At 42.3% G+C, this 57,671-nt stretch carries 44 protein-coding genes and 1 pseudogene (2 of these 45 running past the window's edge); 13 read left to right on the top strand and 32 right to left on the bottom strand.

The features are described from left to right. Positions 1-560, top strand: the 3' end of a protein-coding gene (locus CTT31_RS18470; RefSeq protein WP_260492727.1) for a winged helix-turn-helix domain-containing protein. The gene continues 1,546 nt to the left of window position 1, outside the view; 560 of the gene's 2,106 nt are visible here — the last part of the coding sequence; the start codon falls outside the window, past its left edge; the stop codon is at positions 558-560. 35 nt (positions 561-595) lie between these two features. Here the strand turns inward: CTT31_RS18470 and CTT31_RS18475 are convergent, their stop codons facing one another. From CTT31_RS18475 to CTT31_RS18490, 4 genes are all read right to left on the bottom strand, one after another. Next, positions 596-1,924, bottom strand: a complete 1,329-nt coding sequence (locus CTT31_RS18475; RefSeq protein WP_211857448.1) for an energy transducer TonB — start codon at positions 1,922-1,924, stop codon at positions 596-598. Positions 1,925-2,183: 259 nt separating this feature from the next. Beyond that, positions 2,184-4,760 (bottom strand): TonB-dependent receptor, encoded by a 2,577-nt coding sequence (locus tag CTT31_RS18480; protein ID WP_260492728.1) that lies wholly within the window; start codon positions 4,758-4,760, stop codon positions 2,184-2,186. Between the two features lie 272 nt (positions 4,761-5,032). Continuing rightward, positions 5,033-6,259, bottom strand: coding sequence for a threonine/serine exporter family protein (locus CTT31_RS18485; RefSeq protein WP_017217546.1), 1,227 nt, complete (start codon positions 6,257-6,259; stop codon positions 5,033-5,035). A gap of 331 nt (positions 6,260-6,590) precedes the next feature. Beyond that, positions 6,591-7,601 (bottom strand): LacI family DNA-binding transcriptional regulator, encoded by a 1,011-nt coding sequence (locus CTT31_RS18490; RefSeq protein ID WP_045989296.1) that lies wholly within the window; start codon positions 7,599-7,601, stop codon positions 6,591-6,593. A gap of 137 nt (positions 7,602-7,738) precedes the next feature. Here CTT31_RS18490 and CTT31_RS18495 point away from each other — a divergent pair, with 137 nt between their 5' ends. After that, positions 7,739-10,222 carry a S9 family peptidase gene (locus tag CTT31_RS18495; protein WP_260492729.1) on the top strand — a complete coding sequence of 828 codons (2,484 nt, stop codon included), beginning with the start codon at positions 7,739-7,741 and terminating at the stop codon, positions 10,220-10,222. Positions 10,223-10,301: 79 nt separating this feature from the next. Here the strand turns inward: CTT31_RS18495 and CTT31_RS18500 are convergent, their stop codons facing one another. From CTT31_RS18500 to CTT31_RS18530, 7 genes are all read right to left on the bottom strand, one after another. Next, entirely contained in the window at positions 10,302-11,150 is an 849-nt protein-coding gene (locus CTT31_RS18500) for an EamA family transporter (protein ID WP_039491207.1), read from the bottom strand. A 185-nt stretch (positions 11,151-11,335) separates the two neighbouring features. Further along, positions 11,336-12,118, bottom strand: a complete 783-nt coding sequence (locus tag CTT31_RS18505; protein ID WP_260492730.1) for a DUF2431 domain-containing protein — start codon at positions 12,116-12,118, stop codon at positions 11,336-11,338. 46 nt (positions 12,119-12,164) lie between these two features. Further along, on the bottom strand, positions 12,165-12,620 hold the full coding sequence (locus CTT31_RS18510; protein ID WP_211857444.1) for a hypothetical protein: 456 nt from the start codon (positions 12,618-12,620) through the stop codon (positions 12,165-12,167). A 58-nt stretch (positions 12,621-12,678) separates the two neighbouring features. Next, the gene (locus tag CTT31_RS18515; protein WP_069021786.1) at positions 12,679-13,257 is read right to left on the bottom strand and encodes a DUF7010 family protein; all 579 of its coding nucleotides are present in this window, start codon (positions 13,255-13,257) and stop codon (positions 12,679-12,681) included. A gap of 69 nt (positions 13,258-13,326) precedes the next feature. Further along, on the bottom strand, positions 13,327-14,409 hold the full coding sequence (locus CTT31_RS18520) for a methyl-accepting chemotaxis protein (protein WP_260492731.1): 1,083 nt from the start codon (positions 14,407-14,409) through the stop codon (positions 13,327-13,329). A gap of 174 nt (positions 14,410-14,583) precedes the next feature. Next, positions 14,584-15,363, bottom strand: coding sequence for a GGDEF domain-containing protein (locus tag CTT31_RS18525; RefSeq protein ID WP_017218245.1), 780 nt, complete (start codon positions 15,361-15,363; stop codon positions 14,584-14,586). 130 nt (positions 15,364-15,493) lie between these two features. Next, the gene (locus tag CTT31_RS18530) at positions 15,494-15,916 is read right to left on the bottom strand and encodes a DUF3429 domain-containing protein (RefSeq protein ID WP_211857443.1); all 423 of its coding nucleotides are present in this window, start codon (positions 15,914-15,916) and stop codon (positions 15,494-15,496) included. Between the two features lie 229 nt (positions 15,917-16,145). Between CTT31_RS18530 and ahpC the strand changes: the two genes are divergently transcribed. The 3 genes from ahpC to CTT31_RS18545 all read left to right on the top strand — a co-directional run bounded on the left by ahpC (position 16,146) and on the right by CTT31_RS18545 (position 19,195). After that, positions 16,146-16,715 carry an alkyl hydroperoxide reductase subunit C gene (gene ahpC, locus CTT31_RS18535; RefSeq protein ID WP_010377859.1) on the top strand — a complete coding sequence of 190 codons (570 nt, stop codon included), beginning with the start codon at positions 16,146-16,148 and terminating at the stop codon, positions 16,713-16,715. A 105-nt stretch (positions 16,716-16,820) separates the two neighbouring features. After that, complete coding sequence (gene ahpF, locus CTT31_RS18540) at positions 16,821-18,389, top strand: alkyl hydroperoxide reductase subunit F (protein ID WP_260492733.1); 1,569 nt, start codon at positions 16,821-16,823, stop codon at positions 18,387-18,389. A 407-nt stretch (positions 18,390-18,796) separates the two neighbouring features. After that, entirely contained in the window at positions 18,797-19,195 is a 399-nt protein-coding gene (locus CTT31_RS18545; protein WP_211857439.1) for a DUF4177 domain-containing protein, read from the top strand. Positions 19,196-19,239: 44 nt separating this feature from the next. Here CTT31_RS18545 and CTT31_RS18550 read toward each other — a convergent pair whose 3' ends face one another. After that, entirely contained in the window at positions 19,240-19,734 is a 495-nt protein-coding gene (locus CTT31_RS18550; protein WP_211857437.1) for a DM13 domain-containing protein, read from the bottom strand. 642 nt (positions 19,735-20,376) lie between these two features. On the opposite strand from CTT31_RS18550, the pseudogene CTT31_RS18555 reads away from it, so the two are divergent. The 3 genes and pseudogenes from CTT31_RS18555 to CTT31_RS18565 all read left to right on the top strand — a co-directional run bounded on the left by CTT31_RS18555 (position 20,377) and on the right by CTT31_RS18565 (position 24,114). Continuing rightward, positions 20,377-21,950: pseudogene (locus tag CTT31_RS18555) on the top strand (lytic polysaccharide monooxygenase). A gap of 368 nt (positions 21,951-22,318) precedes the next feature. Further along, positions 22,319-22,813, top strand: a complete 495-nt coding sequence (locus CTT31_RS18560) for a hypothetical protein (RefSeq protein WP_130127242.1) — start codon at positions 22,319-22,321, stop codon at positions 22,811-22,813. 218 nt (positions 22,814-23,031) lie between these two features. Next, entirely contained in the window at positions 23,032-24,114 is a 1,083-nt protein-coding gene (locus CTT31_RS18565; RefSeq protein WP_260492734.1) for a hypothetical protein, read from the top strand. A gap of 56 nt (positions 24,115-24,170) precedes the next feature. Here the strand turns inward: CTT31_RS18565 and CTT31_RS18570 are convergent, their stop codons facing one another. Both CTT31_RS18570 and CTT31_RS18575 read right to left on the bottom strand, forming a co-directional pair. Beyond that, the gene (locus tag CTT31_RS18570; protein WP_069021772.1) at positions 24,171-24,707 is read right to left on the bottom strand and encodes a YaeQ family protein; all 537 of its coding nucleotides are present in this window, start codon (positions 24,705-24,707) and stop codon (positions 24,171-24,173) included. Between the two features lie 129 nt (positions 24,708-24,836). Then, complete coding sequence (locus tag CTT31_RS18575) at positions 24,837-27,503, bottom strand: PKD domain-containing protein (RefSeq protein ID WP_260492735.1); 2,667 nt, start codon at positions 27,501-27,503, stop codon at positions 24,837-24,839. Positions 27,504-27,857: 354 nt separating this feature from the next. On the opposite strand from CTT31_RS18575, the gene CTT31_RS18580 reads away from it, so the two are divergent. Then, complete coding sequence (locus CTT31_RS18580) at positions 27,858-28,751, top strand: LysR family transcriptional regulator (protein WP_211857429.1); 894 nt, start codon at positions 27,858-27,860, stop codon at positions 28,749-28,751. A gap of 184 nt (positions 28,752-28,935) precedes the next feature. Continuing rightward, complete coding sequence (locus tag CTT31_RS18585; protein ID WP_260492736.1) at positions 28,936-29,733, top strand: hypothetical protein; 798 nt, start codon at positions 28,936-28,938, stop codon at positions 29,731-29,733. Between the two features lie 143 nt (positions 29,734-29,876). On the opposite strand, the gene CTT31_RS18590 is transcribed toward CTT31_RS18585, so the two are convergent. The 15 genes from CTT31_RS18590 to CTT31_RS18660 form a co-directional block, all read right to left on the bottom strand. After that, positions 29,877-31,013, bottom strand: coding sequence for a hypothetical protein (locus CTT31_RS18590; protein WP_211857426.1), 1,137 nt, complete (start codon positions 31,011-31,013; stop codon positions 29,877-29,879). A 122-nt stretch (positions 31,014-31,135) separates the two neighbouring features. Beyond that, entirely contained in the window at positions 31,136-32,644 is a 1,509-nt protein-coding gene (locus tag CTT31_RS18595) for a hypothetical protein (RefSeq protein WP_045963290.1), read from the bottom strand. 11 nt (positions 32,645-32,655) lie between these two features. Next, complete coding sequence (locus CTT31_RS18600) at positions 32,656-33,495, bottom strand: GEVED domain-containing protein (protein WP_260492737.1); 840 nt, start codon at positions 33,493-33,495, stop codon at positions 32,656-32,658. Between the two features lie 11 nt (positions 33,496-33,506). Beyond that, entirely contained in the window at positions 33,507-34,754 is a 1,248-nt protein-coding gene (locus tag CTT31_RS18605; RefSeq protein WP_039491816.1) for a hypothetical protein, read from the bottom strand. 56 nt (positions 34,755-34,810) lie between these two features. Next, the gene (locus CTT31_RS18610) at positions 34,811-36,757 is read right to left on the bottom strand and encodes a Hint domain-containing protein (protein ID WP_260492738.1); all 1,947 of its coding nucleotides are present in this window, start codon (positions 36,755-36,757) and stop codon (positions 34,811-34,813) included. Between the two features lie 10 nt (positions 36,758-36,767). Beyond that, positions 36,768-40,445, bottom strand: a complete 3,678-nt coding sequence (locus tag CTT31_RS18615) for a PKD domain-containing protein (RefSeq protein WP_211857420.1) — start codon at positions 40,443-40,445, stop codon at positions 36,768-36,770. A gap of 507 nt (positions 40,446-40,952) precedes the next feature. Continuing rightward, positions 40,953-41,489 (bottom strand): hypothetical protein, encoded by a 537-nt coding sequence (locus tag CTT31_RS18620; protein WP_010377903.1) that lies wholly within the window; start codon positions 41,487-41,489, stop codon positions 40,953-40,955. A gap of 304 nt (positions 41,490-41,793) precedes the next feature. Beyond that, entirely contained in the window at positions 41,794-43,029 is a 1,236-nt protein-coding gene (locus tag CTT31_RS18625) for an ABC transporter permease (RefSeq protein ID WP_010607432.1), read from the bottom strand. Then, positions 43,029-44,219, bottom strand: a complete 1,191-nt coding sequence (locus tag CTT31_RS18630) for an efflux RND transporter periplasmic adaptor subunit (RefSeq protein WP_211857416.1) — start codon at positions 44,217-44,219, stop codon at positions 43,029-43,031. Before CTT31_RS18630 ends, CTT31_RS18625 begins: the two co-directional genes overlap by 1 nt. Next, the gene (locus tag CTT31_RS18635) at positions 44,216-45,370 is read right to left on the bottom strand and encodes an efflux RND transporter periplasmic adaptor subunit (protein ID WP_260492739.1); all 1,155 of its coding nucleotides are present in this window, start codon (positions 45,368-45,370) and stop codon (positions 44,216-44,218) included. The genes CTT31_RS18630 and CTT31_RS18635 overlap by 4 nt, the downstream gene beginning before the upstream one ends. Next, complete coding sequence (locus CTT31_RS18640) at positions 45,360-46,310, bottom strand: HlyD family secretion protein (protein ID WP_260492740.1); 951 nt, start codon at positions 46,308-46,310, stop codon at positions 45,360-45,362. The genes CTT31_RS18635 and CTT31_RS18640 overlap by 11 nt, the downstream gene beginning before the upstream one ends. Continuing rightward, positions 46,292-46,978 carry an ABC transporter ATP-binding protein gene (locus tag CTT31_RS18645; protein ID WP_260492741.1) on the bottom strand — a complete coding sequence of 229 codons (687 nt, stop codon included), beginning with the start codon at positions 46,976-46,978 and terminating at the stop codon, positions 46,292-46,294. The genes CTT31_RS18640 and CTT31_RS18645 overlap by 19 nt, the downstream gene beginning before the upstream one ends. Before the next feature lie 226 nt (positions 46,979-47,204). After that, entirely contained in the window at positions 47,205-47,657 is a 453-nt protein-coding gene (locus CTT31_RS18650) for an NfeD family protein (RefSeq protein WP_260492742.1), read from the bottom strand. Positions 47,658-47,662: 5 nt separating this feature from the next. Beyond that, positions 47,663-48,613 (bottom strand): SPFH domain-containing protein, encoded by a 951-nt coding sequence (locus CTT31_RS18655; RefSeq protein WP_211857408.1) that lies wholly within the window; start codon positions 48,611-48,613, stop codon positions 47,663-47,665. 147 nt (positions 48,614-48,760) lie between these two features. Beyond that, positions 48,761-50,221: a pre-peptidase C-terminal domain-containing protein gene (locus CTT31_RS18660; protein WP_260492743.1), complete on the bottom strand. Its 1,461-nt coding sequence runs from the start codon at positions 50,219-50,221 to the stop codon at positions 48,761-48,763. A gap of 189 nt (positions 50,222-50,410) precedes the next feature. Here CTT31_RS18660 and CTT31_RS18665 point away from each other — a divergent pair, with 189 nt between their 5' ends. Continuing rightward, a complete protein-coding gene (locus CTT31_RS18665) occupies positions 50,411-51,289 on the top strand; it encodes a hypothetical protein (RefSeq protein WP_017218222.1) in 879 nt (292 codons plus the stop codon). Positions 51,290-51,332: 43 nt separating this feature from the next. Here the strand turns inward: CTT31_RS18665 and CTT31_RS18670 are convergent, their stop codons facing one another. After that, entirely contained in the window at positions 51,333-52,454 is a 1,122-nt protein-coding gene (locus tag CTT31_RS18670; protein ID WP_260492745.1) for an alanine racemase, read from the bottom strand. 7 nt (positions 52,455-52,461) lie between these two features. After that, positions 52,462-52,902, bottom strand: a complete 441-nt coding sequence (gene nudB, locus CTT31_RS18675; RefSeq protein WP_045989266.1) for a dihydroneopterin triphosphate diphosphatase — start codon at positions 52,900-52,902, stop codon at positions 52,462-52,464. Between the two features lie 509 nt (positions 52,903-53,411). Between nudB and CTT31_RS18680 the strand changes: the two genes are divergently transcribed. Then, a complete protein-coding gene (locus CTT31_RS18680; RefSeq protein ID WP_211857405.1) occupies positions 53,412-55,319 on the top strand; it encodes a M6 family metalloprotease domain-containing protein in 1,908 nt (635 codons plus the stop codon). A gap of 191 nt (positions 55,320-55,510) precedes the next feature. Next, positions 55,511-56,809 carry a methyl-accepting chemotaxis protein gene (locus tag CTT31_RS23580; RefSeq protein WP_312026972.1) on the top strand — a complete coding sequence of 433 codons (1,299 nt, stop codon included), beginning with the start codon at positions 55,511-55,513 and terminating at the stop codon, positions 56,807-56,809. Positions 56,810-57,254: 445 nt separating this feature from the next. On the opposite strand, the gene CTT31_RS18695 is transcribed toward CTT31_RS23580, so the two are convergent. Then, positions 57,255-57,671 carry the final stretch of a choice-of-anchor I family protein gene (locus CTT31_RS18695; protein ID WP_260492746.1) on the bottom strand. The gene runs 1,422 nt beyond the window's last position, so 417 of the gene's 1,839 nt are visible here — the last part of the coding sequence; the start codon falls outside the window, past its right edge; its stop codon occupies positions 57,255-57,257.

The following is a 57,671-nucleotide window of genomic DNA, read 5'->3' on the forward strand; positions in this document are numbered from 1 at the left end:
TAATAAGCTCTTTTACTAAAGAAGTGAAAAAAGTAGTTGATAACTTTGCAGAAGTTGCTGACTTGCATTGGTCACAGGATGGTAGAAACCTGTATTATCGAGCAAAGCTCTCGACGGAAGCCAAATGGCAGGCATGGCAATTTACCGTATCTCAAGGGCGCAGTGAGCAACAATCTCTGGTGACTCGTTCGTCTGATTTATCCCTGACCCAGAAGAACTCAAGCTTTGTGGGGTACAAAGAACAAGTTAGGGAATACCTAGTTGCTGCACTGACTGAAACAATTGATGTAGAGCAGTTACGTGGGTCTTTATCTCTTTACCAGCCAGCAGTATACCGAGACGGGGTTTATTTTGTACTGAAAAGAGGTCACCAACTGGTGCTTTATCGCTATTTAAGTAGTGAAAATAAAGTCGAAGAAATTCAACCAATTGGGTTACACCTTTATGCTGGGTTTACCGAGTTACAGGTACTAGCAAGCTTCGATGGCAGTCAGGTCATATTCAACCGGATCAACAATTATGAAAGTGACATAGTATTACTGGAGTACGGTGAGCGATGAAGATATTAATGTCTCGAAGCTCAGGTTGGGTACAGTTAGTTAGCTAGTTTTTGCTGGAATAAGCGTATTGCTTTACTACTCCAATTGCGCTGTGATGCCGACTTCAAAGCCTGTGAGGCAAGCTTTTTGGCCTCTGCCTGATTATCTGTAAGTTTGGCAGACAGTAGCAGTAGTTCAGGGTGTTCGGGATCGATGGTGAGACCATGACGCAACCAAGTCTTGGCCTGAGCTTTGTCGTTGAGACGAGTTAAATAAGTGTTTACTAATAAAAGTGTGGAGCGCAAATGGCCGTTATTCGAGGCCTCGGTAAGTACTTGTAGAGCACGTGGAGCATCCTGCTGTTCTGTGTTTGTAAGCAGTGTTCGTGCTAAGCGATATTTTGCGATATCCATGGTCTGTGCTGCGTGTTCTAGCCAAAGTACACTAAGTCGATGCTCTCCCACATTGATAAGCTGAGTTGCTAAGCGATATTGTGCCAAGTCCAAGCCATTTTTAGCTGCGGCTAAATACAGTTCATTTACCGGCTCTTCAGAGCGCCAGTGATAGCGCAGTAGCTGATACGCATTGTAATCTTTCATACTCAACCAGTTAGCAATATAGTATTGTACTTGCGCCACACCGCGCTCTGCCGCATCGATATTCTGCTTAAGCTGTTTTTCGTAGGCCTTCTTTTGAATGGCTAAGGTTTCGCGATATTGCTCGCCTTTATATGTCGCAAAATGGTAAATCAAGGTGTGTGCTTGTTTTGGACCACTATAGCGCCACTTTTCTACCGCATTTAGCAAGCTAGCGGTGAATATGTGCTTGGGGTAGCTATCTACGACCTCAATATTGGTGGCCTTACCGCTTTGGTCGATATCAAACTCTAACCAAACCCAGCCCTCAATCCCTTGTCGTACAGCCTCATCTGGGTAGTCAGGTAATACATCGTGAGTTTTACTCGGCGTAGAAACGATATTGGGTTGTTTGAGCCGGGCAAGTGTTGAATCAAGTAAATAGGTGTCTGCCAGACGATTTTTTTGAAGTGTTACGAAATCTTTTAGACCACTTTGGTCGTCGGACTGCTGCAAAACGAGTTGCGCAGTTTGAAAGGCTTCAGCTATACCGAATTCTTTAGCCAATGAAAACCAAGCAAAGGCATTTGCGGCACTTTGTTCGGTTCCTTGGCCGTATAAATACATCACCCCAAGATTATACATGGCGTCTGCATTACCTAATTGAGCTAGGCGATTGAATTCAGAAAATGCAAGAGTGAATTCTTCATTCTGATAGGCGAGGGTAGCATCGTAAAGATCGGCTTTTGTCAGCCAACTCATGCTCATAAAAAATGAAAAAATAAGCCCAGAAATGAGATTGTTGCGCATTTTATTGATTACTCATCCTCGGACTGCTCTTTGGGGTTGCTGTGGTCATTTTTAATAGGCTATATAACCACAATATAAGGGAAATTTAAATAATAAAAGCTGATAGCAAACGCTATCAGCTTTTTGGAACTCCGGGCAGGGAGTTTACTAAGTCGAACCTGTGTTAGCTTGGAAGCGACTTAATTCGAGTCATGAAACTATTTTCTTTACGGCTAATAAGACCAGATTTAGCGGTAAAAGTTTCATTCGCTATTCGGTGTTAAAAGTTAAATCTAACCCCTGCGCTAAAACGCCTTCCATCGGCATAGACACCCGTTAGTGCCTGCTCAACTCCCTTTTCCTGATAGCTAAATGTATGTTCATCCGTCAAGTTGATGGCCTCAAGAATAAATGCCACATTCTCATTGTAATTATAGGTAAGGTTGGCATCTACTTGACCATAATCGTCAATGTATCCTGGCCAGTCTCGACCTGTATCATACCCTGTTCTGAAGTTGTATGAGATACGGGCACTAATGAATTCGTTTTCATAATAAGAACTCAAGTTAACGGTATGCTCAGAGTTGCCTGGGATGGTGATGTCGTTACCTTCATCATCTTTGGCTTCACCATCTACATAGGTATAGTTAGCTGCAACGCCAAAACCTTCGTATAGCTCTTGTTGATAACCGACTTCTAGGCCTTGAATGCGGCCTGCTTTCCCATTAACAGGACGGCTGATCAGCACTTCTTTACCTTCGTGAGTTTCAAGTGCTGGTTGGCTCTCGATAAACGACTGAATATCTTTGTAGAAAAATACCGCAGAAAAAAGGCCTGCGTCGCTAAAGTACCACTCGATACCGGTATCAAACTGCGTCGCTCGATAGGGGTCGATGTCAGGGTTACCGCCAGTGCCGGTTTGTGTTTCTAGGTTGTATGAAGTTGATGCGGTCATATCGGCGTAATCTGGGCGAGACATAACTCGTGCCGCAGAAAAACGCATTAATAAATCGTCATCTAAGTCAATTGCCAAGTTAATGCTTGGAAGAATGTCGAAGTAGTCCTTTTCTTCCGTTGTCCATACCTCAGCACCTGACTCACCTGCAAACGCGGATGAGGTTTGTTTGGTATTTACAAGTCTTACACCTAAATTACCGCGTAGACCATCTGCATCCAGATTCGCTTTAATGTAGCCTGCGGTAATTTTTTCATTGATATCGAAAGTACTGGCTTTCAATACTCGGTAATTCCAACCCAGCGCATCACCTTCTTGGCGTATTTTGTTTGAATCAGTAATTGCGTAGCTGCGCGTTGTGCCCGATGAGCCTATGCCTGATAGGTAATCAGATGGCATGGCTTTAGAGTAATCAGCCAAACTCCAGTTTAAGTCTGTGCGATTGTCCGTTGTGTGTTTGGTATTAAAACGACTGTGATCACGATATTTAAAGCCTACCTTGATCTGATTAAAGATAGCGACATCAATTGGGCGTTTAAAATCGGCTTGAAAGTAAGTTTCATCATCTTTCGCATCATTGCTGTCATAGCGTAAAAAGCCTAAATTCCATTTATCACCATCGTTTGGATCGGCAGCATAACTGGTCTTTACGTCTTCCTCTTGTGACGCATCAAAGCTGTGAACATAGTTGCCTTCCCAACCAACGGAGCGATCCGCTTGTGAACCACCCGAACCTTCTGTGTAACCTAAGTGATATGAAGATTCCCAAAGTTGCCCTTGATGTTCAACTTTTAAGTCGTACGATTTGGTTTTGAGCTCAGAGTTACGTACTTTGGTCTCATCCAGAATGTTATTACCATCTGGTGATAAGCCAAGCGTCCCGCCGACGGCCATCTTTCCAACTACGGGGTGGTCGATAACGGTAATGTCAGTATATTGTGAGCCGCCGTAACCGGGTAACCACAGGAAGTTTTGATTTTCATTGTCGGCTTCAAGTGTAGAGTCTAACGCATTGAATACAATGTCCATATTTTCATTTGGACGATATTGTAAGGCGAGGTTTATCCCCGTGCGAACGCGCTGCTGTGAGAACATGGCTGAGCCGCCACCGCCAGGGCTGTAGACATTGTCGACGACGGTACCATCTTCAAGTGTGATATCACGATAGGTCCAAGACCATGCTTCAATACCATCGCGGCGCAAGTTACGTTCTTGGCGCACGACAGAAATTAAGGCGCCAAAAGATTCATCATCGGTCTTAAAGTTGTACATAGCGGAAAGTTGTGGGTCGGTTTCACCTGACACTTCGCTGTGCTGTGCGATAATTGAACCTGCAATTTTATTTGCTTCTAAATCAAGCGGCTTACGTGTTCTAACAATCACGGTTCCACCAATAGAGCCTTCGTCAATATCGGCTTCTGGTGATTTGTAAACTTCAAGCCCAGAAATGATTTCAGAGGGTAACATTGTGTAGTTAAATCCACGGCTCGCCGCTGAGTTAGTCCACCAGTCCGCTGAGCCAACGGCTTGACCATTTAATAAGGTCCGGTTTTGGCTTTCACCTGTGCCTCGAATGCTAACGCGTTCACCTTCACCAAAACTACGCGTGATTGAAACACCGGTAATTCGTTGTAATGATTCGGCAACGTTTTGATCTGGAAATTTGCCAATGTCTTCGGCGGTTACTGCATCAACAATGGCGTCTGAGTATCTTTTTGTATTGAGTGATTGAACAACGCTGCCACGGATCCCTCTGACTTGAATAACTTCAACTTCACCATTTTTAGCTGCTTCTTGATTGTTGTTTTCTTCAGCGAGAGCTAGACCCGGTGCAAAAAGTACCGAGCCGAGCAAAGATTGGCTGATTAATACAGCCAGTTTTTTCTTGTTATTGCGAAACATAAATTCCCCTTGAGTGCTTACTTGTGATTGACCACGAGAAAGATTAAACACCAGTGGGGTTTGTTAAATCTTGAATTGAAATGAATAGTTATGAATTTGGAGGTTTTTAACTTTTGTTTTTCTTATTTTATTGAAATATATGGATATAAAATAATATTTTCTCGGTAGCTTACGGTTTAAGTTAAGTTTACTGGAAGGATTTGACTTTATTTTTTGTTAACATTCATAACTACAAAGAACTGGAAAGTCGCCTTTCCAGTTCTTTTTGCGCGTTATAAGCTCTTTTTAGGTGGCAGTACAACGTTTGAGAAGATAAGGCCAGCGATAAGAGACATAAATATTAAAAAGGTTTGTTGGCCAATATGGTCCGCATGAACAAAGCTTTGGCCTTCAATTAAAGAATTAAGTCCAATATAGGTTTTAGAACCAGGGACCAACACAATCAAACCTTGCATTGCAACAATGGACGCAGGGGCATTTACCACACGGTTAAAGATATTACTAAAGACACCCACTGCAAATGCACCTACAAAAGTACCAAGTGCATAATCAAAGTAAACCGCAGAGCTGATACTGGCTGCGTAGGCGATAAAGCCTGATGCGAGTGACCAACTTGCATGGCGTAACTTTGTTCTAAAGATAATAACTAGGCTGCTACAAAGTAATAGCACTGCAAGCCAAGCCGTCCAACGTGGTAATGGTGATGGTTGTATAAAATCAACTTGTCCAAAAAACGCAAACCCTAAACTGATCCCCAAAAATGCACCGAAGTAGAGCTTAAAGAGCAACATAATAGAGTCCATGACTCTAGCGGTGCCTGACACTAGATGGCGAGCCGATAATTCCGCAAACCCAAGCGCCAGCGCCAAGCCAGGTATAAACACGATAATGGCCGAAAGTACCACCAAACGGATGTTGACCTGCGGGTCAATGTATACAGACACTGCGCAGGCAGCAACCGCTGATACGATGGCGACCAAAGGCTCAAGCATATGTGTTACGCGTTTGGAAATACTTGCCCAAAGCACGAATATGTAGACCACAAGCGATATTAGCGCCGACCACCAAACGTCATTCCAGCTAGTTCCCATCAGCATCGCAAATGCGCCACTTGAGGTTGCAAATGCAAGACCCGTCATTAACTTATTATAAGGGGGCTTAGCGTGCAAAATGGCTTCAAGGCATTGTTCAGCTTCTTGGATTGAAAGCTCACCAGATAACACGCGTGTTGCGACGTCATCCGTATCTGCCAATGAACCTAAATCATGATCGCCGGGATCAACTCGCGCCACATGGGTATATTCTTCTTCATGACCTTCGGTCCAAATTACAAAAGTGACAGATGTCGGAGACATAACAAAGGAAGACTTTAGCCCTAGGTGAGTGGCTATTTCCATTAAATGTGCTTCGAGTCGATAGGCAGGGGTACCGTATTTGTGAAGCATTTTGCCTAACTTCACAATAAAGCGGCGTTTCTCTGTAAAGGTTGCGTTATTCAACGAAAGAGAACCTTAAATATGTAATGCCAATTCTACTGAATGAAGCGAATTGGCGAAAATGTTAAAAAAGTATGGTGTTTGAAATTAAAAAAATCAAACTGAGCTCATCATGGGTACGCGCTGCTAGTAAGATACATATCATCTAGATTTTAGTTATGTTTTTGCACACGAATTTGATATTCGCAACAGACTATTTGCATAGGTAAATTTGGCGGCCAAGATTGCTGCGAATTCTATCCAGATTCTCAGTAATGTCTATAGTTTTGGCCGCAAATATTTGCATTTTTTATAAACAGGTCTCGGCGATACATTTATTGCTAAATGCTAAGAGTTACGATGATTCTCTGATCTGCAATGAAACATCCACCAAGGTTCTAACGGCAGGCTGTGATTTGTTTAAAATTTCGGACAGTGTATGGCATGTCCGCTTACCGATGTCGTCGGCATCAATTCTGACGCTCGTTAATGCGGGTTTCATCAGCTGGGAGTCTTGCAAGTCATCAAAACCGACAACTTTGATGTCTTCACCAGGTACCAGTCCATGTTCGCGCATGGCTTCAATTGCACCGTATGCAATGACGTCACTAAAGCAAACGATAGCTTTTATCTCTTTATGGTCAGCGATGAGGGTATTAAACGCTTCTCGGCCCCCTTGGCGATTGGTTGGAGCAGCGATCGCAGGTTGCGCTTCATTTAATCCGTTGAGTTTTAGCGCGCTTTGGAAACCAGACAGTCGCTCATGGTAATCAGAGATTTCAGGGGTACCACCTAAAAAAGCAATGTTTTTTATGCCTTGCTCAATGAGGTGAGTCGTTGCTAGGTGAGTCCCTTTTTTATTGTCAGGTAGAATACAAGGGGCTTTCGCGAAGGCCACTTCACGCATAATGGTAATAACTGGAAATCCAGAGTCAGCCAATTGATCAAGCCACTCTCGCGGGGTGCTTGGTGCGGGCACCATGACAAAGGCACAAACGTTGTATTCTTTAAGTGTGTTAACCACCTGGCGCTGGCGATTAAAGTCTTCGCCTGTATTGACCAGCATAGGTACCATACCTAATGCATAAATATGCTTTTCTAATCCGACAGCAAGCTGAGCAGAGTACGGGTTAGTTAAGTCGTTGATAACAACCGCAACAAGATTAGACTTTTTACTACGTAGCGCTGCTGCGTCGCGATTATAAACGTAGCCCAGTTTTTCGATGGCTTTTAATACTTTTTCTTTACTTTTATCGCTGACTTTATCGCTATGCGTTAGAACGAGGGATACTGTTGATTTAGAAACTTGTGCCTCTTCGGCAACATCGAAAATGGTAACCTTAGCGAGTTTTTTATCGTTGTTCATGCTAATTCGTATCAATTATGGCTGGTTAAGTGACTAAGTGTACATCAAGTTTTCATCGCATTAAATCGCAAATCTCTGCACATTTCCCGATAATCGTTATATGATCATCCGTTAAACGCCGAAGATAGGTAAATACAGTGAAATTATTAAAACAAATCACATTTATCATATTAATGACTACCGTATCATATACGGTATGTGCACAAGGGCAAGGCTACATGACACCTTCTCCAGAGCTGGCAAAGCTTGTTGATGCACCATTGATCCCTACATCTAAATTGAGTGCGAACGGTAATTGGTTGGCATTGTTACAGCGCAATAGGGTGCTTACGCTCGAAGAGCTTGGGCAGCCAGAGCAAGCGCTTGCGGGGATAAAGTTCAACCCGCAAACTTTTATGCGGACCTCCAGCCGCCAATATAGCTCTATTGAGTTTAAACATGTCGCAACCGGTGCCTTAATTAAGGTGACAGGTCTACCTAAAGGCAAGATCAAGTCGCCAAGTTGGAGTGCAGATAGCCGCTATCTCGCGTTTATTCTTGAACAAGAAAATAGTGCTACGCTTTGGGCTTACGATATTGAGCAGCGCAACCTTAAACAGCTCACTCAATCAACTTTAAATGGCGTGGTGACTTCAACGCCATATCAGTGGTTGCCAGACAGTACTGCGATTATCGCAAATATTGCTATTAATCATGGCAAACAGCCAAGCGCAAAAGATAAATCTAGTCTAACACCAATAGTACAAACCACATCTGGCAAAAAAGCATCGACACGCACTTATCAGAATTTGTTGTCTAGTCCCTATGATATTCAGCTATTTAAGTTCTATTCTGAGGGGCAGTTAATTAAGCTAAATCTTAATGCTAGCGCGCAGCAAATTGGTAACCCAACCTATCTTAAACACTTCTCTGTTTCGCCAGACTCTACCAATCTAGTGGTCGGTATGATGGCCGATCCTTTCTCATTCCAAGTGCCTTACAGCCGTTTTCCTGCGGTATGGCAGGTGTGGGGGATGCGCGGTTATCCATTATTTGAAGTGGCAAGACAACCACTAGCCGACGCACTGCCAGCGGGCTTTGATAGCGTAAGAGAAGGCCCTCGCAAGATCCAATGGCGTGACGACCATGGCGCGACGTTAATATGGGCCGAAGCGCAAGATGGTGGGGACATGAGTGCGAAGGTTGATTACCATGACCACCTTTACACGATTAGTTCGCCATTCAAAAAAGAGCCTGAACTTTTCGCAAAAGTAGAACGTCGTTTTTCGAGTATTGAATGGGCCGATAACAATGTTGCGATTTTGAATGAATGGCGCTTTGCCGATCGCAGTGTTCGCTCTTCTGTATTTTCTCCGCGCAATCCAGAGCAAAATCGCGTGGTGTTTTCAGAGCGCAGTTATAATGATGCATACAAAGATCCTGGCAACTTTGTATATGAAAATAGTGATTTAGGTTCAAGAGTGTTGAAGCTAGTTGGAGGCAGGTATTTGTTTTTAACGGGCGACGGTGCATCTGAGAAAGGCAATATTCCTTTTTTAGATCGTTTTGACGTAAAAACCAATACTTCAACTCGTATTTGGCAGTCGAGCGAACCTTATTACGAACGAGTGCGTGCAATGTTAGATGACGAAGGTATGCGCTTTATTACTGTGCGTGAATCACGCCAAGAGCAACCTAACTTTTTTGTCCGTGACTTACAGTTTGATACTTTGGAGCAGCTAACTAAGTTTGCGCATCCTTATCCTGCATTTAAAGGCGTTGTAAAAGAGCAAATCAAGTACAAACGTGATGATGGCGTTGAGTTATCTGGTAATCTTTATCTTCCTACAGATTATGACCCATCAAAAGGTCGTATACCTGTGTTGATGTGGGCTTATCCGCTTGAGTTTAAAGATAAAGCCGTTGCCTCACAGGTGCGCGAATCGCCTTATCAATTCCCATATATTGGCTATTGGGGACCTATGCCGTATTTAGCAAAAGGTATTGCTGTTTTTGATGATCCGACGATGCCGATTGTGGGGGCTGGTGATACGCAACCTAATGATACATTTAGGCAGCAATTGGTTGCGAGTGCGAAAGCAGCTGTTGATACCTTAGTGGAAAAAGGTATAGCAGATCCTAAGCGCATTGCGATTGCAGGGCATTCGTATGGGGCGTTTATGGTGGCTAACTTACTTGCCCATAGTGATTTATTTGCCACTGGCATTGCACGAAGCGGGGCTTATAATCGCACCTTGACGCCATTTGGTTTTCAGGGGGAGCCGCGTAACTTCTGGGAAGCGCAAAACGTCTATGCCAGTATGTCTCCTTTCTTTCACGCGGAAAAAATCAACGAACCTATGTTGATGATCCATGGAGAGGAAGATCCAAACTCAGGAACTTTTCCTATGCAATCTAAACGTATGTTTGCTGCAATGAATGGCTTGGGTGGTAATGCTAGGCTGGTGATGCTGCCAGAAGAAGGCCATGGCTATAAAGCACGAGAAAGTATTTTACATGTACTTTGGGAGCAAGAGCAGTGGCTTGAAAAGTATCTGTTCCCTGAGAGAGAAGAAGCAATCCCTGAAGACACGTCAACAGATGAAATGATCTCGGTCGCAACGGAAGCGACAGTTAACTAACAGTAAATCGATACAATGGAGGGGGTAGTAGATCTACTCCCTCTATTTACCCTATTCAATTATACGAAACTTAAGTTTCCTACTCTTTACTGGATACTGAACTGCCGACGGAAGCGGTAATTACCATAAAAATGGCAAGCCATTGCCAAACAGTCAGCAACTCTCCAAGAATTAAAAAGCCAGCCAACGCCGCAACAGCAGGTTCAACGCTCATTAAAATACTAAACCCTTGTGCGGGCATTTTTCGAAGCGCTACCATTTCTAGGCTATAAGGCAGGGCGCTGGATAATAAACCAATTGCGATACCTAATGGGATTAGTGACCAATCAAGCAGTGCAGCACCTTGAGACACCACGCCAAACGGCACGATAGCAAGGGCTGCAACCGTCATGCCGATTGCCACAGTCACCCCGCCGGAGCTTTCATTGCCTGAGCGCTTACCGTAGAGAATATATCCAGCCCAACAAGCGCCAGCAACTAAGGCTAAAGCAACACCGACTGGGTCTAAGCCATTGACATCGCCAAGATCTGGTAACAATAGCAAGATCCCCAAAATAGCAAATGCAACCCACAAATAATCACGTTTCCGTTTAGATGAAAACAGCGCTACGGCGAGCGGCCCAGTAAACTCTAATGCCACACCAATGCCAATAGGGATACGTTCAATGGCATAGTAAAAGGTGATATTCATGCCGCCCAAGCACAGGCCATAAACGATGAGTGGTCGCCAGTTTGTTGGTAAATGACGCCAAGGCTTGAACACCAAGCATAAAATAAGAGCTGAAAATCCAAGGCGATATGCTGTGGTACCCTCTGGCCCCACAAACGGAAATAACTGCTTGGCAATAGAGGCACCGGATTGAATGGTGACCATAGCGCAAAGTAGGCATAAAATCGCAATGACAAAGTCGCGGCTAAGTAGTGGCATTGAGACCCCAATAAGATAAATAACAAGCTTAAAAATGGCGATATAAGGCTAGTCTAATCGTGTCTAAATAATGGCTCAATTACTTTTGTATATTTTATGCCTTTCTTGGTTTTTGAAATGGTTATTTGTTGATTTGTTTACTTTTAATTTTCAATGTTTTCTTTTTATTATCGTTCCAATTTTGTTTACGTACTCAGATAGTTAAGCCAAGCACTTTCATGTTTTTGCATATTTTTATGCTTTTTCGAGTCTAAGTGCGCGAGCTTATCGCTGTCATTGATAAAAGGGCCTGCTCTACAAATGGTACAGTAATTATCACCCAGGTAGTCAGGCACTTTGAGCTTTTCTTTGATGGCGTGAGCTGGGTTAACAGACCAGTAATAGCTAATACCGCTGGTGTCTTTTACGTGTTTATCACGGTCGACATTGCGAATTTGATACTCTGGGAACTGTGAAATCTCAAATCGAGATTGGCCGAGGTAATATTGCTCAAGTCCGTTGACAAGGCTGCCTTCTAGATCCCACTCAATATAGGGCTTTACGTCCTTTGAGGTAATGATCCCGAGCTGAGCGCCATCTGGGTCAAGTGCATAAGCCGCTGCGTTTATTAAGAATTCTCGCAGCAATTTCCGATTGAGACTGTTAACGCTCAAGGTCTGGTTTTGGAAGCTTTCAAACGAACCAAATGCAGGAATGAGAGGAAATTGAAAAATAACTGCATCAAAGGCATGCGACGGCACATTTTGCCAACAATGTGCCTCAGTGACATCAAATTGAGTCACTACATTTACCCCTAAATCATGCAGCTTATCAAATGCATTATCTTGATATTTATGCTTAAGTTCACTTTCACTGTCGTAAACACTGGCAGTAAGATGGGCTGGAGCAAAATGTTTTGCTAATGAATATGAGAAGCTTAAATCGCCGTCACCAACGGTAAGAATACGCCAGTTTTTATCGAGTATCATGTAACAATCTAAATCAGTAAAAGGAGGAGTTTATCAAATCCGGCTATTATCTTGTAGCAATTGGCTCTTTTATTAGTTTAAAGCCAACTAGACAGAATACACCAGCCAAAAACCAAATCCCTCCAGCCACAATTGCAAAACTGGTAGTTTTTTCAGGGAAAACAATGGCTAGCGGCAGTGTAATTGCTCCCCTTACTAAACATAACGTTGAAATAGTAAAGATGGCGGGGCGAAGCATAGGTAATGGTTTGATCCACTTGAGGGCGGAAAGTGCGTAGGCGGCAGTGGTTAGAAATAATGCGGAGATAAAAACGGTTGCAGTAGGCGCATACCAAGTGCCTGCGATGGCGGAGTCGATAATATCTGCTGGAGCAAGTTGCGCGCGATAGCAACTAGCACCCAAATAAATACATGAAAGATGTGCAACTGCAGTAAAGATAGCAATACCCGCAAATGTTGAAAGGAAAATACAGCCTATTATCCTTTTAGTCTGGTATTGCATTGATTTCCTTTATTTATATCGGAACGGTGTAGTACCATTATTTGTCTATTATAAGCGTTTATAACTCAGCATACCTAAATGAAGAGTTCTCTTTAAGAAGTAGTATACACGTAAAAAAATACAGAGGAATAAGTGCCCAAAATGTATACGAATAGGAAAACTCGCTGCCAAAAGCCGTCATTACACACCCAACTAAAGGCATTGCAATGCCCAGAAAGTAATAAGCTCTGCTTTTATAAAGCCAACCAAATGGAATGAAGTGAGAGCCAAAAAGAATGGCGAAGGCAAAAGGGAACCAATTTGGGACTAATTGAAATACTAAGATTAATACTGGCCAATATAAAAATTGGGCGCATGCTAACACCGTCCCTAAGTTTGATAACGGGGGGTGTTTAGCAAATGGATTGACTTTGAACATTTTTGAGATTAGGAAGGCTATTGGGAATGTACTTCCGGTTGCAAAAATCACCATGACCAAAGCTTGTCTTTGCGGCATAAAATGAATGGCTAAAGTACAAAAGCAAATTACCATTAAACCTGCAAATGGGAATCCTATCCCTTTTTTAGTTAGGTTTATTAATTCATCTCGGTTGTCCATAATATCTCCCTGAGTCAGCCTTTTGCTCTCTCTAGCCATTGGGTATTAACCTTATCGTACCTCTGAAATTCGCTTTCGGTTGCTATGTGTCTGTAAAGAACTTGCTTATCAATGCCCTAGTTGGTCGAGTAAGTCCATTACTTCAACGCTGGCATGTTCCATTTGGTTAAGCTGTTTTACTGCGCCTTGAGAATCACCTGCTTTAAACTTTTTCATTGCTTCTACACCAGCTCTATGGACTTCTTTATGCGGAGCTTCTAGGCGTTTAAACGCATTGTGACCACTAAACTTTTGGGCGCCATCGCCACCAAACCACTTACCTAAGCGGCACATCGTATGATCGGCAAAGTCACTGATATTTTTATGGCTATTGCCAATAATAACGTTGTATACGTCTCCTTTCCAAACGACATGATCGAGCTTTACGGTCTGGATAAAGGTTTGAGTAGTAGAGACCAAAATGGTGTCTTTCATTGAATCACAACAACTTACTATTCCTTCGTATTCATCGTTTAGGTGTCCAATACTGTCAGATAGGGTGATATTAGACGCTTGAATTTCTTCCACGGCACTCACGGTTGTATGAGTCGTATCGATGATCTTTTTGACCAGATCGGAGACTTCGTTGGCGGACTCGTTGGTGTTGGTTGCCAGTGCACGTACCTCATCGGCGACAACCGAAAAGCCACGGCCAGCTTCACCCGCCCGGGCGGCTTCAATAGCAGCATTAAGCGCTAACAGATTCGTTTGATCTGAAATTTTTGAAATCGTCGTGACAAAGGTATTAATACTATCGGCCATCTGTGATAGGCCAGAAATATTGGTGGTCATTCTGTCCATATTGCCGCCGAGCTGCTCCATTCCCGTGAGTATTTTACGCAATGCGGTTTCAGATTTAGAAAAGGCGGAGTTTACTTGCTCAATTGAATGGCTTTCTTCTTCAATACTCATAAAGCTTGCAAGAACGGTTTCGCGGATCCCTTGCACTTGGCTTAATCCAGTCAATGCACACTGCAGTAGTTGATTGTCAGTATTATCATTGAGTGCAGCTTGTGAACTTACAACTTCTTGTTTTAATGACTCATTTTCAGCAACTAATTGCGCATTCGCATGTTTTAAACTGGCAATCTCTTGTTGCGCGGCTAATAAGGCTTGTTGGGTTTCATTGTTTGTAAATAGTTTTGCAAACACGTTATTTTCCCTTGTAACTTGATATTAACGCAAGCTTAGCAATCATTGGAAAATAGTGCTACTTCTTTAGGTTTTAAAAAAGCTATAAATTTAGAGAAGTTAGCGTAGAATTGTGATTGGATTTTGGCGCGCTGAGCGTCATTGAAATTGAATCAATAAAACTGTGTTATGATGTTATCCTCGAGCACTAGATCTGAGTGATTTACCGCGTTTATCGCCATACATATGCTCATCGGCTTCGTGGATGATGAGATCAGCTTGTTTAGCTGGGTCAACTTTGACCATTCCTATACTGACGTTAATTTTGTAATCGTGTAATCCCTTTAATAATGCCGCTCTTACTTCGTCTGTATCTGGAAGCACCGCATTAATATAGGCAATAAATTCGTCTCCCCCGATACGAAAGCTGTAGTCTAAGCCAAAGTAATCTTTCATATTCTGCGTAAACTTAATCAAAACCTCGTCGCCAATATGATGGCCATAGTTGTCATTCACCTGCTTAAAATTATCTAAGTCGAGGTAGAGTAGCCATTGATTATCAAAGCGATGTGTTTGCAAGCCTTCAAAACATGCGCGACGACTGCCCACGCCTGTCATCGCATCATGGTTAGCTTCATACCGCATCCGCTCCTCTAATAATCTTCTTCTCTCTACTTCTTTTTTTAGCTCTGTAATGCTGGCTCTTTTGTTGGTGATCATGCAGTAAAAACCAAAGCTGATGAGTAAAAAACCGATATTTTTTAAAGAAGTGTCAAAATTAAGTAAGGGAATGGAAAAACCGTCGGTAAAATTATCAATAATATCAAGGAGTAGACCCGCACAATACACAAGTAGGGCAAGGCGTAAGAACGGATTTGCGATTTCTCTGGTGATCAAATTGAATAAAGTGAAAGAAATACCGAACCAAAACAATTCTTCGTAGCTCTCGTATTCGTAGTGACCAATATAGTACATGTAGCCACCAAAAAAGATGATGGCTATCCATATAACTAAGGGAGCTAACGCGTGTTTGATCAAAATACTTTGGCTTCTGGTGCTTCAGTTATCTTTAGTTATAGTTAATTGAGCTTAAGAAGCAAGCCGCTTATGCGTTTAACTCAAGTGCTTGAGCAATCATAAATAGATGGCTAACAAAAACGAGAGAAGTCAGTACTGTTCGCATTTTTTGATAGTCTTTATGATAGTCACCCCAGCGAGACGAACTGCGCTCTATAAAATATACAAGCCAATATGCGATAGCGAGATAGAGAAGCAGCCATTGTGGTGCTGCAATACTAAGTAAGGGATAAGGGATTACCACAATCACGGCCAGTATCGCTTGTTTGTAGGTTTGCTCACCTGCACGCCATAAATTTCCGGCCATAAAAGCTAGAATCCCTAGACTGTAAAACTGAAAAGCATGAAGCACGTCACTTGATACACCTGTCATTAGCGTCCACGCGATACAAGCCAAAAAGGGAATGAAGCCAAAGTAACCAAGTTGAATATGATTGAAATACGGGTGCATAGTTACGCTCTGCTGTAGTTAATTGCTGGGATCATACCGTAATTATCTTATTTTTATACTCTTATGCTGAATTAGTTGATCACTTAAAAGAGAGTTATCGGTTTTTTCGATTACAGTGATTCAAACAATCCATTTTATTTAATTATCACTTCCCCTTATCTTTGTACTCAAGCCAAGGCGAACAGTAATCGCCAACATTATTTTAAACTAAACAACAGTGAGGAAAGCGATGAGCACTTCATTAATCAATACTAAAATTCAACCATTCAACGCAACTGCATACCATGGTGGCGACTTCGTAGAAGTTTCTGAGCAAGACCTACTAGGCAAATGGTCAATCGTATTCTTTTACCCAGCGGATTTCACTTTCGTGTGTCCAACAGAGCTTGGCGACTTAGCTGACTACTACGCACAGCTACAAGAAATGGGTGTAGAAGTTTACTCTGTATCGACAGACACGCACTTCACGCATAAAGCATGGCACGATGCGTCAGACACCATTAAGAAAATCCAATTCCCAATGATTGGTGACCCAACAGGCCGTATTACTCGTAACTTCGGCGTGATGATCGAGGAAGAAGGTCTGGCACTTCGCGGTACTTTTGTTATCAACCCAGAGGGCGAAATCAAAGTTATCGAAACGCATGACCTAGGTATTGGCCGCAGCGCCAAAGAGCTAGTACGTAAAGTACAAGCTGCTCAATACATCGCATCTCACGATGGTGAAGTATGCCCGGCATCTTGGCAGCCAGGTGAAGAAACATTAGCGCCTTCACTAGACCTAGTTGGCAAAATCTAATTTGTCAGGGGAGTGCGATATGCACTCCCATCTCAACCATCTAGATGAATCAAATTCATCGTTTTTGCGAATTTTTACTGTAGTTTCTGCAGAGGGTTACCTTATATGTTAGACAACCAAATTAAAACTCAACTACAAAGCCACTTTAGCTCTCTACAACGTCCGATTGAACTCGTCATTACTGTTGATGACAGTAAAAAATCGCAAGAGCTAAAAGGGTTAGCACAAGACTTAGCGTCATTGAGCGACAAAATTACTTTATCTGAATCAAATGAAGGTGAACGTATCCCACAAATGGTGGTGCGTGGCGTTGAAACAAAGAGCGAAATTACGTTTGCCGGTGTGCCTATGGGACATGAGTTTACCAGCTTGGTACTTGCATTATTGCATTCAGGTGGCCATGCCACTAAAGCATCGGCAGACGATTTGGAACTGATCAGGAATATAGATAACGCATTGAACTTTGAGATTTACATCTCACTGAGTTGCCAAACTTGTCCGCAAGTCGTACAGGCCTTGAATCTCATGGCGGCTGTTAACCCAATTATTACCACCACCATGATTGATGGCGCTTTGTTCCAAGAAGAAGTGGAATCACGCAATATCATGGCCGTGCCAACCGTGTACTTAAATGGTGAGCAATTTAGCCAAGGCGCAGTGAGCCTGAGCGATATACTACTCAAATTGGATAGTAAAGCTGGTGAAAAACAAGCGGCATTACTTAACGAGAAAGACGTGTTTGACGTGCTCGTTGTAGGTGGTGGCCCTGCTGGTGCATCAGCTGCAATCTATGCTGCTCGCAAAGGGTTAAATACAGGGGTAGTTGCGGAGCGTTTTGGCGGCCAAGTTGCCGATACTTTGGGCATTGAGAACTTTATCTCAGTGCAAAAAACCGAAGGTCCTAAGTTGGTTGCACAGTTAGAAGAGCATGTTAACCAGTATGGCGTTGATGTGATGAAGAACCAGCGTGCAGCGGCAATTAACAAAGGTGAAACCATTGATATCACACTTGAAAGCGGTGCGGTATTAAGGGCCAAATCTCTAGTCTTGGCAACAGGTGCACGATGGAGAAGCATGAATGTACCCGGCGAAACCGAGTACAAGGGTAGAGGTGTAGCATATTGCCCGCACTGTGACGGTCCATTATTTAAGGGGAAACCTGTTGCAGTCATTGGTGGCGGTAACTCGGGTATTGAAGCGGCTATCGACTTAGCAAATATCGTTGAACACGTCACGGTATTAGAATTTGCCGATACGCTCAGAGCTGACGAAGTGCTGATCAAAAAGGCGAAAAGTCTTGCTAACGTTACCATTATTAAAAACGCACAAACCACCGAAGTAGTTGGTGACGGCAATAAAGTAACGGGTTTGAACTACACAGATAGAGTGAGCGGCGGATCGCATTCATTACCATTGGCTGGCATTTTTGTACAAATTGGGCTTGTACCAAATACTGAATGGTTAAAGTCGAGTGAAGTTGCACTTAGCCGCTTTGGCGAAATCGAAATTGATAGCAAAGGTGCGACTAGTCTAGCGGGCGTTTACGCCGCAGGCGATGCAACCACCACACCGTTTAAGCAAATCATAATTGCGATGGGTGGTGGAGCGACAGCAAGCTTAGGCGCTTTTGATTACCTAATTCGGTTAGGACAAGACGACGAGCAAGCTGCTTAACTTCTCGCATTACTGGAAAGAATCATTGCAACAATACACCCATGCAATGCTCCCAAGCCACACTTCAACAGTGTGGCTTTTTTTGGCTTAGGTTTCTAAGACTCATCGCTGCGTAAAGCATCTCCTACTCCAAATTGTATAGTGACTTGTGGGTGGCGGTTTATCCGGCGAGAGGTTACTAGCTTAGCTAATAGGATTTTGGTTGAATAAGAAACACAAGATCGCTGCGTAAAGCAGCTCCTACTCCAAAGTGTAGTGTGTCTTTGGGCTTTCTAGAAAGCAAAAAAGCTTTGAATTGTCCGTGCTGTCGCCTCTTTGTCGCCAAGCTTTCACTTATTTGGCGTTTTAAACTTCATATTTTTAGGGTATTACTTAATAACGCTAGGGAATAGATATAAGTGTAAAAAATGAAAATTGATGCCGCTTTAATAATCAGGCAAAGGATGCTCAAGGGGTGGACCCAAGAGCAATTAGCTGGTGCTTCTGGTTTAAGCAAAAGAACCATTCAGAGGGTCGAAAGAGAGGCGAGTGCTTCCATGGAAACTCAGAAGGCACTAGCTGCCACTTTTAATTTAGCTTATGCGAGTCTTACTCTTAAGGAGGCTAGAGTGATGAAAAAATATGAATATAAAACAGTTGAATTACCATTTAAATTGCGCTTTTTTAAATCAGGGACACCAGACGTGCAGTCGCTATTAAATGCTGAAGGGCAAAATGGCTGGCAATTAAAACAGGTTGTTATTCCTGCATCAGGCTTTGGTGAATCTGATTCCATGGTTGTTATTTTGGAGCGAGAGACAGCATAACAGAGCTAGTGTTGGCTCGTCTGTTTACCGGTCGTACCATCACTTCAGATCTGGTTACTATCCATGCGTTGTAATGGCGCTGCCGATATAAACTGCTCAAAATGCTCACACCAAATAATAACGCTTTGAAACTGGGCCAGATCAACTTGGCGATACTTGGGCAGCACGAACTGCGAAAATTGGTTAATGTTGGCAATTTCCACCATGGTGTGTTTTTGTGCTTTAAAATCGGCTTCTGTTTCAATAAATGTTTTGGCGAGGTAGAGGCGATAATCAGGCCCAGGGGCTATCTCACCCACAAATGCAATGTGGTTATCCGTAAAATAAATCTCACCAGTGGCGTAATGTAATGCGTCTGAATCTTTAAGCTCCTTTTTGAATTGGCCTTTGTATGTTGCGGCTTTACTGATCTCAAGTATTTCTGTGTAGCTAGCCGCCGGAGGTTGCGTCATTATCGGTAAAGTGTACACACCCATAATAAACCCTATGATAAACACCACAATGAGCAATAGTAACGTAAATAGCGTCCGCAAAATCATTTCCAAGTGAGCAATAAAGTCAAAGTATAGCCAAATTATAAGGCTCTAGTAGAAAAAACGGCTGCGTAAAAAAAGGGTTGTTTTTAATTTTGTTGATAAGAAAAAAGTGCTTTTATTAAATGTAATTTAGTACCCAATGTAGATAAAACTTTACACAGAGTAGTGCCTTCTGATTGTTAATTATTGGAGAATAAAGTATTTCAATTGTTTTGATTATTGTAATAGTCAGAGTAAACAGGTGTTTAGGCCGGAATTATGGTGTAAAGGTGTTTTTTAATCTAACCATAAAGTACTGAATGTAATTAATAATCTCATCTATTGTTATTGATTTTTGCTTGGGTAAAATGCCTCTAGTTCGAGTTGATGCTCATAATAAGATTAACTTGGATACTTTTTTGTTACAAAAATGAAGGCGAGCATGCCATGGACGTACGATAGCTTATCAGTTGTTAAAAAATGACAGCGTTGTTTTTTACTGCCGAAGTACAGTGGCGTGACCAAGATAAGTTGTGTTTATCAACGAGTAAAATCTTAGTGCGTAGAGCAAGACTGAATTTCGTGTGACAAGCAACAATAGATTCTCGCTCATTCTAATCTTAATCGAAGTGGCGGTGGTCACTTCTCTAATACGAGTAGAAGAAAATGAAAAACTCTATGTTAACAGTCAGTATTGCCATGGCACTTGGCATGGCTGCATCGAACGCATTTGCACATGGTTATATGGATAGTCCAAAGGCAAGACAAGCGATTTGTGAGGAGCAGGGCGGATTTTGGTGGCCAAAAGATGGAAGCAATATCCCAAACGCGGCATGTCGAGCAGCTTACCTAGCATCTGAGCATGTGCAGTTTATTCAAAAGCATGAGTTTGCAGCAAATGTTCCGGATTATTTTAATCTGCAAGCGGTACAAGCTGTTGTTCCTGATGGACAACTTTGTGCGGGTGGCGACAGAAACAAAGCGGGTATGAATATCGCGTCGAGTGAGTGGCAAAGAACTGCGATAACGCCAGATGCTCAAAACCAAATTAAAGTGAAATTTCGTGCAACAACGCCTCACAACCCTAGCTTTTGGCAGTTTTATCTCACCAAACCGGAGGCGGATATTCAGTCAACGCCCCTAGCGTGGCAAGATTTAGAGCTAGTGCAAGAGTATGGCAATGTAGACTTCTTCGTCGCACCAGACGGTAAACGCTATTATGAAATGCAGGTCGCGGTGCCGAGTAAATTCAGCGGAGATGCTATCTTATATACGCGTTGGCAGCGTGATGATGTTGTAGGTGAAGGCTTTTACAATTGTAGCGACGTCACCATAGTACGAGATACTACACCGACTGAGCCGATAAGTTGGACGTCTGCTGGTTTTTTATCAAACAGGGTCAACTGGCTAATTTAGGCGATACGGTATGGCTACGCGTGTTTGATGGTGATGGGCAAGAATTGGTACAAGAAAAACTGTCGATAACACAAAGTAATATCAATCATTGGGCTGCGCAATTTGCTAGCACACTTAATAATAATCATGCGAATACGCTGCAAATTGGCGTACAACAAAGTGACGGCAATATTGTATTTGATGCTGCGCAACTCGCTGCTAATCAGCTGTTTGTAAGTTTTCCCCAGTACACTTTTAACCTTTCAATTCTAGCTAAGCCACAAAACCGCGCCCCTGTGGTTCATACCCCTGCCGATATCACGCTAAAAGAAGGCTCAAGCACATCACTTCATGTTCATGCGTTTGATGATGACCAAGATCCACTCACCTTTGCATGGCAGATCCCTGCGCCACTGAGTTATAGCGGTAGCGGTGCAACTATCACGTTGGCTGCGCCTGAGGTTCAGCAAAATACCGACTATCAGGGGCAAGTCACCGTTTCTGATGGCACGTCTGAAAAAGCTGTGAGCTTTACCATCACAGTGACTAACCAAACCGCGCCACCAAATGGTGATACGTGGCGTGCCGATCAAGTTTATACCGCTGGCGATACCGCAGTGTATCAGGGAAAAAGCTATCGTGCTAAATGGTGGGTAAAAGGTCAGCAGCCCGATCAAAGTGATGCGTGGGAGCTGGTCGATAAGTCCGATGCTAGTAACACATGGAATGCCAATAAGGCATATACAGGCGGCGACAGAGTGAGTTATCAAGGCGTTGAATATCAAGCGCGCTGGTGGACCAAAGGTCAACAACCAGACAAGCACTCAGTATGGCGCAAGCTGTAGTCTAAAACCCCGCTGAAAAATCACTGGTAGATACCACTGCCAGTGATCTTAATCTCAAATGCAAGTGTAGCAGTGTTGATTTTTAGACAGACGTTAAATTTATAAAAATGCAATATAGAAATTTTTAGTCATTTTATTTGAGTTTAGTTGTAAAAAAATATTTTCTCACTATTTAGCTGGGTTTTTAAACTTATTAAATAAGATGTTATTGTGATTTTGTGTATTTTATATTTGTTGTGATATTTTCATTTTTGCAATTTATAGATTGTTGCGTATTTATAGGTTTTTAATTTATATTTTCGTGGTTTGGTTGAGTTTTTTGTTTTCAATGTTGTTATTATGTTGGTTTTTAATTAAAAGGAAATTTCATGAAAGTTTTATCTATTGGTGCGTTATTATTCGCTATAAGTACAACAGCTTTTGCTGGCAATCCAACGAGTGTAGGTGATGTTGTTGCTCGAGATCTATCAATTTCAGGCCTAGGTTGGGCTGGGCACGTTGGGATCTGGGACGGTTCAAAAGTACTTGAAGTATTGAATGATAACACTGTCATTCACAAAAACACGCTGAGTAGCTTTAAAGGTGCTTCCTCATACTGGGGCGCAAAGTACGGTCGCGGTACTAGGCATGGAGAAATCGTTGAAGCTGGGTGGGCACAACGTAGCTTTGATCCAGAATATACAATCACAGCACAATATACAGAAGGTAAATGGGTATATAAAAATGGTAGTTTTGTAAAAGTGAAGGCAAAGTTCCGTTGTGATACTTTTGTAAACTACTCATACAAAAAGGTTACTGGCGAGAATTTAGTTACCGTTTTTACTCCGAGAAATCTTTATAATAGCTTCCCAAGCACTAGGTAATTCGAGGTGGATATGAAACTAATTGCAAAATATGTAGCATTATCTTTATTAGCTGTTTTTTTGGTTGTCATTTATTTTGTATCCACAGCAGAAAAGGAAGTAAAAAAACTGCACAAAATAATGAGACCGTTCCTTTTATTAGCCAGTCCGAGCTCATAGCTACACTTCCCGATTTTTATGATATGGATGTTAAATTAACAGATAAAGAAAATAATAAAATGTTAGAGTTAGCAGATACGCTTAGTTTAACATTAAAGAATAGTTTTGGTACAAAGGCTATGCTTGATTTTGAAGCTGAGCTAATAGAGCTATTAAAAGATCCGAATATATCAAGAAAAGATAAAATAAGTATATTGTGGAATATGGTACAGCAGTTAGGCGTGGAATCAGAGCAAGGCTTGTATGTGCTTGAGTATATGAGTACCTTGGCTCCTATTGAGCTGTCCAATGAGTTAATTTTGCTATTCGAAAGTGCATCAGAGCGGGCAAAATTTGGCTTACTAAATGTACTTGAGACTATCTTACTGGTTAATGGAGAAGAGGCGAAAGTTTCTGCCATGCATTTATCAGAAGTAAAGCAGCAATTACTCGATGTAATTAGTGGTCAGCTAGCCAATGTGGAAGATCCTGCATTAGGCTTTTCAATTCTTGAGGCTGTTGTTGGTCACCTTCCTTTTGAGAAAGCCAAACTATTGATAGATGACCAGTTTGTGATATCAGAAAATAAATCTAATGACGTATCAAATGATGCTATCAGAGCAACAAAAGCTGGAATTTATAATCGTCTCGCATTGGCTAACCCTCAATCAAGGACTGAATTTTTGCCGCAATATATTGAAACTCTTAATAATGAGCCGTTACAAAAGGTAGAGCGAGAGTCGCTAAGGCAAGATCTCTTTAATATCATCAGAATAGATGAGTTTATGAATGAGGCTCCGCATGAGTTTAAGCAAACGGTGAATGCATTTTTGGCACGAGACCTTCCTGTGATGGACATCGACAGTGCTGAATTTGATTACGATGCCGTAAAGCTGTATTCAGATTTGTCAATTGCGATGGCAAAATTGAGTGCATCGGCTCAACGCTCTAGTGAGAGCATATATACACAACAGATTAATGCAGCTAAAAGCCCACTTGAGCAAGCGATTTTGATAAGTCGTTCACCGTATCAGCTAAATGAATTATTAACTGATGAATTTACCCGAGCAAGAATTAGCAATGACTTGCGAGCAGAGGCCAAGCGGATAGGTGCAGATTCTGCCTATGCTGATTTGCTAAACGATGCCGCATCTCGGTTGTAGGTAAACGCGTTGTAGCCACTTTTGGTTGGCTACAACACTTACTACGTAATCATATATTACATTAACTGTTGTGGTTTGATTTCAATATTAGCGCTATCAGAGCTTACCCATACTTCGCCATCTTGAATGGTAATAGTGAGCTTGATGCTACGATCTGCTAATTGGGCTAAAGCCTGAGTCGCACTATAATCCAAACTGAAAATACTCAGATTTTTAAAGTCGTATAATTTAGGCTGATGTTTTTGCCACCAAATAGCTTGATTATTTTCACCATAGGTGTAAAGGATCACTTGCTTTGATTTATTGCACGCTTTTTTAAGGCGCTTTTCATCAGGCAGTCCTAGTTCAACCCAAAGCTCAATCTCTTCGCTGTAATTCTTAACCCATAGCTCAGGTTCATCGTCAGCGCACAAGCCTTTAGTAAACTCAAGTCCCTCACACGCATTTAGTGCATAAGCAAGTAGCCTGATCATTAACCGTTGTTCGTTTTCAGAAGGGTGTTGAGCTAGCGTTAAATTAAAGTCTTGGTAAACATGTCTGTCCATATCACTGAGTGATAGTTGGGCTTTGATAATAGTAGATTTGAGCGCCATAAATTTGCTTAAAAAATTTTTGCGCCAGTATAGCGGGTTGAGATAACAATTTACAGAATGTGATTGTGGAAATGAAACACAGCCTCGCAATGAGACTGTGCTTATTTGAATTGCTTAACGTTCTAGCAGTTAATTACAGTTACTTGATATATGCCAAATATTGGGTAACGACTCTTGTAGTTTGCTTACTTGAGCACAGTCGATACTTGGGTTTCCATATAAACTTAAAGATTCTAGATTGGTCAAACCGAATAGCGGTGACAGATCTGAAATGTTGCTATAGTCCAACTCTAAACGGGTAAGGTAGGCGTAATTTTTTATTGTACTATAGTTTGTCAACTTAGTATTATCCAAGTCCAAATAAGTTAAGGTAGTAGGCAAGCCAAAAAGCGCAAAGTCATATACGGTTTGGTTGTACGTATTTAACTCAAAGGTGGTCAAAGACTGAGGAAGTGTAGCTTTAACCGTTAGTTCACCTGTGAGTCTATAGATGTCTAGATTCTGTAAGGTGTGGAGCTGAGCTAAGCTAGGATCTCGTAACAACGAACTATTAACTGAGCCATCCAGTCTTAAAGTCTTAATTGCTTCAAACTGTGTAATTCCATTAAATGATTCAATTGCTGAGCCATCACAATAGAGAGAGGTATTACGTACTGCATCTTGATATCTTTGATTTTTAATACATTGCTTAAATGCTTCATCGGTAATTAAGCTCAAATCGACCGGCTTAATAATACAGTTAGAGTTAGAAATATTTGTTGTTACACCATCGAGAGATTTTAATAGCTCCTGATCATCACAATAAATGGCACTACTTTGTATTTCAAGTCTTTCCAGATTGCTTAAACTGGCAAGCATGTCTGCTCTAAAAAACGTAGAAAAGCTGCTTAGTGTTAATGACTTCAACTTGGTTAATGATGCGATGTCAGAGATGTCAGCCGCTAGAGAGTAGTTAATAGAGAGAGTTTCTAAGTTTTCAAATTGAGATATCTGAGTGATATCTTCTAGCTCTTTAAAGCCGCTGATCTTGAACGATTTCAGGCTCGAGTTTGAACCTAGATAATCGAGAGTAGTGATTTTCTCTTCATTATCATAATAGTGACCTTTTGATAACTCAACTGATTCGAGCGCGGGGAAGTTAGTCAAGTTCACCATGTTTGAATAGCTGCTGCCCTTCACGTTTAGTGTTTTTAAGCTTGGAAATGTTGTTTCACTTGAAGCTTCAAATAAACTAACTTCAAGGTTAAGTGTTTCTAATGCATGCATTTTACTTAACGTATCTAGTGCAAAGTTTGAGTAATCGCTGTCGACGGTGAGGTCGCGCATATTTTTAAGCTCAGACAATGCGCTAAAATCCGCGTTATTATCCAATTCACGAATATACAATTCGGTTAGGTTTGGTGTGAAACTTAGCCAGCCTAAATCATTAATGTTATGCAGGCTATTAAGCTTTAATGATGTTAACTGCGGCATCGCTTGCAAAAATCTCAGAGAAGAAAGGTTTAAACTCTTCAAAGACAAGGATTGCAGTTCCGTTAAAGTTGATAGCTCACTGGCATTATCAACGCTTAAATTGTTTAATGACAGAGAGGTTAGCTTCGTATTACTAATGATGTCCGCAATATCAAGCTCAACATTGCTATAATAAGTACTAAGACCTAGTTTTTCCAACTCACTAAATTTTTCTAAGAATGAGAAATCTTCAATCCGCGTTCTGCTGAGTACGAGTGTTGTCAGATTTGTTTTGGCTTCTATTGCTGTTGAATCAGCGGCTTCGATAGTATCAAGTGTTAATGCCGTGAGGTTAGGTATGGCGCTTAAAAATGACAGTGAGTCCAGATCATTTATGTATGTCAAAGATAAACTCTGCAAGTTACTAAAGCGTTTTAGGGTACTTTTATCATCAATGCTTAGAGAACGTAGGGTCAAACGAGTGAGCTTATCACTTGGAAGTTCACTGAGCTGTATAGTTTCATATTGGCTACTATAGTTTTCTATTTCAAGCGTATGAAGTTGCGTAAAGCCTGATAGATCTAGCATCTGGAACGCTAGGCGTTTGCCAGAGCTATCTTCTTTGTTTTCAATAATAGACAAAGACTCAAGTTTGTTAAGCTTATTAATTTGTTCTAAACGTGCATCATTATTTGAGCTGTGCTCAGCTGCGGCAAACGCGTTATCGAGCTTTAACGCGGTGAGCGTAGCAATATGAGCTAACTCTTCGAGATTATCCAATTCTGCGTTTTTAATAGACACGGTTGATAAGCCGCTAATATCCGACAGCCCTGATAATGTTACAATTGGGTAGTCTGTACATTCCACAATGGAAATGCCCACATCTTGATGTGTATCTGATAAACATTGCGCCAGCGCCGCGTCTGAAATCGTTAAGCTTGAAAGTGGAGCGTAAGCATTTAGGTTGACAGTAAATTCTTGTGAGCTTGAGTCTCCTTTATCGTCTGTCGCAGTTAACTTAAACGTTAACGTGGTCGCTTCATTGATGTCAGGTGCACGAAATTCGAGCGTTTCGTTATTATTGTTTATCAGCTCGACTGTTGTTCCTGCCGTTTGCTCCCACAGCAAAGTTTCAATCGCACCATCTTCATCTGTTACGGTCGCAACGGCTGTGATTGAGTCTCTTTCCATTGCAGTAATTGGTGCTATGGTCGCAATTACTGGTGCTTTATTTGTTGATGTGACTGGTGTATTGCCTTTGTCACTGCCACTACCGCCGCAAGCTGCTAGAGTGGAGGTGAGTAATGAGGTTACGATTCCCTTGTATATAGCGCTTTTAATCATCTTGATATCTTATCTTGTTTTATTAAATAATCAGTCGGCGGGGGAGTGTACTGTATTTAGAAACTAGTTTCCAATAATTACACTAATAAATAAGTAGACTTTTTTTATTATCATGTGGATGTTTTTTAACATGCTGTTTATTAAATAGATATATTACTTAGACCTGCGAAACTTTGCGTTGGCTGAATTTTTATCGCTACTAATTGGCATTCCTAAAGATGTTCCAATAAGTTGTCGTTCTCCTATGAGAATAGTGCTTATTATTTTTGAATCGGCAGGCTTTATCTCTCGATAGGCCTATGTCAAAGTGCCATGAAGCGCACTGACTGAAGGCTATAAAATTAGGATAGGTATATGGATAAGCTAAAAGCAATTACGGTATTTAGGCGCGTTGTCGAGCTTGGAAGCTTTAGCGCGGCGGCCGATGATTTGTCGTTATCAAAGGCCGCGATAAGTAAAAATATCAATGAACTTGAGGCCTATTTAAAAAGCCCTCTTATTCATAGAACCACGCGTAAGATGCATGTAACTGAGAGCGGACAACAATACTATGACCACGTCAGGACTATTTTGGATGAATGGGCGAGTGCTGATCTTTCTATCATAGAGTCTTCGCAGCAACTTTCAGGGCTTTTAAGGATCAATATTCCAATGTCGGTAAGCATATTAATGTTAAATCCAGCCATTTGTGAATTTATGAAACAGTACCCCGAAATATCGGTAGAAGTTGTCATGAACGACCAGTATATCGACTTGGTCGAACAAGGGATTGATATCGCAATTCGTGGAGGAGAAGCACTAACAGACTCGACGCTTAGGTCCAGAAAACTAACTACTATGGATCGCGTTCTTTGCGCTTCTCCATCGTACTTAACACAATATGGTACACCTACAAGTCCTCAACAACTGATATTGCATAATTGCTTGGTTTATAGTCTATCTTCTTCAGCAACTAGGTGGACATTTTCGCGTAAGGACGACACTCAGGTTGTCAACATTCAAAAGAGTAACTATTCCGTTAACAACGGTTTGGCTTTAAAACAAGCGGCATTAGCTGGGCTTGGAATCATGATCCTTCCAGAAGTGTTTGTTGCAAAAGAAATAAACTCTGGTGAATTGCTACCACTGTTACCGGATTGGAAAATTAGTCCCCATGCGCTCTACGCGGTTTATCCCTATCATAAAGCGCAGTCACAAAAAGTGCGTGTATTCATTGATTTCTTAACTTCCTACTTAAAATATGAATGACTCAGAGAATAGTCTAAGCGGCACATAGTATGCACGTACGCTGCTGTTTTATTGTTTACTCTCAGTGTTTAATTTTTTTACTATAACTATGTTTTTCTACTCATCATTAATATTTAGACTTGGAAAATAGGCTCGACAGTGATGGTTTTGCCTTACTTGTCTAATTGTTTGAGGAGAAATTAATATGAAGAAGTTTTCTAATTTGATGCTAGTTGCGCTTGTTTCGGTATTGCCCCTATCAAGCGGTATCGCCAATGCTACCCAGAGAGAGGGGCAACTTATACTGTCGTATAGTGATGGCAGAGCCGAGTCAAAGGGGATTGAGCAGGTAAATCAAGTATTACGTCGTGTCGGAGTGAGGGTGAGCACTGTGAATATTCCAGAAGAGGCTCGGCCGATTCTGGAGGTGTCCAAGAAAAGAGCGATTAACGAACAAGAAAGCATCCAGTTACTGTCGTTATTTTCATTACACCGAGGTGAGCTGCTAAACGAAATCAAGCAAGCAGGGCGTCAACCGGAAATGCATCGTGGCGGATTCTTATCTACTTCAGAAATAGGCGTTGCGCCTTATCCTAAGATATACGACATGAAAGCGATGAGCAGCGAAGTTAAGTCCTATCTACAAGAGAAGTTTGGGAAACTCCATGTCAATAGCGCCGAAAATGGCGTTGGCATCGATGAAGTGATGACGATTGTATCAGGTGGCCCATGGACTTGGTTCTTTTTACTACCAGATAACGTGATCGGTAAGCTAACGTTAGGACAGGTAAGTAATCACAGTAATGCATGGCGCATTAGCTACCCGGGACTTGTTCCACACGGAGGCTTTTTGGACTCTGAATATGGCTTAGTAGTAGCCTACGCGCACGGACCAAAAAATTTCGTCATGCGATATGAAGATCCGAGTGTAATGGGTGCTGAGCTATTAGGCACTAATGCATGGATTGATTTTACGTCTGAGACGCCAACATTATTAGATTAAGAATATCTCAGCGGTTCCACAGCGCTTTTTGAGGTGACGCTTAATTGCGACACAAAAGAAGCGAGGCTATATAGCCTCATTGGTTGGAGAATAGAGTGGTAAGGACGTGCGCTAGCGCGCTCCTTTTCCTGAAGTTGGTTCGCCTAATCAACGTTTGCGATTGCGGATTCTATGCGATTTTCGCAAAGGGTAGTGCCGGGCAGTGTCGCACAGTATTCGCCAGCTTGCTCGAGTCCGATGCGCTGCGTATTGCGGGCAGAAATACGAGCTGTAAGCTGTTCGATTTCAAGCGGGTCTTCAGACACAGCTTTAAATGCACTTAACCTTTCTATTTCGTCATAAACTAAATCTTGATAACTTCTGAGTCTGGCGGACAGTGCAATATAGCGGTTAGATAGTGCGGTGTGACCAGCATAGGCGAGGTCATAATGGCCAGAATCTTCATAGCTTTCGACTTCGTACTTTAAAACGTTTAAATGTTCGTCTTTAAGGTCGTCGACATACTCTCCACCGTCTAGTAAGTAGCTAAATAAATTGTCGGCGTATGTAATACAGGGAGTTAGATTATCGGTTTTGCAGTGTATGGTGCCATTTTTACTGAGTCTAGCGAGTTCTGGCGTCATACCCCCATCGGTATTCACCTGAATCGTATAAACGGCATCTTTGGTTGCCTCTTGAAATACTTTGGTTTTAGTAAAAGTTTTACTGAAAAAAAGAAATTTCACTTTGATTTTGGTCTGAAACCATTCGTATTTTGTGCGATCTTTAAAATGGAGTTTAGCGGTAACATAGATACGAGAACCAAGTTTGATATTGTGGATGAAGCTGTCACCACAGCGGTTTCTTACCTGAGTCGGATCTGTACTGAGCAGCTCGACAAAAGCGGGTTTGGTGGCTCGATTTTCAAAGTTATAACTTCCTTTTTCATAGGTTAACTCGACCGCTGAGGCAGCTGAATTTCTATTTTTGGTTACTTTCCTGCGCATGGAAAACTTGGCTGAGCCACCAAAAATAACTAAGTTGATACCAGCTTTTACACTACCTGTAATGGTATTGATCATGGTGTCGGAGTCAAAATCGCCACGATAAGCCAAGTCGCCCATGCTACCACCCTGAAATTGCCACTGACCATCGAGGCACGATTCAAGCGGTATGCCTAATTCCTGTTCAAATCCCTGTCCGAGTTTTTCATGCTCAGTATTTAAAGAGTAATAGGTATGTGCATTTGCATAAAAGCTTAACAGGCCACAGAGCACTATTAATATGATTCTTAAGTGCATACATAAATTCCTGTAGATGGTTTACTGTGGGAGAGGCGAAGAAGTAATAATTCAATGTTCGAATGTTTATTACTTGCCACGCCTCAATTGAACTAATTGAGTCTTAGCGTTTTTACTACTCACTAATTTTCAAAAGCGGTTCCATAGGTTGGTAGGGCTGATTTACATGGTAGCCAAACCATCACGCCCGCAGCAGGGTCATTTGCATCAACAAAGGAAGGCGCCCAGCCCAGCTGTCTAAACCCAAGTGATACATGGTTTTCTTCAACCCCAAAGTTTGCTGTTGCTTCTCGGGCATTTTCACATTTGAAGTATTGCGTCATGTTATCAGCTGGTATATTCAGATCGGCAAGCGTGTAGTTTTGTATGCAGCCGACGCCACTACCACTACAGGTATTTAGGTAATCGTTCCACGCATCTGTACAAGCTGTACCATAAGGATTATCGCGACAAACTCGAGCATATTGCTCATAAATCCATGCATTGTTGTAAGCGGCTTCTTGTACGCCTTCTGCTTTTTGACGTTGTACATCCGTCATCCAACTAGCGTATTGCGCAAGTACACCACGCGCACGGTGTTCATGATTAACCGACTTTTTGAATTGATCTTCAAGCCATAAAGTACGGTAAGTGGTTTCAAAGCGAATATCTTTATTACCAGAATCTAAACGACGTACATCTTGTGAGCTGATCTCGTAAGGCGTTGCCTTGTAACGTACTACGTTGTAATCAGATAGCGCATTAAACTGATTACCAAAGTCGTTCTTCGCATAGTTCACCGCTTGCTCAAATAAAGTAAAGCAAGGCTCGTAGTTATCGAGCGAACAAGTGATAATATTGTTAGGGATTATGCTGAGAAGCTGTTTAGGATCACCGCCTTTTTGTAAGGCTCTGACGGTAATGCGCACACTTTTCTTAAGGTCTTCGTCGATATAATTAAGCTTACCATCGACGCTAATACCAATATTACCAGCACCGTAACTTACCCCTAAGTAACCACCAATTTCACTTTTGTGCTGCTCACTTAAGTATTCAATTTTCATGTTAATGAGTAGCTGTGCACCGTATTCAATCTCACTGATAAATCCATCGCCTGCCATGCTCATGAGTTTACTTTGGTACTCATTCGCTAGCGTATTACCTGACGGCGTCAAGGTGTAACCAATGTTGGCATCCGCTGGCATAAGTACACGCTTCTTCGGTGTTAACGATGCTTGGAAAGTATAAGTATTAGAAAACTCAGTCGAGGACATTTCTTTGGCTAAGTGACCGCCAGCTTTCACACGAATGACTGGAAAACCAACATCAACATCAACATTACCGTTGAGTTGACGGAGTACTTCGTCATAGCTGCCATTGTTTACTAGTTCAAATTGCACTCGGGTATTACCGAGAGTCTCAACTGTTTCCCCTGCGACAGTTTGAACATTCAAAAAGCGTTTTTGGTCGCTGTTATAGGCCGTACCTAGTACGATGTGATCATTCATTAATCCAGGGATTTCGCTTTGAAAGGTATTCACATTTTGTGCTTTTTGCATTAATTCCGCTTCGTTGACAAAATTGGAATCTGCGAATGCGAAAGGTGTAGTGCCGGCAATAAGTGCCGCGATAGTCTGTTTGTATAAGTTCATGTTGCCACCTATTACTTCACGTAAAGGAGGTAATCTTCTACCTCTCCGGAGTCTACTTCTTTACATGCGTCATTGCTGCCACCCAAGTAATCCATGGTCACCCGCATTTTCGTCATGCCCTTTTTAGCGCCCGTTGGCGGTGTAATTTCTACCTGAACGGCTTGTTCTGAAACACCTGCAAATAAGGTTTCTTTTGTATCGTTAAAATCACCATCTTGGTTCCAGTCAATAAACACATGCCAAGTTTCCGGGTATGTTTCTGCACTACTAAATCCTGGGGTTAACGTTAACTGGTAGCTTCTATCGGCATATATTTTCGCAGTATCACCAACATAGTTACTGTAAAAGGTGTTGCTACTGGTATTTTCAAGATTAGAAAACTTGACTGACTGGATAAACTCATAGGCACGTTCACGAGACTTAGTGGTGCAATAGTTCGGCATTACAGGTGTAACCATCACCGCGCTTATGCGATAATCTGATGGGATCTGCAAACAAGAAGTTGTAGGTGATTTACCCGCAAACCAGTTCTTTGGATTCGCATTGTCTTCATCTCCAAAGGTAAGATATTTTGCATCAGTCCTGAGGGTACTATTTTTGTATAGCATTACTTTTTTAAGATTTGCTATTTTCTCATCATTTGGAATGGGAGTTGTGGGATCAAAGATATTATCAGAGACTTCAACCAATAACCCTGGGTAGCACTTTTCCAACCATTGAAAGCGTCCTAACGCTTGCTGTGGCGTGAGTACATCTCGAGATTCAAATAAAGTCGTATTTGCCTGTGCTGATGGTGCTACTATCGCAGCGAATGAGGCAATTAATGTGCTGGTTAGCATGACTTTTAACATAGTCTTATTCCTTATAATTCTAGCCATTTACGGTCATACTGATGAACGCGGCCACGAGTCTGTAGCTCTCTATCGCGACAGTAATTACCAATTGGATTACGCTTACAATAATCAACGGCGTCTGCCAGAATAAATGAGTTAAAGAGTGCATTATCGCGAATGGTCTCTAATGCAGTTCGATGTGAGTTATTCAGCTCACTGGCGTAGTAATTGAGTAGGTTATCGGCACGACGATTGTCGAGAATTGCCTGTACCCAATCATCACTCATGTTTTTTAATGCCAATTTAGTCAAGATGCTTTTGGCTGGATAGACATCATCAGGTACTAAGGGAGATAGGCTTGGTCCTGAGTCGGTATAACTTTGTGTTAAGACTCGACCAACGTTGTATTTATCTAAGGTATCAAACTGAGTGACGTAGTTAGTTTTGATGTAATCGATGCTGTTTTTAAACACATCAAAGCATGGTGTTGGGTTTTCCATCGTACAGTTGACGAGTTGATTAGGGATCACCTTCAATAGTTCAGTTGGATCACCACCAAGTTGTAGCGCAGAAACGGTAATTTTGATGTTACGCTTCACATCTTCGTCTACTTTTTGCAGTTTACCACTGACACTGACTTTACCCGCCCAGTCAACACCAAGCTGACCACCCCATTTGACTTTGTCTTCGTCATTTTTATATTGGAACTTGAGATTGATCATAACTTGAGAGCCGTACTCAATCGCTGATACAAACTCATTACCAATATTATTGAATTTATCTCCAGGATTAGCATTGACCAAATCAAGCGCCGCTTGTGTTGGCTTAAATCCTGTTTGAGGATCTGCAACTAGCAGCCGTTTTTTCGGTTTCAAGGAGAGGAATAGGGTGTAAGTGCCGGTGTAGTTATCTGCGGCGTTTTGTTTTGCATAGCTTGCGCCAACGCCAACTTTTATGACTGGAACATCAAGTGCAGCGCCTAAATTACCATCTAGCATGCTAGATAGTTGGCTATAGCTCATATCTACACCGACTACAAAATCCATTTCGGTATTGCCATAGGTTTCATCAACTCGACCAAGCACACTTTGCAGTGCATAAAAACCTTCTTTTTCACTATGGTAAGCAGTACCGAGTGTCACTGAGTCTAAATCAGAGTTATTTGCTTGAGTAGTGAACTCTGGATTAGCAATTTGATCAGCAGTAGCTGAAAAACTGCAGGCAAAAAGTCCCGCTACCCCCATGGCACGTGCCAATGGAGAATGTATAAATTTCATGTTGAATTCCTTACTGAGAAGTATGGCCCCTCAATAGGAGAGGCCAGATGCAGCGATTAGTTCAGGCTGTTGATGTAGTCTGTTTTCCACTTTTCAGGAAGACGTTGGAGAATCTCTTCTTCTGACATGCGTACGTCCTGATCTTTGTAGTTGAACTCATCTTGTGTAGCAAGATCGCCTACCGCCATACCATTGGCAAACATGGCAAAGTTACGTGACTCAGCTAGTTTAGAATCTGCTGTTGGAGCAAGTTTTAGGTTATAAATCTTGTCGCGATACTTCTCTTTGGTCACGCTTGTTACCAGCACCGACCCATTCTCAGTTAAGATACGGTCACCAACTTTAAGCTCTTTCGCCCAAATAATTCCTTTATTTGACGTCGAAATTGGGTGAGTCTCAGTAGTTAAGATATCAGAGCCATCTGCGCCTTTTACGCGATACATCTTGATAGCTTCAATCCCAACCGACACATCAATAACTTGCATTGGTTCTTTAACTTGGGTATTCGAAGCAAGTGCACCTAATACCAAATCGCCTTTTGCAATGTCTTCAATGGCAAGTTGTTTGCCATCGGCCATGGTGATCATTGTGCCTGTAGCTAGACAGCTGTAACCTAGCTTCATCATAGGTAATACTTCACTATAGAAGTTACCAAAACGCGTTGATGTTTCTGACGTTAGTGAAACTTGGAATGCAACGGCACCACCTCGTCCTTTCTTAAAGTACGGATAACCTTTAACAGCAAAGGTCATATACCAGTTTGCTTCAGCGATATTTGAGAACAGTTTGGCATTACCAAAACGGCCCTCAGAACGTGGAATATTCCAACGGATAATCGACTCTTGGTTTACTGTATCAACTTCGAACTCCAAGTAATCGGAAAATTGCTTAACCGCGTTTTCGAGCCCTTTATAGCTTTGCTTTGTCGCGCCGCCATAGATACCTTCTTGTAGATAGATATTCGTTGGTTCATCTATACCGTTTGGCAAATCGCCTACAGTTGGATAGATTTCAGTGATCTCGTGAGGAACACGTAACTCGCCGTTGAACGGGATATTTACATCGGTAATTTCATTCGGCTCACGGTATTGATCTGCTGCGTAATCACAGTCAGTATGACTACGGTTTAAACAGATTTTAATAACCGCGTCGTTGTTTTTATCGATTGGCGCAGTCGCATTATATTTCGGACGTGTATCCAAAGATGAGCTGATCCCTACGTTAAGTGCAGAAGCCTCACCTTTTGCTGCTGGTGCAGCAGAGCCATACAGCGCTTCAAAGTGCTCCCATGAGAATGGGTATTCAGTGTACTTCATCGTCGTACTGATAGTGCCATCTTCTTGCTCTAGTTCAACGTATGAACTTGCGTAAATGGTATCTAGGTTGGGAAAGTTTGCTTTCAATGACTTCAGTGAAATAGTTGAAGTTGCAAGTGTGTCTTTACCATCTAATACATTAAATGTAGAACCTAAAGGCGCAAGCTGATTACCATTTGCATCTTCTAACAACAAGTCGATGTAGGTCGCTTTTGTACCACCAAAGCGTGAGCTTTTTGCACGTACAATGAGATAAGGTTCGTTTGTATCAGACGAAATAGCTAAGTTCATATCCAAGAAGAAATGTGCTTCTTTAATAATATCCACTTCAGTTTCACTAACTGGCGGCACTTCAGAGGTGATCATATTCATTTTGGCTGATAAGTGCTGTCCTTTTGCTACATCTAGCGTTTTGTGTAGCTGTGGGAACTCGCTCTCAATACGGTTTGCTTTTATTAAGCGTGACTTCGCCAATTGATAGTGCTGCGGATTGGACATATCGAGTTTACGGATCCCGAATTGGTCTGGCTGAGTTACTGCGATACCCTGGGTTGCAGCAGGACCAGACTTCTGTTTCGACGCCGTGGTAGTCGGTTGTTCATTAACACTGTTGCTAGCAGCAACCGCATTGCTGACTGCTAACGCGATTGCAAGCGGCATGAGCACCTTTTTGTTTAGTTTTTTCATTTTATTTTCCTTAATTCTTATAGATTTCTACAAGGTAGTCTTCAATTTCTCCGCTCCCCGAGGTCGCGGCACTGCTATAGTCAGAGCAAGGATCGATACTATTTACTCTGCTAAATCCGTAATACTGCAAAATTCTCATTCGAGTCGTTGTGACAGGTTGTGACAGCTTATTGCTTGGAATGCTAAATTCCCCCTCAACATAGCCTTTACCGTAGTCTTGGTTAGTTTGGTCAAAATCCATGACCAGCAACTCTGATTTGTTGTTTCTCCAATCGCCATCGCCAAATTGACCGTCGCCGTTTAAATCTATCCAGATGTGGTAGTTTTCAGCGAAGGCTTCATTGCCTGCATAACCTGCCTCAATACGATAAGTATTATTCTGTGTGGCATAGAGCTTGATTGGATTGTTAGGATTAACGACACCAGGTTGCTGTGCATTGCTAAATGGACCATCTTGATTGAAAGTCACGTTACTGATGTGTTCATAATCGGTCAGACCTACAGCCGTGCAATATTCAACAGGTTGTGTTGATTTAAGCTCTAGCAGCATATTTTTGGTACCTGTAACTCGGCTTCCCCAATCATCCCAAATAGGTTTGTCGTAACTAATTGTTAGGCTTGCGCTAAAGTTACCTGCGGCTTGATAGGTGTGTTCGGTGTCTTGGCCAAAATCACCAGTTTGCGTAAGTGTTGAGCCATCTCCAAAGTTCCATTCCAATGTTACATCTGGGTATCTTGAAGCATTATCAGGTTTTGTGGTGGTATTACTGAAGCTGACCTTAAACGTACCGTCTGCTTGTTCGCTTACCGTGTAGCTCACATCAGGCGTAAAGCTCGTCTCACCAATTTTCACTGTTTCAGTGGTAGATTGTGTGCCATCAGCATGATTAATTGTGAGTGTGATCGTGTACTCGCCATCGGCTTGATAGGTGTGCTGAGTGTCTCTTACCGAGGACGTGACACCATCTCCAAATTGCCACTGTATTGTGCTACCTTTAGGGATAACACTCTGATTTGTATCTACATAAACAGTACTACCGGATTTACGAGGTGTGAATCTTGCCGTGATAGTGGTGTTGAACTGAACTTGTTTGTTCCAGCTTCCAATTACCTTGTTGAATCTGTCATATGCTTTTAGCTCGACCGCATAGTTGCCAGATTGCGCATATTGGTGAATAGGCGACTTTTCACTACTGGTTGTGCCATCGCCAAATTTCCAATGCCAACGTTTAACACGTGCATCGACAGTATTGTTTTCAAAGCTAATCTGATTGACACCTTGGTTTGTGCTGATCCTTAAATCAACAGGATCTGTGTTTTCAATGAGCTTTACTGTGTAGTCTTCAACTTCACCCCAAGACATGTCACCACACGCGGATTTCACTAGACCAAATGACACCATAGTTCGAAGGCGGTAGCTTTGGTTTAGCTCACCACTCAATGAGATCTCGCCAGTCAATTGCGTTTTACTGCTGCCAAAAAGTGCGAGTTCTTCCGTCTTATGAAATAAGCCATCATTATCTTTGTCTAACCAGACATAAAAGTTCTTTGTCTTGTCTTGAGTATCTGGGTGGGGTGCTGCGGTTAGCGTTACATTGAGTGCTTTACCATCCTTAACTTCGACTACATCATGTGAGTAGTCGCTATAATTGCTTGATGTAGAATCGTTTTTGTAGCTGTTCAACGAAACTGATGATAAGTAGTACTTGCTATGATTGATGCCTTGCGCGGGGCAATAGTCGTCAAAAACTTCAATAGGCAGCATAAAAGTATCAGACTGACCAGAGGGGGCGATGGCGGTCAGTTCAACATTGTATTCGCCCGCAGTAGTATAGTTGTGTGTAGGCTCAAAGGCGCTACTTTGTGCACTTCCATCACCAAAATTCCACTGCCATTGCCAGCCTTCGCTGTTACTAGCCGAAACTTGCTGGCCGTCACGGCGAGTTAAGTTTTTAAAGTCAAAAGCTAAGAATTGACGATCAAAGCCAAGTTCACTCTCGAGTCCACGGTCTACCTTCAAACCTATACCGACTTGTGCAAATGCCTTACGTACGTGGTTTTGTAAATCAGTAGCTTGCCAGTTGCTACCATCTTGCTTTTTAACGCCATCTTGAGTCAGCTGATCAGTTACCGTGTGAGTTTGTCTCATTACACAATCAGCACCAGTAAGATAAGTACTATTGCTGGTCCAGCAGTTTTTATTTGCGTTAGCAAACAAGATAAAGGCGTACTTTGTATTCCACGGTGAGGTTTCGTTGTCTAGATCTGCAGTCGTGAGGTAATAAAAAGCTTTGTTAAATACGCCTGCGCCATGGTGAGAAGTGACTGAGTCGTCATAGTCCTCAACATGATCAATCGAATTTCCATCTAGCGTAGGAGTTTTGAAATAACGCAGTGCATCATCAAGGCGGAACGTTTCGTGATTACTTTTCCAATCATTCGCGCCAGAGTAGAAGAATTCAGCTGCTTCACCCGCCATATCAGAAAAGGCTTCATTGATGGCACGAGCTTGACCTGTCAGCATTGATTTTGGCGTATTAGAGCCATACTCTTCGGTAAAACCGTGAGCGATTTCATGGGCAACTACATCCAAGGAAACCATAGGATAGAAGAGGTAGTCACCATCACCAAAATAGACCTCGCCGTTTTCATAAAATGCCTGATCCATGTTTAGACCGTAATGGACATTTTGAATTATCTTTTTATTAAAGTAGGGTTTATGTCCAAGATAAGCCTCGAACATCAAGCTTGCTGTTTGTCCATGATGATGAGCATCATTTAAGGCAGAGCGAGCGCCGTGATATTCTTTATAGTCATTGCGAGTTGAATCTGAGCAGTTATAGCTATAAGGCGTATTAACTTGCGCGGTACCGTGATTGTAGTTTCTGGTCTCAACGTTTTTTGCATCAAACAAGCAGTTAGTTTGCTGAGCATCAGTTTCCATGGCGACAACAAAGGTCTTTGGTGGGTAGGAAACGTAATCTGCTTGTTGATAATCTGGGCGTGAAACCTTGTCATTACCAGATGGTCCGCTTCCGCCTTCATACACAACGCGCTGCAATACATCTGATTGGCTGATAAGCTCGTTTGTTATTAAATCTACAAAAGCAAGGATCCTTTGTGGCTTAAAAGGACCAGACTTAAAATCGGTGAAAAAAGTAAGCTTGGCAGCGTGTCGGGCTTTGCCATGAGCATCTATATAAATTACTTCTTCTGCTGATGAACGTCTAAAAATTCTAGGGCGTTCACTGGTAAACTGAGAAATGACTGAGTCTAAAGTCGCGCTAAGTTGTGCTTCAGAAACAGGAGCGAGCGTGGGTATATCTTTAGCGACGTTAATAATGAGATCACCATAAACTTGCTCAACAGCGCCATTTTCGTCTGTCAGCACAACAAGGTCATGATTCCAGATTGGAATATTCTGGTACTTTTGAGTTATGGTATGGCTTTGCTTCGTTTGACCTACTTGGCTTTGATGAAATGTAAGCGTATGACCTGTGTATTGCGCTGCAAATGTTTTCAGCGTGAGTAGATAGTTTTGATTAGAATCATCACCAAATGTGGATTGTTTTTGTTGTAAAGTTGGCGCAATTTTCTGCGTGTCATTGAATAAAGAGACGCGTTCAGCGCCGTGACAATACATACTTATCGCTGATGCTAAAACGCACAGAGACTTTAACCCTTGCATGTTAACTCCATAATTATTTTGAAGATTCCTTCCCACTAAAACGCAACTACTCAATACATGAGATAAAAGAGCGAATGAGTGCGGCTGATTATTAGTGCTATTGCTTTGAGCACAAACTCTAAGGTAATAAAGAATTTCAAATAAATAAATAACAAAAAATAAACAAAATAATAACCTTATGTTTTCGTTGGGAATTTAGGGGAAGATTTTATTTTTTGTTATTTTTATCTAACTAATTATTATTGTTGAATAAATCTAAATTTTTTTAGAGCTTATAAAAGACTAAGAACAGCTCATACGCTAGAGTAGGTAGTCATCATTTTGTAATGTAAGGTAAATTTTAACGCTGGCAGATTTACTATTTGTTCCTTTATTAGGAGCTTTTGCACAATATTGATGAGATAAAATGAATAAGAAGCGTTGTTTTGGGTTGCTTGATTGATGAGGAAATTGGTCTGGTAAAAAGTACCTAGCTGTTTTACAAGTACTAGGTACTTTTTGTGATCTTTATTGAACGGTTACATTAATGTAGTTAGTAACAAAGGGCGATATCTCAATAGTTCCTGTCGCATAGACTTTTTTACCTACATCTTCACCTTTTATCTTTATATAGTATTGGCCAGCTGGAATAACAATGTCAGAGTAATGGCGTGTGCCAAAGTGAATAGTATCGCCTTTGACCAACCAGCCCTCTGGTGAAACTTCGTATAGATAGCCTTCACACCTTATTTTTCCAATTCGCGGATGTTTGCATTCATTAAACTTAAGTCTGGTTTTACCACTTGGATTCTTTGCCGTTTTCACAAATGCCAATGAACCATAGTCTCGAGCCGTTTTCGTTGCTTGATGAGGCCATACGTCTTCTTTTTCGACTGAATAATCGTTACTTGAGCCACTACCAGTTGCTGAAACGACGGTTCCTGAACTGCCAAAAATACCATTAATGGCGCCGTCTACACCGTCGTTAACTACACGATTGATATCATTACTTTTACATGCGGTAAGAGAGATAAGTGAAAGTGCGATAAGTGTTACTTTTTTCATTATTTGTCCTTGAAGTTCCATTCGCATCAGCATTTTTACTTAATGTTAGCTGCTTTCTTCAACGCTTAGTAAGTAACATATTCAAAGACTTACTAAGCTGTAAAACTAACACAAAGCAATACGAGCATTCTTTGCTCATACAATGCTTCCAGTTATTTTTGATTTAAATCGCATAAAAGTTTACCTTGTGGCGAAAAAAAGTCCAACAAAAAGCATGCTAGTTAATGACTTTGCTCATAAAACAGCATGAGATAAAGTCATTTAGGTATAAAATATAGGGGAGCATTACTGCCCTCCAAGTTGATTAGTCACTTTGCAGCGCTTCGATTGGGTCTAGCTTTGAAGCCTTAATGGCTGGATATACCCCAAATGTTAAACCGACTAAGGCACAAATACTAAAAGATAGGAAAATAGCGCTTAGAGACCAAGACACCGCCCAATTTGAGTAAAATGCAATTATCTCTGACAGTAAAATACCAAACACTACACCGAGTAGTCCGCCTAATATCGAGATGGTAAAGCTCTCTGTAATAAACTGGACTTGAATATTTTTGCGAGTGGCGCCTATTGCCCGTAATAAGCCAATTTCTTTGGTTCGTTCAAGTACGGTTGCGAGCATGATATTCATAATACCAATACCACCAACTAGGAGTGATATACCCGCAACGCAAGACATCACCATATTAAAAATAGCCTGTGTTTGTTTTTGCTGAGCAAGCAAAGCGGCGGGAATGGTTAGCCTATAGTCATCAATATCGCTATGGCGATTGGTTAATATGTTAGTGATAGCTTGAGATGCCAAAATTGGACTCTGAGATTTGTCGATAGCGAGTTTTAGTTCGGTAACCTCTGGTTCAAGTAATCCTTTATTAAAGCGATGAATGGCGGTCGTTAGCGGAACAAAAATACGGCTTTGTTCACCACCTAGGGCAACGCCTTGAAACTCCTTTTTGTTTAGGTGCGGTGCTTGTAAAATACCAACAACCTCAAACCATAAATGGTTAATTTTTACTTGTTGACCAACAGCGCTCCCGAGGGGAAACAGAGTTTTTGCGGTATTTGCGCCGAGTAATGCAACCTGCCTATATTCCTTGCTATCTTCCGTATTTAGCAGGCGACCCGCCGCGAGTTCATAATGCGCAAGGCTAAAATAGTTTGCTGTGACGCCCGCGGCTTCTCCTTCAAAGCTGCCGAATTCGCTAAATATCTGGTAGGTATCCACCAGTCGCTCAGCCGAAAAGTCACTAACAAAGGGCAGGGCATCGACAATCACTTGGCCGTCTAATAGATTAAGACCTTGCGAGTGTTTTCGTTGTTCTTTTAGGTCATTCTCTTCAATGTCTTTGGCGCTGACAATAACATTATTGATCCCCATAGAATCGATCATTTTAAGCGCTTCTCGTTCAGCACCTTCACCGATGTTTAACATAGCAATAACGGCACCCACACCAAAAATCATGCCGAGCAAGGTCAATAGGGTTCTGAGCTTATGCTGCTTTAATTGCACAATAGCGTCGGTAAATAAATCCAAATATTTCATTACAGTTCCTTATTCGCGACGAGTGCAATTTGTTGTTTGGGAGACAAACCTGCCAATACTTCAGTATGGCTTAGGTTGCTTTGGCCTAACTCCACTTCTACGCGTTTAAACTGGCTACCGTCTTTAACTTGAACAAAAAATGCGTTGTTATCATTGATCACGCTATGTTTAGGCACTAGTAACGCTTGTTTATTTTCTTGGACAAATACCGTAGCGAGTACTTTATTGCCCGGCTTGAAGTGGGCCGGAGTCTCATCAAGGCTCGCGATGATCTCATAGTATTTTTGTGGATCTCCACGACGAATAGATTGTGGGTAAGGTGATACTTTTGTGATTTTACCATCAAAGCGCTCATCGCTATTGGAGAGCAGGGTAAACTCAACCTTTTGGCCAATCGCAAGGCCAAGCGCTTCTTTTTCATGAACGAAAAGCTTAGCTTGCAGGGATGAAATATCTGGTAACCCCCCGATCTTTTGCCCAGGCCATAGTGCTTGACCTGATTTGGGCTTCTCTCCACGCCAATCGGCACTGAGGGTAAGTAAGCCATCATGTGGCGCGATGACTTCAAGACCTTCTAAGTTTGCGTTGTACATCGCAATTTTGCTTTCATGTTGCTTTGATTGCAGTTTTAACAGTTCCATTTCTCCAAGAGCAGAAGATGAAAACTGCTCTGTCTGCCAGCCAAAATAAGCCTCTTTTGCATTGAGATACTCAACATTTTGCATTTGATCTAAAATGTCGAGCTTTGAGCGGATCCGTTCATCGTCAACTGAAAAGGTTTCGGCAAAGTGTTTCTCTTCACTAACGATAACCTTGTCGCTATCCAAATGGGACTTTCTCGTGGTTAAATCACTATCGGTGACCGTAATGTCTTGTGCGACTTTGCCTTTGTCGAATTCACTAAAGCGTTTTCGTCTTTCTAATTGGCTGCCATCGAATCGTGCAATAACATCGCCTTTTTTCACCTGAGTGTACTCAGGCATGATCCATGCGAGCGTCTGAGCCCCTCTTGCTGAGGTTGGGGCAGATATGACGGTTTCACTTGCGGCTTCCAATTCGCCTTCTGCCTCCACTGTGATCGAAAATGGCTTCGACTCTACGGTATATAGTAGTTGCGCTGGCTGCTCAGGTGCTTCTTGGCAGCCAAGTAACCAAAGTGGGACAATGACTGCGAGTAATGTTTTTCTCATAGCTTTACCTCCACGCCTTGGCTAATTCCAGAAGAAATCACGGCAAGTGTCGGTGTGGTATAAGAGACGGTGACCTCTTTCTCTCCGCTGTTTGTGTTTACAAGCACTTTATCCGCACTTTGTTTTAACGCGTTTAATGGCACGGTTAAGGCGTTATCAAGTTGTGCTGTCACTATCTCTACACGAGCGCTCAAGCCTGGCCGCAGCTTTTCGGTATCGACTTTGTCCAGCTCTATAATAGCATCAACAATGCGGCTTTTATCTTGATACGATTTTTCTCTAAAGGCCTTTCCTATTTCAACGAGTGTTCCGCCGATAACATAACCGTCGGCGCTGTCTATGGTAACTTTGACCTTTTGCCCCAATTTGATCCGTCCAAAATCGGCTTCTTTAATTTGTGCTTTTACTTGCATTTGTTCAATAACTGATAGCTCAACAACAGGTTGACCAAATTGCATGGATTCGCCAACACTGGGTTTTTCACCTTCCCTGTTTGCGCGATATGCAACTAACCCATCCATTGGCGCTTTTACTTGTAAACGCGCTATGTCACGTTTTAGTTCTTTCACTTCAGCATCCATTCGTGCAACCTTACTTCTTGCCATTTGGATACTCAGTTCTTTGTTGTTTAGATGAAAAGCGAGTTTACCGCGGGCAAGTTCTAAATCATTGGTTGCAATGGTGAAATCGATTTGCGCCTTTTTTCGGTCGTTGTCTGAGCGTGAGTTATCTATGATCTCTGCGCGTCGTTTTGCCTTATCAAAGTTCATTTGCGCTTCAGCGAGTGCGAGTTTGTATTCTTCTTCCTGCTTCTCGACTTGAGCTTGTTTATTTTCTAGCTCTTTTTGCGCTTGACTTAGCTTCGAATTATATTCCATCAAGCGATCTCTAACGGTTTGATCGTCAAATGAAACAACAATTTGGCCTTTTTGAACCGTGGTATTTTCAGGCATTAACTGTTTTATTTTGTATTGCCACATACGCTTGATTGAAGGAGGGGCTATCAACGCTCGGCTTTTTGATTCCAATTCACCATTCGCTTCTACTGTGATAGTGATTGGCTGTGCCTTAACGATATGTATATCGCTGGGGGCCTGACTACAGCCTAGTAAATAGAGTGGAATGATGACTGCCAGCAACTTAACTTTCATTTTTCTCTCCTGGCAAAGTTATGCTTCCGCTCATGCCTGGCAGTAGTGGCAAATCGGTGTTGAATGTGAACTTAGCTCGGTAATACATGCCTTGGCCCCAGTCTTGGCGCTTTTCAGGTTGTGTTGATAGCTCAGTGAGCGTACCAGGCGTTGGTGATGAGCGAAAGGCGTCAAACTTTAAATCGGCGGTTTGATCTTCCTTAATGCCAATAGCATCTACTTCATGGATCCAGGCTTCTAGATACAGACCCGCTGTAGAAGGGATTTCTGCTACTTTCCAACCCGGTTGTACTGTTGCGCCAGCAAACAACTTGTTGCCATTCCAAGGGTGATCCGTATACAGAATTGGGCCGCTGTTACTAGCCGTTAGACTCATTTTTTCGAGCTGCTCTTGGTTGTGCGTAAGGCTTGCTTCTAACCGTCTTATTTCCAGTCGCTGTTTCTGAGTATTTGCTTTTGCTTCAGTTTCGGCCTTGCTTAAGCTGATTTCGGCTTTATGGTTTTCGATAATCGCTTTTTCTAACGTTAGCTGGTATTGCTCGTAGTCGTAGGTGCTAATATTGGCTTTTGGCACGCTAGCATCTATTTTGGCTCTTTCTACGAGCAAAATGGTTTTTTTCAGCTGAAACTGAGCTTCTAGTACCTTTTGGGCGCCGTCTTGCTCAATTCGTTTGTACTCATCTCTTGCAGCATCGAGCGCTACTTTATCTTGGTCGATTGAGGTCGCGATAGAGCCTGAATCATAGACGACGACGATGTCACCCTTATTAGCAACTTCACCCTCGGGCAGCATCCATTGAATTTGAATTTTCCAAGAGTCACTCATCGGTGCGTGAAAGACCTGAGTTTCACCAGCTTTAATAAGACCCGAAACGATAATTGGTTTGGCAAAAGCCTGCAAAGAGGTGAGCAGGGCGATGCTTATGATATAGCTGCGCATTGGCTATCCTCCACTTTCTCGCCATCTTTCATTCTGATGATACGCTCGGCATATGCCGCAATATCGTCTTCATGCGTTACCATTACAATCGTGTGGCCTTGCCGATGTAGCTGACATAGTAATTCCATGATCTCATGCGAGGTTTTACTATCTAAGTTGCCAGTTGGTTCATCGGCAAAAATGACTTTTGGCTCATTAATGAGTGCCCGTGCAATGGCAACACGTTGGCGTTGTCCGCCAGACATTTCGAAGGGTTTGTGATGTGCTCTGCTATCAAGACCTACTTTTTTTAGCATGGCAAGTCCGCGACTTTTTGCCTCTGATGGGGAAGTCTCAGTGTACCGTAGCGGTAAGATGACATTTTCCAGTGCGGTTAGGCGAGTAAGTAGATGGAATGTTTGAAAGATAAAGCCAATTTTTTGATTTCTAATTTGTGATAAGGCTTCATCTTCCACTGCCTGAATTTCTTGATTAGCAAGATAGTAAGAGCCGGAAGTTGGAGAATCTAAGCAGCCAAGTATATTCATTAAGGTAGACTTTCCAGAGCCAGAAGACCCCATTACTGCGACAAATTCACCTTCCATTACTTCTAGAGAAACTGATTTTAGTGCATGCACTTGGGTTTCTCCGCTTCCGTATACTCGGCTTAAGTTTTCGACCCGAATCATCGTAGATTATAATCCCTTGTTTTTATTATATTTTATTCATGGTTCAGAGGTGTTTAACCTTGTACCTAAATTTGAGTGTAACTGTTGTGTAGGATAGAGTAAACCGAGTAGGTACTAGACGAAAAGAGAATAAGGTAAAAAGTTGTTTCTGAATACTGCGGATTACAGAAAGTGCCTAACAAAATTGGCTGTTAGGCACTTTGTTCGCAAGGCTATGCCAATTTGCTTAATTAGGCTCTACCCAAAACGCTCCAACCTCTTTTTTAACCACTTTGACTTGTGTTCCTGCAGTAATAGGTTGTTTACTTTTTAGTTGCCACGCAATACCAGAATAGGTATGAAAAATACGACTATCTGTATTCAAGTCTTTTTCTAGCGTAAAGGTAAGCTCAGCAAAATCACTGGTTACTTCTTTGTTGTCAGTGACATCTTGCATGCGTTTTAGTGGTTTCCATAAAAACACAGCCAATAATGTCGTAACTAACGCATTAAACCAAAGTGCAGTCAGCCAAGTTTGGTCAAGCATGCCTGCGTACATTAGACCGCCGCTGATCACCAGCGACAGACCCAAAAAGAACAGTACAAAGGTCGCAAAACCAAGCACAGCAACCTCAACAATTAGGCAAGCAATTCCTAGTACTACTAAGGTTTGTGCTAAATGCTCAAGTAAAAAGGCCATAGGCGTTACCCTTGCTTTTTATTTAATGTATTAATAATAGACATGCCTTGTGCCACAAGTGAACTTGCGTCTGTGCCATTGTCCGGTAGTAATACCACAGAAGATTCTTTGGCTATTGCTTCTTTTGCTGCAATGGCTTTTGTTGCTAAGTCAAGCTGAATGGCTTTTTGACCTTCTTCGGTATTTGCGGCTTCACCGACTTTACGAAGGGCTTCGGCTTGTGCGTCTGCAACGGCAATAATCGCTTTTGCTTCACCTTCAGCGCTTAGGATCTGCTCTGCCTTTTCGGCTTCAGCTGCAAGCACCTGCGCTTGCTTCTTACCTTCCGCGACGTTGATTGCGGCTTGACGGTCGCCCTCCGACTCTAATATTTGAGCTCGTTTCACACGCTCAGCCTTCATTTGTGCTTCCATTGCTTCCATTACTGAGTTTGGTGGCACAATATCTTTAATCTCGTAGCGTAGTACTTGAATGCCCCAAGGATCAGAAGCTGAGTTGATGGCGGCGACGATGTTGGTATTAAGTAAATCTCGCTCTTCAAAGGTTTTATCCAACTCCATTTTACCCAGCTCGCTACGCATGGTGGTTTGCGCGAGCTGAGTTACCGCGAAGATATAATCGTCAACACCGTAAGTCGCTTTATACGGATCTAAAACCCTAAAATAAAGTACACCATCAACAATCAATGAAATATTGTCTTTAGTTATGGCTGATTGAGATGGTACATCAACGGCTTGCTCCTTTAAGCTCCTATCAGCCGCTACGCGGTCGATAAATGGCAGAATAAAGTTTAGGCCGGCTTCTTTAGTGGATTGATACTTGCCGAAACGTTCAATAATCCACGCACGGTTCTGCGGGACAAATTTGATACTCCCTTTTAGTACCACAATAACGAAAATCAATAAAAACGCTTGAATGGTAAAAAGGTAATCAAAAATAAGTGTGACTGGATCCATGTTAGCTCTCCTACTACATAAGAATTGTTCGCATCAAATGCATGTTCCCAATATAGATGAACCATTAGTGAATTTCTATAAATAAATTCACTCAGAGGTATAGCGATGGCAATCATCCTCAAACGATAGCCATCGTTACTTACTCCATTAAAGTAGTTCTACTTTTATTTCTATCCATGCGGTAGCGCTATTTTCTGCTCCGCCCTTTGATGTCGGGGTGATTTTGAATCCTCCCCAGTGATCGGTATATGAATTTCCGATTGTTAGCTCCGAATCGGTTTGGTCGTCACCCCACCAGCCTGGTGTTTTTGACCCTGGAGTCATATCTAAGAGGTAAGAGGTCGTTTTCCAAAAACGTGGATCTTGCTCATTTTCGAAGTAGCCCTCTAAATTGATGAGTATGCCGTTTTTGGTATTTGGATATCGCGCATTTGTAGTTCTGTACTCTAACCAATACGTATATAAGCCGTTACCCGATTTTAGCTTTAATCCGATATATCCTTGATCATTGCGCCCGTGGTCAAATGCATAAATGCGATATGTTCCCGATGAGGTAATGAGTGGGACTTCTGATCCGCTTACCCAACCGAAATACTTTTTGTACAGTAAGTTATATTCTTCTAAAGAATGAGCGCCCATTCCCATCATGCTATATACGTTACCATAGTTTAAACTTTCCTTTGCATAATCATGATCGCCAATGACTCTACCAGGGCCAGCTTCTAGCGCTTTAGCATGACGTAGCCCAAGTGCATGCCCTAACTCATGCGCCACCACGCCTGATGTGTGGTGATATAAACTGATTGAAGGAGGAGCAGCGCTGGAATTGAAGTTACCAACTTGAGGGGCAACCATCATTACCACATTACCAGTTCCAGGGTTTTCTGGGTCAACGCCGTTGGCTTTAACATGCTTCTTCCATTCAGCTGTCCAACCGTGAAAGTCACTGTCAAAGTCACTTTTGGGTCGATTAATATTAATTATTGGCACCGATGTATCATATGTGAGGTTAAATTTACCGTAAGATTGGTCCGTGTAATATGCTGCAGCGTCAGCTAAATCACGCTGCATTGATTTCCAGTTAAGTTGCGCATCGCTAAATTGAAATCTAAACACTTTGATGTTGGCATAATTTAAAGGATAACCATCATTATCTCCAGGTGGTGGAGTAGAACCTAAGTTACGGCATGAGGTTGCACCTAAGTCAACGACCAATGAGGCACCTTGACTGGCCCCATCTAACGTAATGTAAGTCCAATATTGGTTTAAGTTCTTAAGCACGATACATTCGCTATTACCGTTTCTTTTTGAATTTGGATCGCTACCGTCCAGTTTTGGCCACCCCCCATTTTTTGAATATAAATTAAGATTTCCTGAGCCATGTCCAGTGGTAATTGCCAAACTATTTACACTATTTGTACCTGGAATACTTAAGTAAGTTCGAGTGCCACTCGAAAGGCAAATAGGTTGCTTATTGACAATTTCTCTTCCAGTAAATGGGGCTGAGGATTTACAGGTGTCAGTGAGTTGAGCTGCACTTGCCGGACCTGCCGTTAATAGTAATAGAAGCGCATAACAGCGCGCTCTTCTCAAATATATCTTTTTCACAGTTGTATCCTTATTAAATAAGCTTGCTAATTTACAAGCCTATTTAACATAGGATTAAAGTATACAATATTCAATATAATATTCTTGTGAGTTGGTGAAAGGTATGGATTTTACAATCGTAAAATCCTCAACTAAATTTAGAGAGGGAGGTATTAGGCTCAGGAATCCTTTTGTTTACCAGGTTATTGAATGATGTATATGAATTTTCTGAGGTACCTATTTGTCGTTTTTTGCTTAGCTGTCACTGCTAATGTTGATGCAACAACGATTCAGATATTTTTGGATGATGAAGAAGACCTCGCTATTTTGACGCAAAAAGCTAAACCTGAAAATATTGCTGGCGCAACCAACAAAATACTATTTGAACAGTTAAACCTCTCAAACATTGAGTTTCTCGGCGCAAGTTATAAACGGACGTTACGCTCAATGCTAAAGCAAGATAAATCAGCTATTTGCACTCTTAACAAAGTAAAAACTACTTATCGCGAAAAAAACTTTCTATTCAGCTTGCCAGTAAATTTTTATATCAGTAGACGTCTATATCAACATGCTGATTCACCTCCGCTATCTAAAGAAGTGCTTGATGAAGAAGGTAATGTAGTCTCTCTTATGCAACTTTTTAACGTATACAGAAATAAGCTGATAGTAACTGCTGACGATCTGTCATATGGGCCTTTTTTAGATAAGCAATTAGCACAGGTGGATAGCGCTAATAAAGTGGTGAGAGGTGGAAGTAATCATTATGAAACTGTACATCGGATGTTCGAGTTGAAACGTGTGGATTTTCTGCTTGGTTACCCTGTTGAAGTGATGCGATACGCGAAAGCCAATCAAGATAAATATGAGTCCTATCTAATCGCGGATTCACCTCGGTTTATTTTAGGTCATGTGATGTGTAATAAGACTCAAGTAAGCAGGCAGGTGTTAGAGAGAGTAAATCAGATACTACTCAGTAATTATGGTACCAAAGAGTTTTTATTGGCCCATATAAATTATTTACCCGTTCAGGAGCATCGATCTATTCAGGAAGTTATAGAGCGCTACATAGATCAACTCGGCTCAAACTAATCCACTAAGCATGCTCCTGATCCTGTGTCGGGCGGTACAGCTATCACCACCCCCCAAATCTTGGCCAAAACTCGATGTCATCATGACTTAACACATGATAGCCCGAGTGCTGAGCGGCTGTTGCACATGCATGATTTGGTAAAATACGTAGTAGGTCACCATGTTTCATGTCTGGTAAGGTGAAGCCGGGTTCACATTCAATAACGCCATGTTCTTGATTTGCCGAGGTTACTTTGAGCCCAGGCAGCAAATTGCCTGCTTGGTCACAGACGAGGCCATAGCCGCAATCAAACGCTTGACTCGCGGTACCTCTGTCTCTTGAAAGCGCCATCCAGCCTGCATCTATAAAGAGCTTATTTTCACTACGCTTGATACCAGTGACACGCGTTAGCACGCTTAGTGCAATATCTTCGATGTCACATATGCCGATACCAGCCATAACAAGGTCGAAGAATGTATAGACCCCTGCTCGCACTTCAGTGATCCCATCGAGGTTTTGCGTTGACAGTGCTGTTGGGGTAGAGCCAATACTCAGCACTGTTGTGGTGATCCCTGCCTCTTCCAGCATGGACGCGGCAGTCACAACTGCTGAGCGCTCTTTCTCAGCAAACTGTATTAGCTGCTCGGCCGTGCTACACGCGTATGAGCCACCGGCATGCGTTAGTAAACCCCGATATAAACCACTGCTTTCCAGTATGGTTGCGATGGTCACGATTTCTTTGTTTTTAGGGTTAAGTCCTGCGCGATGTCCGTCGCAGTCTATTTCTATCAAGCAAGGAATCGTACACTCATTTTCCGAGCAAAATTGCGAGACAAGCATGGCTTGTTCCATACTGTCTAGCAGTATGGTTAGGTTGACACCTTGGTTGATTAGGGCTAGAACGCGTTGTAGCTTATCTTCTGTGATCCCCACCGCATAAGTGATATCAGTGTAACCTTCCGCTGCAAATGTTTCTGCTTCTTTGAGGGTGGAGACCGTACATCCTGCTTGTTTGTCGGCCAAAATATAGCTTGCGGCTGCAATGGATTTTACCGTTTTCAAATGTGGGCGAAGGGGCACATTAAAAGCATCAAGATGCTTTTCCAGACGCGAAAGGTTATGTAAAAAAGCAATTTTATCAACAACTAAACATGGTGTTTGTAAAGATCCTAATGTCGTAAACATAGCTCAATCATACTCCTATGAGTTCTATTTCCTGTCGATTACTTGGGGACCAGACGCGTTCACAAGCGTGTGTTTTGTTAAGCCAAATAAAGTCTGTATGTTCATCTTCAGCAAGTACCACACTGATCCCTGATGGTACTTGGACACTAAAAACATGTTCAGTGTTTATGGTAACACCCGGCTCATAACGATGGCGCCACTGCGGTCTTATAGTGTATTGATTCGTTTTATTATGCGAGTGGATGGTGATCCCAAGCGCCGCGGCGTCAATACCGGTCTCTTCTTTTAACTCTCGATACGCGGTAGTGATTGGAGTTTCACCGGGATCTACTCCCCCAGTGACTGATTGCCAAAAGTGTTTATCGTCTGCTCTTTGTAATAGCAAAAACTCATTATGCTCGTTGTATATTACGACCAATACCGAAACGGGTTTACGTAGTGCCGACATGGTTTACATCAAATCAGGAACATGTGCTTTGAGTTTAACCAGTTGAGTTGCACTCGGCAATTGGTATAAAGCGTAGATGGCGAATTTTGGACAAAAAAAAAGCAGGCCATCTGGCCTGCATAAAAACTCCAATAGCAACAAGCTGTGCCAAGGAAATCCCAATAATGCCAACATCCCAGTCGGCAAGCTCTACTTCTCGGGAGTTCAATTGTGACTTTAGGCACGCCTAGATACGCAGGTAAAAAGGTGCAGCCCCAAAGGAACGAGACCAATGCTAATGTAATGTTTAGTACTTGTAAACTAAAAATTGAAAAAAGTAGTTTAAACGGATTTTTTTTGCTCACTTTGAAATATAAAGCTTCTAAAATGATGGAATTACAATCGATGTAACTATTTGTTATTTATCTGGTTGATAAATTTTGTACCTTTAATGGTTTGAGAGTTGTTGCAATTTTGTATCCATTCTGTATGTTAATGAGTTGTACAACATGTAACCTAGGAAAGGAAAAATGAAATTAACATCAGCAATTATCGCAACGTCATTATTGGCAACCAGTGTCGCAGTAAACGCGGCGATACCTTATAAAAATGAACAGTATCAATTTACCCAACCAAGTGGTGAGGTGATCACTCTTATTCTTAATGGTAATACGTACTTTGCTCAGCAGCGTACACCTGACGGCGAGCTTGTAGTGTATGATGCCTCGCTCAAAGGCATGGCTTACGCACAGGTATCAGTCGATGGAGAGCAACTTATATCAACAGGTAAGCTTGTGACCAAACGCAGTAAGCGGGGCATGCAACGTCACTCAGTAGATGCTATGCAGCAAGGATTATCCTCGACTGCTATTGCAAAAAAGGTAAAAGCGGCGCAGCAGTTAATGTTGGGTCAAAATCAAACACCAGTCGACTTGGTACATACTCATCAGTTTGAGCGTAGTGATAATGCAATGGCGTTGAATGCCGAGATCAGCGGTCAAGTAAAAGGGTTAACTATCATCATTGATTTCCCTGATGAGCGCGGCACTATCACAAAAGCGCAAGTTGAGCGTTTTTTAAATGACCAAAATTACAATGAATTTGGTAACGCGCAGTCAGTAAGAGGGTATTTTTCGTCGGTCTCTGGAGGCAAGCTCGATTATACCAATACGGTAACGGCTTATTACACCGCAAAGAAAAACAAAGCGTATTATGCGGATAGCGCATTAAGCTCAACAGTACGCTCGCAAGAACTTATAAAAGAAGCGCTAAACTGGCTTGAATTTCAACAGGGATTTGATTTTAGCTCGCTGACTACAAATAGTAGTGGGCAGATCCGTGGATTAAATATTTTTTATGCTGGCAACTCTGATAGTGCATGGTCTAAAGGTCTGTGGCCACATATGGCAAGACTCAGTCCACGTTTTTGTGCTGATGGCGTGTGTACCGATCGCTATCAAATCACGGATATGGGAAATAGCCTTGCAATTGGCACCTTTGTACATGAGTCAGGTCACTTAATCACAAATTGGCCCGATCTTTATGATTATGACGGCAGCTCAGAAGGCTCAGTCGCAAGTTTTGGCGTTATGGGATTTGGCGCGATTGGTGCTTCCAACCGTTTTAAGCCGACGCCACCTGTCGCACACTTTAGAGCAATAGCTGGTTGGGATACGGTAACTGAACTTAATCCAGCCGTAAATGCAAATGCCCCAACGGGAAGGCTAAGTCATACTTCGGGCGCTAATAGCTCATATAAATGGACCAACCCAAGTAACACAAATGAAGCCTTTTACATTGAGGCTATTCATCAATCGGGACAAAACTCAGAGCAACTCGATTCTGGCTTGGCTATTTGGCACGTTGATCCCGCGGGCAATAACTCGAATGAATGGTATCCGTATATCCAAATGGAGCATGGTGATGCCAAACGAGATCCTGAAAATGGTCGCAACCGTGGGGATAATGGCGATTTATTTGATGTGGCAGGAGAGTTTAGCGCCACACTGCCGAATGCGTTGAGTAGCAAAGGGACGAATGCGCTATGGTGGAATGGAAGCGACTCTGGCTTGTCCATCAGCAATATTTCTGATCCCGCTGCAGAGATCCAATTTACCGTAAGCGGTAGTACAACCCCACCACCTGCGGGAGATGTTTACACTGGATACTTAGCAGACAAGCAACAAGCCATACAACCTGACGGCAGTTGGTTTCAGTACAGCGGTGGCACAATAGCACTTACTTTAGAGGGGCCGGCGAACGCAGACTTCGATTTGAAACTCGAAGCTTGGCAAGGTGGTGCATGGCAACAAGTTGCAATTTCGGAGACGCCAACCTCACAAGAGTCAATTAACTATTCGGCAAATTCAGGTTATTACCGCATTTTGGTTTACTCATATAGCGGTGCGGGTGACTACCGTCTAACGGTACAGAAGTAGTTATCCAAAGCACTGGTTAGTCAATATAATTGATATAATGCCAAGTCGCGTTGCTTGTGTGATCAGCGCGCGGCTTGTTTTGGTGCGTATGTTAGAACGCCAAACTCCACTTTCTTATCTATAATTCATACTTTATTACCAAAACTATGATAATAATACAGTCATGCATATTGTTTGTTACGGAATAGCTTATGAACTTTTTTCGAAAGCCAAATCAAGAAGTTGAAAATTTGACCGCTGAACTCAACCGTGCTCGGGCATTACTTTCTGCGATTGATGAAGCGGTCGCAAAAATTGAATTTACACCCGATGGTCAAATAGCTGCAGTCAATCAACATTTTCTCGCTGTCGTGGGTTACACAGAGGCTGAAGTGATAGGACAGCACCATCTTATTTTTTGCCACAAGGACTATGTAAATTCTTCGGAATATCGCAGTTTCTGGGCAAGCCTTCAACGTGGCCAAGCTCAGTTTGGTAATTTTGAGCGCTTTACCAAAACAGGTGACGTAGTTTGGCTTGACGCTACCTATTTTCCGGTTGAAGAAAATGGCAAAGTCACCCGTATTGTGAAAATTGCGAATGACATCACAGCAGAAAAACTCACCATAACAGCACAAGAAGCGATAGCTAACGCACTCAATAAATCCATGGCGACCATAGAGTTTACACCCGAGGGCGTTATTTTAGATGCGAATCCAAATTTCACGGCAACTGTGGGTTATAAACTTAGTGAGATTAAAGGCCAGCATCATCGAATGTTCTGTGACGACAGCTTTTATAAAGAGCAGCCACACTTTTGGCAAGAGCTGGCAAAAGGCCAGCATAAAAGTGGTCGCTTTCATCGCTTAGGTAAACATGGCGAAGATATTTGGATTGAAGCAACGTATAACCCTATCTTTGATGAACATGGCAAAGTCATTAAAGTGATAAAGTTCGCAACAAATATCACGGCGCGGGTGCAAAAAGCGCATCGAGTCGCACAAGCTGCCGAGGTTGCGCAGGTGACATCAGAGCAAACCGAGCAAATAGCGGCCCGTGCGAGTTTGCTGCTGCAAGAGTCTGTTAGTACCTCAGGGCTTATTTCTAATCAAGTACAAAGTGCAATGGCCGCAATAGCACAGCTTAATGAACAGTCAAAAGGGATTTCGGCAATTGTGTCTACCATCAGTGCGATTGCAGAGCAAACTAACTTACTTGCGTTAAATGCAGCGATAGAAGCTGCCAGAGCGGGTGAGCAGGGAAGAGGGTTTGCGGTGGTAGCCGATGAAGTAAGAAGCTTGGCAGCACGTACTTCGCAGTCGACCAACGAAATCAATGATGTGGTAAATCAGAATGAAGTGTTAACTAAAGAAGCCACCGCACTGATGAATACGGTGTCTGAAAGCACTGAACTTGGTCTTGCACAAATCGATGAGGTGAATAAAGTGATGAATGAAATAAAGCAAGGCGCAGAAAACCTCACAAATACGGTCAAAGGATTGTCAGAATAACCTAGAGATCGCCGCGTAAAGCACCTCCCACCAAAAGCTTGAATATGGTGTAGGAGCGGGTTCACCCCGCGATCTTTACGCTTGCAATCGCCGCGTAAAGCGCCTCCCACCAAAGGCTTGAATATGGTGTAGGGGCCGGTTCACCCCGCGATCTTTACGCTTGCAATCGCCGCGTAAAGCGGCTCCCGCCAAAAGCCTGAATATGGTGTAGAAGCGGGTTTACCCCGCGATCTTTACGCTTGCAATCGCCGCATAAAGTGGCTCCCACCAAGAGCTTGAATATGGTGTAGGAGCGGGTTCACCCCGCGATCTTTACGCTTGCAATCGCCGCATAAAGTGGCTCCCACCAAAGGCTTGAATATGGTGTAGGAGCGGGTTCACCCCGCGAGCTTTTCATCAAGATCGGCGCATAGAGCGCCTCCCACAGCGACATAATGTGAATGCTTTATTTTTCAGCGATTTGCCACACCGCAACTGAACCGGAAATTTCATTACCGATCACCAATAAGGCTTCGCCAGTTGCACTTTTGTCGGCAGGAATAAATGTCATGCCCTCTGGGGCTAAGTCGCCACTGATTTCGGCATCTTCAACTAATCCACGGTTGTAAAAATAATCTTCAAACTTAACATCGTAAGGGTTGGTGATATCGTAAACCATGATACTACCCATACGCTCTAAGCCAACGAATGCAAAAGTGCGTTCACCAATTTGACCTAGCGCTAGTGCTTCCGGCTCTGGGCCTTTTGCATCGGAGCGCGTATCGCCTTCATTGGTGTCTTCATCATTGTTAAATTGTGCGCCATGCACGGAAGCTGTGATCCGCTCGATTTGATCGCCAGAGTCGAACACCACAAGGCCGTT

Origin of the sequence: Pseudoalteromonas maricaloris (genome assembly GCF_024746855.1) — a bacterium.
GTDB classification, from domain to species: Bacteria; Pseudomonadota; Gammaproteobacteria; order Enterobacterales; family Alteromonadaceae; genus Pseudoalteromonas; species Pseudoalteromonas maricaloris.

What these genes read in the sequence shown, in the direction of transcription:
- ahpC (WP_010377859.1), top strand. Translation starts at nt 16,146, where the DNA reads ATGAGCACTTCATTAATCAATACTAAAATTCAACCATTCAACGCAACT.
- CTT31_RS18630 (WP_211857416.1), bottom strand. Translation starts at nt 44,219, where the DNA reads ATGAGAAAAACATTACTCGCAGTCATTGTCCCACTTTGGTTACTTGGC.
- CTT31_RS18615 (WP_211857420.1), bottom strand. Translation starts at nt 40,445, where the DNA reads ATGCAAGGGTTAAAGTCTCTGTGCGTTTTAGCATCAGCGATAAGTATG.
- CTT31_RS18635 (WP_260492739.1), bottom strand. Translation starts at nt 45,370, where the DNA reads ATGAAAGTTAAGTTGCTGGCAGTCATCATTCCACTCTATTTACTAGGC.
- CTT31_RS18585 (WP_260492736.1), top strand. Translation starts at nt 28,936, where the DNA reads ATGAAGAAGTTTTCTAATTTGATGCTAGTTGCGCTTGTTTCGGTATTG.
- CTT31_RS18605 (WP_039491816.1), bottom strand. Translation starts at nt 34,754, where the DNA reads ATGAAATTTATACATTCTCCATTGGCACGTGCCATGGGGGTAGCGGGA.
- CTT31_RS18530 (WP_211857443.1), bottom strand. Translation starts at nt 15,916, where the DNA reads ATGCACCCGTATTTCAATCATATTCAACTTGGTTACTTTGGCTTCATT.
- CTT31_RS18510 (WP_211857444.1), bottom strand. Translation starts at nt 12,620, where the DNA reads ATGCAATACCAGACTAAAAGGATAATAGGCTGTATTTTCCTTTCAACA.
- CTT31_RS18665 (WP_017218222.1), top strand. Translation starts at nt 50,411, where the DNA reads ATGATGTATATGAATTTTCTGAGGTACCTATTTGTCGTTTTTTGCTTA.
- CTT31_RS18655 (WP_211857408.1), bottom strand. Translation starts at nt 48,613, where the DNA reads ATGGATCCAGTCACACTTATTTTTGATTACCTTTTTACCATTCAAGCG.
- CTT31_RS18565 (WP_260492734.1), top strand. Translation starts at nt 23,032, where the DNA reads ATGTTAGAGTTAGCAGATACGCTTAGTTTAACATTAAAGAATAGTTTT.
- ahpF (WP_260492733.1), top strand. Translation starts at nt 16,821, where the DNA reads ATGTTAGACAACCAAATTAAAACTCAACTACAAAGCCACTTTAGCTCT.
- CTT31_RS18480 (WP_260492728.1), bottom strand. Translation starts at nt 4,760, where the DNA reads ATGTTTCGCAATAACAAGAAAAAACTGGCTGTATTAATCAGCCAATCT.
- CTT31_RS18490 (WP_045989296.1), bottom strand. Translation starts at nt 7,601, where the DNA reads ATGAACAACGATAAAAAACTCGCTAAGGTTACCATTTTCGATGTTGCC.
- CTT31_RS18580 (WP_211857429.1), top strand. Translation starts at nt 27,858, where the DNA reads ATGGATAAGCTAAAAGCAATTACGGTATTTAGGCGCGTTGTCGAGCTT.
- CTT31_RS18500 (WP_039491207.1), bottom strand. Translation starts at nt 11,150, where the DNA reads ATGCCACTACTTAGCCGCGACTTTGTCATTGCGATTTTATGCCTACTT.
- CTT31_RS18505 (WP_260492730.1), bottom strand. Translation starts at nt 12,118, where the DNA reads ATGATACTCGATAAAAACTGGCGTATTCTTACCGTTGGTGACGGCGAT.
- CTT31_RS18475 (WP_211857448.1), bottom strand. Translation starts at nt 1,924, where the DNA reads ATGCGCAACAATCTCATTTCTGGGCTTATTTTTTCATTTTTTATGAGC.
- CTT31_RS18570 (WP_069021772.1), bottom strand. Translation starts at nt 24,707, where the DNA reads ATGGCGCTCAAATCTACTATTATCAAAGCCCAACTATCACTCAGTGAT.
- CTT31_RS18545 (WP_211857439.1), top strand. Translation starts at nt 18,797, where the DNA reads ATGAAAATTGATGCCGCTTTAATAATCAGGCAAAGGATGCTCAAGGGG.
- CTT31_RS18560 (WP_130127242.1), top strand. Translation starts at nt 22,319, where the DNA reads ATGAAAGTTTTATCTATTGGTGCGTTATTATTCGCTATAAGTACAACA.
- CTT31_RS18590 (WP_211857426.1), bottom strand. Translation starts at nt 31,013, where the DNA reads ATGCACTTAAGAATCATATTAATAGTGCTCTGTGGCCTGTTAAGCTTT.
- CTT31_RS18600 (WP_260492737.1), bottom strand. Translation starts at nt 33,495, where the DNA reads ATGTTAAAAGTCATGCTAACCAGCACATTAATTGCCTCATTCGCTGCG.
- CTT31_RS18620 (WP_010377903.1), bottom strand. Translation starts at nt 41,489, where the DNA reads ATGAAAAAAGTAACACTTATCGCACTTTCACTTATCTCTCTTACCGCA.
- CTT31_RS18645 (WP_260492741.1), bottom strand. Translation starts at nt 46,978, where the DNA reads ATGATTCGGGTCGAAAACTTAAGCCGAGTATACGGAAGCGGAGAAACC.
- CTT31_RS18575 (WP_260492735.1), bottom strand. Translation starts at nt 27,503, where the DNA reads ATGATTAAAAGCGCTATATACAAGGGAATCGTAACCTCATTACTCACC.
- CTT31_RS18625 (WP_010607432.1), bottom strand. Translation starts at nt 43,029, where the DNA reads ATGAAATATTTGGATTTATTTACCGACGCTATTGTGCAATTAAAGCAG.
- nudB (WP_045989266.1), bottom strand. Translation starts at nt 52,902, where the DNA reads ATGTCGGCACTACGTAAACCCGTTTCGGTATTGGTCGTAATATACAAC.
- CTT31_RS18680 (WP_211857405.1), top strand. Translation starts at nt 53,412, where the DNA reads ATGAAATTAACATCAGCAATTATCGCAACGTCATTATTGGCAACCAGT.
- CTT31_RS18670 (WP_260492745.1), bottom strand. Translation starts at nt 52,454, where the DNA reads ATGTTTACGACATTAGGATCTTTACAAACACCATGTTTAGTTGTTGAT.
- CTT31_RS18640 (WP_260492740.1), bottom strand. Translation starts at nt 46,310, where the DNA reads ATGCGCAGCTATATCATAAGCATCGCCCTGCTCACCTCTTTGCAGGCT.
- CTT31_RS18650 (WP_260492742.1), bottom strand. Translation starts at nt 47,657, where the DNA reads ATGGCCTTTTTACTTGAGCATTTAGCACAAACCTTAGTAGTACTAGGA.
- CTT31_RS18525 (WP_017218245.1), bottom strand. Translation starts at nt 15,363, where the DNA reads ATGTACTATATTGGTCACTACGAATACGAGAGCTACGAAGAATTGTTT.
- CTT31_RS23580 (WP_312026972.1), top strand. Translation starts at nt 55,511, where the DNA reads ATGAACTTTTTTCGAAAGCCAAATCAAGAAGTTGAAAATTTGACCGCT.
- CTT31_RS18595 (WP_045963290.1), bottom strand. Translation starts at nt 32,644, where the DNA reads ATGAACTTATACAAACAGACTATCGCGGCACTTATTGCCGGCACTACA.
- CTT31_RS18610 (WP_260492738.1), bottom strand. Translation starts at nt 36,757, where the DNA reads ATGAAAAAACTAAACAAAAAGGTGCTCATGCCGCTTGCAATCGCGTTA.
- CTT31_RS18550 (WP_211857437.1), bottom strand. Translation starts at nt 19,734, where the DNA reads ATGATTTTGCGGACGCTATTTACGTTACTATTGCTCATTGTGGTGTTT.
- CTT31_RS18515 (WP_069021786.1), bottom strand. Translation starts at nt 13,257, where the DNA reads ATGGCTAGAGAGAGCAAAAGGCTGACTCAGGGAGATATTATGGACAAC.